Raw genomic sequence first — 57,671 nt, 5'->3', positions numbered from 1 at the left:
GTGTTGGTGGGCGGTGAGACGAGTCAGACCGGTCGGAACGGGCGTGGTGGCGAAAGCTCTTCCCCGCGAGCTCTGTTCGTGACCAGGTTGGAGGAGCTGTGGACGGCGGCGGGTAATCCCACGTTGCAGCGGGTTGCGGTGGCCACCGAGGCACGGATGAAGGCTGCTCGTGCACCGGCGCAGAGTCCGCGGTCGTTGATGCAACGCATCAGCGATTGGCGCAGCGGGCGCAATGTGCCCTCGCGTTTCGAGTCGCTGGATCCGGTGCTGGTGACGTTGATCGCGATGGCACGACAAGCATCTGGTCAGGTTCCCTCGGTGTTGTCGAATCGGTCGGGCTGGCGGCGGTTGTGGAAGACGGCGATTGCCGAGCCCGTCCGCCCGACGGTGCTGACCTCACTGCGACGCGATGTCCCCACCTTCGTCGGACGCGACGTCGAAGTGGGCCGCATCCTGGATGCGGCGGGACCGGGCCGAGTCGTATCCATCCACACCGTCGACGGCATGCCAGGAGTCGGGAAAACCGCACTGGTCACCCGGGCATCGCATCTGCTCTCGGATCGGTTTCCTGATGGCAGGTTCTTCGTCGAGTTGAATTCCCATACACCTGGACAGGTCCCCGCCGATCCCGCCGAAGTGCTGGCCACCCTGCTCACCGGTCTGGGCCTCGCCCCCAGCCACATCCCCGATTCCCTGCACGCACGCCGTGACCTGTGGCGTGACCGCGTCGCCACCAAACGAGTGCTGCTGATCCTCGACGACGCCCGCGACCACGACCAGATCGAACCGCTGCTGCCCACCGGACCCCGATGCCTCACCCTGATCACCAGCCGCCGCAGGCTCGTCGCCTTGGACAGCGCCCTGCCCTTACCACTGGACACTCTCGATCCCGACAATGCGATCGACTTGTTTTGCCGGTTGGCCCAACGCAATCCACAGGACGACGACATCGCGGCCGTCGCCGAGATCGTCCGACTATGCGGATACTTACCCCTGGCGATCGTGCTATTAGCCGGTCGCCTCGCCCACCACCCCGCCTGGACCCTCACCGGCCTGGCCGAGGAATTCAGCACCGCCCAGGACCGACTCAGCGAACTCGACGCCGGGCAGCGCGCGGTTCGCGCCGCGTTCACCGCCTCCTACGAGAGCCTGCCGACTGAACGACAGGAACTGTTCCGCAGGCTAGGACTCCACCTCGGCCCCGATTTCGACGCCTATGCCGTCGCCGCGTTGAACGCTATCCCCCTCACCGAAGCCCGATCCGAACTCGACGCGCTCTACACCGACCACCTCATCGAAGAGACGACACCCAGCCGCTATCGCCTGCACGACCTGGTCCGCGAATACGCCCGCGCCCTCGCCACCGCGTCGTCCGGCGACGACACCGCCGCGGTACGGCGATTGCTCGACCACTACCAGCACACCGCCATAGCCGCCGACCACTGGCTGACCCGCAGGCCACGCCCCGCCAACGACGACACCACTGCCTCGACGCGGGAATTCGACGACGAAATGCACGCGCTGGCATGGATGCGGACCGAACGAGCCAACCTACTCGCCTGCCTCGACTACACCGCCGACCACGATCCAGCACGGATGGTCGAGCTGACCGAGGCGCTGGCCGCATTGCTCGAACGCGAGGGGCCATGGCCATCCGCCCGGCAGCTGCACCGACGCGCCGCCGACACCGCACACCGGCTCGGCCACCACCTCGACCACGCCAACGCCCTCACCAGCCTCGGCGTCATCGAGCGGCAGACCGGGAACTACGGCCGAGCCGCCGACCTACTCCGGCAAGCCGTAACCCTCTATCGGAAGACCGGCTACCCACTCGGCGAAGCAAACGCCCTCGCCAGCCTGGGCAGGGTGCAGTGGCAGACGGGGAACAACGATCAAACCGTCGACCTGCTTCGACAGGCCCTGGCCCTGTACCGAGCGACCGGCTATCCGCTCGGCGAAGCCAACACGCTCGCGGGCCTAGGCAGCGTGCGCCGCGACACCGGCGACTACGAGGCGGCCGCAGACCTGATCCAGCAGGCCCTGACCTTGTTCCGGGAGATCGACTACCCCCTCGGCGAAGCCAACACGCTCGCCAGCCTGGGCGGTGTGCGCCGGGACAACGGCCAATACGAGCTGGCCGCGGACCTGATCCAGCAGGCATTGATCCTGTTTCAAGAGGCGGGCTCCGTCCTCGGCGAAGGTGACGCCCTCGGCTTCCTCGGCAGCGTGCGCCGCCAGACCGGGGACTACGAGCAGGCCGCCGACCTGTTCCTACATGCCACGACGCTGTTCCAGGAGATCGGCCATCGCAGAGGCGAAGCCAGCTGCCTCGGCAACCTCGGCCTGGTGCGTCGCGACACCGGGGATTACCGGCAGGCCGCGGACCTGATCCAGCAGGCCTTGGCCCTGTTCCGGGAGATCGGTCACCGCCCCGGCGAAGCCCTCAATCTCAACAATCTTGCTACCGTGCGCCGGCTGACCGGAGACCTCGAGCAGGCCGCCGAGCTGTCCCGGCAAGCCCTGACCCTGTTCCGGGAGATCGGCTACCGCGTCGGCGAAGCCGAGGCACTCGCCAACCTCGGCGCCGTGTGCCGGGCGGCCGGAGATCACCGGCAGGCCGCCGACCTGATCCAGCAGGCCTTGGCCCTGTTTCGTGCGGTCGGCTACCACACCGGCGAAGCCTAGTCCGCCTCGACGCATCCGAAACCGATGCCGCGACAACCTATCTCGCAGCACTCCAAGCCCTCCCCCAGACCGACTGAGATCGACTCTCGCGCACCGGCTCGGATCGCTGGAGACACCGCTGATCCCCTCCACCTGCGGCGCCTCCGCCACCGGCTGCACTACCTCGCCGATGGTCCAGCAATCATCACCGGAAGCACCGAAACGCCGCCAAGTCAGACCTGCGGTTCCACGGTGAATACGCAGGTCAGCACCCATGGACCGAAATTCCGGTCCGGAGGGCACCGGAACACCACGCACCGGATCCGACCAGGCTGCCCACCGGCGGTTCGGCCTGGACCAAGGCGGTGAGCTTGCCTCCGCAACGCATGGGCCGGGCCATTATCGTGTTGCTGTGCGTGGCGAGACGAAGGAGATCGGGGGGAACGGAGGAGGGGGCACTTCGCCACGAGCTCTGTTCGTGACTCGGTTGGCGGATCTTTGGGAGGCGGCGGGTAATCCCACGTTGCAGCGGGTTGCGGTGGCCACCGAGGCACGGATGAAGGCGACTCGCATACCGGCGCAGAGTCCGCGGTCGTTGATGCAACGCATCAGCGACTGGCGGACCGGGCGCAATGTGCCGTCCCGATTCGAATCGCTGGATCCGGTCCTGGTGACGCTGATTTCGCTGGCCCGGCAGACCTCTGGTCCGTTGCCATCGGCGTTGTCGAACCGGTCGGGCTGGCGGCGGTTGTGGAAAGCCGCGATCGCCGAGCCCGTCCGCCCGACGGTGCTGACCTCACTGCGCCGCGATGTCCCCACCTTCGTCGGACGCGACGTAGAAGTGCAGCGGATCCTGGATCGAGCCCGACCCGGTCAGGTGGTCAGCATCCATACCGTCGACGGCATGCCAGGCGTCGGCAAGACCACACTGGTCACCCGCGCGGCACATCTGCTCTCGGACCAGTTCCCCGACGGCAGGTTCTTCGTCGAACTCAACGCCCACACCCCAGGACAGATACCCGCCGACCCCGCCGAAGTACTGGCCACCCTGCTCACCGGCCTCGGCATCGCACCCAGCCACATCCCGGACTCCCTGCACGCACGCCGGGACCTCTGGCGCGACCGCGTCGCCACCAAACGAGTGCTACTGATCCTCGACGACGCCCGCGACCACGACCAGATCGAACCACTACTACCAGCCGGACCGGACTGCCTGACATTGATCACCAGCCGCCGCCGACTCATCGCCCTCGACAGCGCCCTCCCTCTACCACTGGACACCCTCGAACCCGACAACGCGATCGAGCTGTTCTGCCAACTGGCCCAACGCAACCCAGCGGGCGAGGACATCACCGCCGTCGCCGAAATCGTCCGACTATGCGGATACTTACCCCTGGCGATCGTGCTACTAGCCGGCCGACTCGCCCACCACCCTGCCTGGACTCTGCCCGGCCTGGCCGAGGAGTTCAGCACTGCCCAAGATCGGCTCGGCGAACTCGATGCCGGTCAGCGCGCGGTGCGCGCCGCGTTCACCGCCTCATACGAGAGCCTGCCGACTGAACAACAGGAACTGTTCCGCACGCTGGGACTGCACCCGGGCACCGACTTCGACGCCTACGCCGTTGCCGCACTCAACGACATCCCGCTCGCTCGAGCACGCACCTACCTCGACGCGCTCTACACCGACAACCTCATTCGGGAGACCACACCCGGCCGATACCAAATGCACGACCTGGTACGGGAATACGTGCGCGCCCTCGCCTCGACAGCCGCACCCGCCGACGCCGCAGCAGAGCGGCGGTTGCTCGACTACTACCAGCACACCGCCGCGGCGGCGAACCGATGGCTCACACCCAGACCGCGCCCCGCCGACAGCAACTACACCTCGGCCATGACAGGTGCTCGGGTACGGGAATTCGACGACGAGATGCCCGCACTGGCGTGGATGCGTACCGAACGAACCAACTTGCTCGCCTGCATCGAGTACACCGCCGACCACGATCCGGCACGAATGGTCGGACTGACCGAAGTGCTGGCAGCATTGCTGGATCGCGAAGGACCATGGTCATCAGCCATGCGGCTGCACCAGCGCGCCGCCGACGCCGCCGACCGCCTCGGTAATCGCCTCGGCCATGCCACCGCCCTCACCAACCTCGCCGTCCTGCAGTGGTACACCGGGACACGACCCACCGACCTGTTCCGGCAGGCCTTGGCCCTGTACCGGGAGACGGGCTACCGCATCGGTGAAGCCGACACCCTGGCAAGTCTCGGCATCATATGCCGTAGCGCCGGCGACTACGAGCAGGCCGTCAACCTGCTCCGGCAGACCCTCACTCTGTACCGGGAGACCGGCTACCGCCTCGGCGAAGCCGAAACCTTGGCCAAACTCGGCGGCATACTCCGAGACGCCGGCGACTACGAGCAGGCCGTCGACCTGGTCCAGCAAGCCCTCCCGCTGTACCGGGAGACCCGCTACCGCCTCGGCAACGCCTTCGCGCTAAGCATGCTCGGCAGCGTGCACGGCAAGGCCGGAGACTATGGACAGGCCACCGATTTGCTGCTGCGTGGTCTCGCGCTGTTCCGCGAGGTCGGCAACCGCAATGGCGAGGCCATCGTCCTCTCCAACCTCGGCCTGGTAAGCCACCGCGTCGGGGATCTCGACCAGGCCGCCGACCTGATCCACCAGGCGGTGACCCTGTTCCGGGAAATCGGCGCCCGCCTGAGCGAAGCCAACTGCCTCAACCACCTCGCCACGGTGTACCGGGAAACGGGCGACCACAGGCAGGCCGCCAGCCTCTCCCTGCAAGCCCTTACCTTGTTCCGGGAGACCGGCTTCCGCCACGGCGAAGCCGACACACTCACCAACCTCGGCGCGATCTATCTGGAAACCGGCGATCATGAGCGGGCCGCCGACCTCTCCCGGCAGGCGCTGGACCTGTGTCGCGAGATCGGCTACCCGGTGCAGGAAGCCGAGGCACTCGCCAACACCGCGAAAGCGCTGTTGGCGTCCGGCAAACCGGATGAGGCGATGACGCTGTTCGAATGAGATCGACTTTCGCGCACCGGCTCGGATCGCTGGAGACACCGCTGATCCCCTCCACCTGCGGCGCCTCCGCCACCGGCTGCACTACCTCGCCGATGGTCCAGCAATCATCACCGGAAGCACCGAAACGTCGCCAAGTCAGACCTGCGGTTCCACGGTGAATACGCAGGTCAGCACCCATGGACCGAAATTACGGTCCGGAGCACCCGGTCTGCGGAAGCAACATGTCGAACATGCGGTCCTAGGCCGTTATCGTGTGTTGCTGTGTGGGGCGAGACCGGTGGAAACAGATGTGGTGGCAAAGACTCTTCGCCGCGAGCGCTGTTCGTGACCAGGTTCGCGGAACTCTGGGAGGCGGCGGGCAATCCCACGCTGCGGCGGGTCGCGACGGCAACAGAAGCACGGATGAAGGCGGCCCGCACACCGGCACAGAACCATCGCTCGTCTGTGCAACGCATCAGCGACTGGCGGACCGGGCGCAACGTGCCCTCTCGATTCGAATCACTGGATCCGGTACTGGTAACACTGATCGCGCTGGCCCAGCAAGGATCCGGTCCTGTCCCCTCGGTCTTGTCGAACCGGTCGACCTGGCAGCGGGTATGGAAAGCGGCCATCGCCGAGCGCGTGCGCCCCACCGTGCTGACATCACTGCGACGCGATACCCCCACCTTCGTCGGACGCGACCTCGAGGTGAACCGGATTCTGGACGCTGCCGGGCCGGGCCGGGTGGTGTCCATCCACACCATCGACGGCATGCCCGGCGTCGGGAAAACCGCGCTCGTCACCCGCGCAGCACACCTACTGTCAGACCGATTTCCCGACGGCAGATTCTTCGTCGAACTGAACACCCACACCCCCGGCCTGGTGCCCGCGGATCCCGCCGAGGTGCTGGCCACCCTGCTCACCGGCCTCGGCATCGCACCGAGCCACATTCCCGACTCCCTCGACGCACGACGCGACCTATGGCGCGACCGCGTCGCCACCAAACGGATACTGCTGATCCTCGATGACGCCCGCGACCACAACCAGATCGAACCTTTACTACCCACCGGGCCGGAATCCCTCACCCTGATCACCAGCCGCCGCCGACTCATCGCGCTGGACAGTGCGCTCCCGCTACCGCTGGACACCCTCGATCCGGACAGCGCCATCGACCTGTTCTGCCAACTGGCACAACGCAACCCGCACGGCGATGACATCGCGGCCGTAGCCACACTTGTCCGCTTATGCGGATACTTGCCGCTGGCGATAGTGCTACTGGCCGGGCGGCTCGCGCACCATCCGGTGTGGACACTCCCCGGCCTGGCCGAAGAGTTCCGCGCAGCCCAGGATCGGCTCGGTGAACTCGATGCCGGCCAGCGCGCGGTGCGTGCCGCGTTCACCGCCTCGTACGACAATCTGCCACCCGATCAGCAACAACTGTTCCGCACGCTGGGCCCACATCCCGGCACCGACTTCGACGCCTATGCCGTTGCCGCTCTGAACGACATACCGGTCGCCCGAGCACGAGCCGATCTCGACGCGCTCTACACCGACAACCTCATCCAGGAGACCAGACCCGGCCGCTACCGCATGCACGACCTGGTGCGCGAATACGCATGCGCCCTCGCCGCCGCACCCGGCAACGGCACCGACGCGCTGCAACGACTGCTCGACTACTACCGACACACCGCCGCAGCAGCCGACCAATGGCTGACGCGCAGGCCACACCCCGCCGCTGGCAACCGCACCGCCACCAGGACCGCTGCTCTGGTGCGGGAATTCGACGACGAGGTGCACGCGCTGGCGTGGATGCGGACCGAACGAGTCAACCTGCTCGCCTGTGTCGAGTACACCGCCGACCATGACCCGGCGCGGATGATCGGGCTGACCGAGGTGCTAGCGGCATTGCTGGAACGCGAAGGGCCGTGGCCGTCGGCCCTGCGGCTGCACCAGCGCGCCGCCGCGGCCGCAGACCACCTGGGCGATCGCCTCGGCCATGCCAATGCCCTCATCAACCTCGCGGTCGTGCAGTGCCATACCGGGAAGCGACCCGTCGACCTGTTCAGCCAAGCCCTCGCCCTGTACCGGGAGACCGGCCACCAGATGGGCGAAGCCGACACCCTGGCCAACCTCGGCGGCTTACTCCGATACAGCGGCGACTATGGACATGCCGTCGAGCTGCTCCGACAGGCATTGACCTTGTATCGGGACACCGGACATCCCATAGGCGAAGCCGACACCCTGGCCAGACTCGGCCGCGTACTCCGCGACACCGGCGACTACGGGCAGGCCGCGGCCACCATCCAGCAAGCCTTGATCCTGTTCCGCGAGAACGGCTTCCGCCTCGGCGAAGCCAGCGCGCTCAGCATGCTGGGCGCCGTGCACCGCGACGCCGGCGACTATGGACAGGCCACCGACTTGCTGCTGCGCGGGGTGGCGCTGTTCCGAGAACTCGGCAATCGCGACGGCGAAGCCCTCGCCTTCGGCAACCTCGGCCTCGTGAGCCGCCACATCGGGGATTACCACCAGGCCACCGCCCACATCCAGCACGCATTGACCCTGTTCCGGGAAATCGGCCACCGCCGCGGCGAAGCCACCAACCTTAACAACCTCGCGACGGTGTACCAGGAAATGGGCTACCACGCGGAGGCCGCCAGCCTCTCCCGACAGGCCCTGACCTTGTTCCGGGAGACCGGCTTCCGCCTCGGTGAAGCCGAGGCACTCGCGAATCTCGGCGTGGTCTGCCTGGTTACCGGCGACCACGATCGAGCCGCCGAGCTCTCCCGACAGGCGCTCGACCTGAGCCGGGAGATCGGCCACCGGGGGAAGGAAGCCGAAGCACTCACCAACACCGCGAAGGCGCTGTTGGCGTCCGGCAACCCGGACGAGGCGCTGACCATGTTCACCGCCGCATCGACCGTAGCCACCGACATCGACAGCCGAATCGAACAAGCCCGCGCCGCAGAAGGCACCGCCCGCTGCCACGCCGCCCTCGGCAACACCCCCACCGCCACCACCCACCTGCGGCACGCCATCGACCTCTACCGCCGCCTGGACGCATCCGAAACCGAAACCGCGACAACCTATCTCGCAGCACTCGAGGCGCAAGCACCGGATGCGCCGAGAGCGGCTCCCGCGCACCGGCTCGGATAGCCGGAACACTGCCGATCAAATGCGGGGTATTCCCAGCTCAGAATGGGTTTGTGGGGCGGGCGGGGCTCGAACCCGCGACCAATGGATTATGAGTCCACGGCTCTAACCGACTGAGCTACCGCCCCTCTTCCGCGGGTGTACCGCAGGCGTTGGGGATGCTACCGGCTGGGGTGGGGCTCGCACCACTTGGACCCGGAGTGGCGGTTAAGGTTGGGCGTCCGGCAACCGTTCTGGAGGGTCGACCATGTCGAGCGTGTTCGCGAATGTGCTGAAGGTGCATCAGTGGGTGTACGAGAACAGTGGCGGCTTGGTGGGCCATCGCGTGCTGTTCGGGAATCCGACGCTGCTGCTGCGCACGGTGGGCCGTAAGACGGGGCAGGCGCGGACTTCGGCGCTGACGTACGGCGAGGATGGCGCGGATTACTTGGTGACGGCGTCCAATGGCGGGTCGCCGCGTCCGCCGGGGTGGCTGGCGAATGTGAAAGCCAAGCCGGAGTGTGAGATTCAGATCGGGCGGCGCACGGTGCGGGTGGTCGCGCGGCCGACTTATCCGGACGATGCGGATTACGCCCGCCGGTTCGCGATCGTCGACAAGATCAATAAGGGCCGGTACGCCGCCTACCAGAAGATGACCAAGCGGCCTATTCCCGTGGTGGTGCTGACGCCGGTCGGCTGAGCCAAGTCAGTCTCGGTCGTCACGTTCGTAGTCGTCGTCGCGCTCATCCCAGTGGCCGTCGTAGTCGTCGGGATCATCTCTGTCCCAACGTCTCCCGTCGGCCGGGGGTCTGCTGGCGATTTGCACTACCACGATGACGAGGGCCAGCACTGCCAGGACCACGCCGACAACGATCAGAGTCTCCACCCAGGGCACCCTAGCGTCGAGCCAGGGTGCCCGCTAGGTGCAAGACCGAACGGTCTCAGACGGTAGAACCCACGGTCAGCAGGGTGCGGCCGACCGCGGTCCTGGATTCGATGGCGGCGTGCGCACTTTCGGCGTCGTCGAGCGGAAAGGTTTGGCCGATCACCACTTCCAGGCGTCCGGCCGCGGCCTCGGCGAGCGAACGTTCGGCCAGCCCAGGCCAGTCGGTGCCCGCGTCGGTGATGTCGAACAGGGTGTAGACGGTGATGCCGCGCGCCTTCGCCGCGTCGGCGTCCAGTGCAGCGAATTCGCCTGCGGAAGCGCCATATCCGAGGAAGCGGCTGTCGTCTGCGGCAGCGTCGAGCGCGGCCTCACCCAAGGCACCGCCCGCGCCGTCCAGCACGACGTTCGCACCTGCACCGCCGGTCGCCGCGCGAGCCTTGTCCGACCAGCCAAGTTCGGAGTAGTCCACGACGGCGTCGGCACCGAGGCGCTCGGCGAGCTCCAGCTTGGTGCGTCCCCGCGCCGCGGCGATCACGTGCGCGCCCGCCGCGCGGGCGAGCTGAATCAGCAGGGTGCCCAGGCCGCCACCGGCCGCGGTGATCAGCACCCACTCCCCCGGCCGGATCGCGGCACGGTCGAACACGGCCAGCGCGGTCTTGCCGTCGTGGGCGAGCGCGACGGCCTGCGGCAGGCTCAACCCCTCGGGCACCGCGGTCAGCGAATCGACCTTGGCCAGCGCCTTCTCGGCGTAGCCACCGATCGGCTGGCCACCACCGATCTTGCTGGCCGCGGTCGCGGTGGTGACCCGCCTGCCGATCCAGGACGCGTCGACACCGGCGCCGACCGCGCTGATCACACCGGCAACCGCACCACCCGGCACGTACGGCGTCGCCAGCTTGAAGAACTCGCCACCCCAGCCGCTGCGCAGGCGAGTGTCCAGGAACATCACGTCGGCGGCCGCCACGTCCACGACCACCTCGCCCGGCCCGGCGACCGGCTCCGGCACCTCACGCACCGAAAGTACTTCGGGTCCACCGAATTCCACTGCCTGCACAGCCCGCATGACCATCCTCCATCGCTTCCCTGTTTCGTCCGACAGGGACCAGCATGGAACCTCAATCGAAGTTGAGGTCAAGCCGAGCGCGGGCGATTCTGCTCAGCGCGTAATCAGGAACTACCTCCACCGCAGCTACTGCTACTTCCACCACCGCAGCTGGAACTGCTGCCACCGCCACAACTACTGCTGCTCCCACCACTGCAGCTACTGCTACTGCCTCCACCACAGCTGCTACCACCGCTGTCATGATGACCACCACCGTGATGATGGTGGTGGCCTCCCCCGGACCCCGGATCCCAGCTACCCGACGAACCGGAGTCCGTACCGGCGAACCCGGCGGCACCGGCCGCCCAATACGGATCCGAACTGTCGTAACCGCCGCCGGAGCGCCGTCGCGGATCGCCGCGCCGAGCACCATAGGGCGGGACCCGCCTGTTGTTGCGCGTCGCCCGGACGATCACACCGATGATGATGAACGGTGTCGCGATGAACAACAGCACCATCAGGACGATGAGCAGGACAATGATGGTTTCGGCCATTCTCGAACCGTAACGCCCCATCGCGCCTGCGTACAGTGAACTGTGCCGTCTTTCAGCTTCCGCAGATCCCGGCCCCGCGACATCGATCTCGCGGCGGTCAATGCCGCTGTCGCAGCGCTGGAATTGCCCGAGGCCGTCTACAGGACCTCCCCGTGGCAGCCGCGCGAACTCGTGGAAACCGGTCTGCGTCAATGGTTGCGCTGCTGCGGCGCGGCCATGCGCGACGGACACGTCATCGGCATGCCGTCACACGCGGTGGACGAGGCGTGGCACGGGTTCATCCTCTGCACCGAGCGGTACGCCGCGTTCTGCACCACGGCCTATGGTCGCTTCCTGCATCACTTCCCGGAAGGCGCTGGGCCGCCGAAGGTTTCGCACGGTTCGATGGGCGAGCAACTCGGCCGCACCGTCGTGGCGTGGGGCCTGGTGGCCGAGCCGGGTGAGACCGGCGTGCTGTGGGATCTGGACAGCAAGGTCGGCGTCGAACACCCGTGGGGTGTCGACGCCGACCGGGTCGCGGCCATCGAGGCCGAGCTACGCGCCCTGTCCGACTAGGTGAGCTTCACCCGCGCCGCGACGAACCGACCGACCGCGGGCGCGAGCCTGCTGAAGTGGTACTGCAACCGCGCCTCCGGCGTCACCGGAACGATGCTGCGGTCCTTCTGCACGGCGCGCACGATCTGCTCGGCCACCTTCTCCGGCCCGTAGCTGCGCTTCCGGTAGAGGTTGTCGTACCGCTGCTGCTTACGCTTCTCCTCCTCGGCGCTGACACCCGAGAAGGTCGTGTTCGCAACGATATTGGTGTGCACGATGCCCGGGCAGATGGTGTGCACCGAGATCCCGCGACCGGCCAGTTCCGCGCGCAGGCAGTCGGAGAACATGAACACCGCCGACTTGCTGGTGGAGTACGCGCTGAACCCCTGCTGCGGGCTGTAGGCCGCCATGCTGGACAGGTTGACGATGTGTCCACCGGTACCGCGATCGGCCATGGCGGATCCGAAGGCCCGGCAGCCGTTCACCACGCCGCCCAGGTTGATCCGCATCACTCGGTCGAACTCCGCCGCAGAAGTGTCGAAGAACCCACCGGCCTGGCCGATTCCGGCGTTGTTGATCAGAATGTCCGGCACGCCATGGTTTTCCAGCACGATCTCGGCGTGCGTGTTCACCGCGTCCGCGTCGGACACATCGAGCTGATAGGGATGCGCCACACCGTGTTCGGCGGCAATCAGCTCGGCGGTCTCTTTGGCCGAGGCGAGATTGATGTCCGACAGCACGATTTCGGCGCCGCGGCGCGCGAGAGCCAGCGCCGTCTCACGACCGATTCCGCTGCCGCCGCCGGTGATCACCACCAGCTGATCCTCGAATGGCTTTGCGCTGCGGCCGATTTCGGCATGCCGCAGCCCGCGCGGCGCGGTCCCACCGTTGACTGTGTCGATCAGCTCAGTGGTCGCGGTGGCCAGCAATTCGGGATGCGAGAACGGCATCCAGTGCCCGGCGGGCACATCACGGCGCCACAGCCGCTGCACCCACTTGCCCGCGTCGTCGTAGCCGGCGGGCCGGACCGCGACGTCGCGACCCGCGACGATCAGCTGCACCGGTACCTCGGTGTGCCGCTCGCGCGGCGAAAGCAAGCGCTGCACGATGTTCGCCCGGTAGATCAGCAGGCCGTCGACCATGTCTTGCCGGAACGTCGGACCGAGCGTCACATTCGACGGCGGCGTCTCGTTCATGATCGAGACGACCCGCTGCCACCGCCGCTCGGTGCCGAGCAGACCGAAGACGGCCCTCGGCAGCCCCGGCGTCATGAAGAAGAAGGTGTAGGCCGAGGACAACGTCTGAGTGAACGGCTGCCAGATGTTGCGCGGGGTCGGCCGAGACAGCCTGTTGCGCATCCAATTCCCGATGTGGTCGAGGTTGGGCCCCGATACCGAGGTGAACGACGCGACCTGCGCGGCCGCCCGCGGCTCGCACACCGCCTCCCACACCTGCACCGAACCCCAGTCGTGCGCGAGCACGTGCACCGGCCGGTCGGGGCTGACCGCGTCGACGACGGCGAAGAAGTCGGCGGCGAGCGCGTCGAGCCGGAAGTCCTCGGTGCGCCGGGTCCGGGTGGACCGCCCGTGCCCGCGAGTGTCGTAGGTGACGACGTGGAAGCGGCGCGCCAGCAACGGAACCACCGCGTCCCAGAGGTGGTTGGTGTCCGGCCAGCCATGCACCAGCAGCACGGTTTCCGCGGTCGGATCGCCGTATTCGTAGACGGCGAGCTCGAATTCGCCGTTGCGCACCGTCCGCTCGGCGGCCACCAGCTCCGGTGGTTCGATGGTCGTCATCGGTTTCTCCTTGCTGACCAGAGGTCTTGGTTACAGATCGAGCACCAGCCGCCCACCGGGCGAACGGGATACGCAGACGAGCATCTCGCCCGCCTCGTGTTCGGTTGCGGTGAGCACGGTTTCGCGATGCTCCGGTTCACCGGACAACACCCGCACCTTGCAGGTCCGGCAGAAGCCCTGGCGGCACGAGTAGGGACGATCCGGCCGGGTCGCCAGGATGGTGTCGAGCGCGGAGCGATCCGCGGCCACCTCGACCACCTCACCGGTGGAGGCGAATTGGATCTCGAACGGCACGCCGTTCACGATCGGCGGCGGCGAGAACCGCTCGGAATGCAGTTCCACGCCGGGCATTTCGCGTATCGCGGCGGCGACGGCCGTGGTCATCGGGACGGGACCGCAACAGTAGACCGCGGTGTCGGCGGCAACACCGGGCAGCAATGCGGCGGCATCGGGCAGGCCGTGCTCGTCGTCGGTGCGCACGGTGACCCGGTCACCGAACCCGGCGATCTCGTCGAGGAACGGGATGGTGTCGCGGTTGCGGCCGGTGTACACCATCGACCACTCGATGCCGAGCCGCTGCGCCAGCCGCGCCATCGGCAGGATCGGCGTGATCCCGATGCCACCGGCGATGAAATGCAAACGGGCGGCCGGTGACCCGTGACTGGGCACGGCGAACGGGAAGGCGTTGCGCGGCCCACGTACGGTCAGCGGCGCACCGACCGGAAGACCGTCGTGCACCTCCACCGACCCACCGAGGCCGTCCGGAATGCGCCGCACCGCAACCCGATAGGCGCGGGTGTCGGCCGGATCGCCGCACAGCGAGTACTGCCGCAACCGACCCGACGGCAATTCGAGATCCAGATGCGCGCCCGGCCGCCACGGCGGCAGTTCCCGCCGATCCGGCGCCTCCAGCCGCAGGCTCACCACATCCTGATCGTGTGCCTCGATCCGCCGCTCGGTGACCACCAGCGCCAGCCGATGGTCGTCCACCTTCGGCGCGAGGTCGCGCCGGTTCACGATCGTCGTCCACCGCAAGCGCGCCGACGCGACCGCATCGAGCACTCGCACCGCCCGATCGCGATCGCGCTTGCCGAACAGATCTGCGGGCAGTTGCTCAGGGATGGGCCGCAGATTCACGACGCAATCGCTTGCGCGGCAGGCGACTTCGCGAGGTATGCCACCGCCTGCGCGGTGGATCCGACCGACCCGGGGTTGTAGCCGGGCTTGAAGGTGGACAACGCGCTGCGCAACAGCGAGGGCACACCGGGCAGCGCGCCGCGCCACATCGCACCGAAGACGCGCGTGATCAGCCGGGGATAACCGAGATCGGGCAGGGCGGGGTCCTGGTGCACCATGAACTTCGTGCCGCGCACCACGAGCGTGATGAACGTCGGGAAGACGAAGGTCATGACCGCCGCGCGCCGCAGGTAGCCCGCGTCGAAATAGACCGCGACATCGTGCGCCACATGCCGGTGCTCGACTTCCTCGGCACCGTGCCAGCGGAACAGGTCGGCGATGCGCGGTTCGGCGTCGAACTTCTCCAGATCCGCGTTCAGCACCCAGTCGCCGAGGTAGGCGAAGAAGTGCTCGAGGCAGGCGATGACGGCCAGCCGCTCCACCAGCGTCTGACGCTGCGCGATGCCCTCGTTCTCCCTGGGGCCCAGTGTCTTCCGGAACAGGTACTCGGCCTGTCGCACATACCGTTCCGGATCGATGCCGTGCGCGACGAGCACCTCGGTCAGCACCTTGTCGTGTGTCTCGGCGTGCATGGATTCCTGGCCGATGAAGCCGAGCATGGCCTCGCGCAGCTTGTCGTCCTTCACGAACGGCAGCGCCTCGGTGTAGGTGGCACAGAACATGCGCTCGCCCTCGGGCAGTAGCAGGTTCAGCGAGTTGATCAGATGCGAGGCGATCGGCTCGTCCGGCATCCAGTGCAGCGGCGTATCGGCCCACTGGAACTGCACGTTGCGAGCGTGCAGCGCAACCTCGCCCGGATCGACATCCGGTCGTCGCTCACCTCTACGAAGTAGCTTCATCGGTACTCCTCTCACGACTGCGTCGTCGCGCGCCTTCCTGCATGGCCGTAGCAATCATCATACACATACATGCAACTACGGGTTACACAAAGATCCGCAACCGCCCAACCAGGCATTTCACCCGACAGTCGGCCACAGAAGATCATCCGAACCGCACCCCAATGCCGTTAGCACGCTTGACAATAGAGGCCACCACTGTGACCCACCTCGCGCCCGTTCGCCCAAGAATTAGAACGCGTTCTAGTAGGCTTTCGCTATGGAGCGACTAACCGGATTGGATGCCAGCTTTCTCTACCTGGAAACCGGGACACAGCACCTGCACGTATGTGCGCTGCTGATCCTCGACCCCAGCTCAGGGGGCTATTCATTCGAGAATTTCAAGGCCGAACTGGGCAGACGGCTACCCCTGATCCCGCAGATGCGCCGCCGGGTCTACGAGGTGCCGTTCAATCTCGATCACCCGGTCTGGGTCGAGGATCGGAACTTCGATCTGGACTATCACATTCGGCGCATCGGCATCGCCGCCCCGGCGGGTCGTCGCGAGCTGGCCGAGCTGGTCGGCGATATCGCCAGCCGCCCGATGGACCGCGACCGCCCGCTCTGGGAGATGTCGGTGGTGGAGGGACTCGACGACGGCAAGGTCGCGGTGATCTGCAAGTACCACCACGCCGCGGTGGACGGCATCACCGGCACCAACATGATGATGCACCTGTGCGATCTGGAACCGGACGCGGCCAAGACCCCGCCCGCCGCGGAATGGCAGCCGGAGCCGAGCCCGAACGACTGGCAACTGCTGGCCAAGGCGATGGTCAAGTTCCCGACCAAGGCGGGCATCGTCGGCATGGTGCCGAAAACCCTCGGCATGGTGGCCGGTTTCGCGAACCGGCGCCGGAATGACAAGGCGGGCATGGCATTGCCGTTCTCCGCGCCGCGCACCCCGTTCAACCTGGCCATCACCCCGCATCGCGCGGTGGCGTTCACCGAGGCGGAACTCGGTGCCGTCAAGGAGATCAAGTCCGCGTTCGGGGTGAAGATCAACGACGTGGTGCTGACCATCGTCGCCGGCGTGCTGCGGGCGTATCTGGAGAAGCACGACGAACTGCCGGACCGCTCGCTGGTCGCATCGGTGCCGGTCTCCGTGCACGAATCGTCGCGGCACACCGCGGGCATCAACAAGGTGTCCACGCTGTTCGCCCGGCTCGGCACCGATGTCGCGGACCCGGTGCAACGCCTGCTTCAAGTGGCCGAGGACAACCGCGGCGCCAAGGCGGAGCACGACCTCATCGGCGCCGACTTCCTGCAGGACTGGTCGAAGTACGCCCCGCCGAACACCTTTCAGCTCGCAGCCCGGGTGTACTCGTCGCTGAAGCTGGCCGAACGGCATCCAGTGGTGCACAACCTGGTGGTGTCGAACGTGCCCGGCCCGCCGATGCCGCTCTACTTCCTCGGCGTGCGGGTGGACGGGATGTATCCGTTCGGCCCGGTCTTCCACGGCGCGGGACTCACAGTGACCGTGATATCGAACAACGACGACCTGGACTTCGGCTTCATCGCCTGCAAGGAACTGGTGCCCGACATCGCCGAGCTCGCCGGTGCGGTTCCCGGCGTGGTGGCCGAATTGCTCGCCGCCGCAAGAAAACTGGGTTGATCCGCGGATAGGCCCTGTTCGCCATCGCCGCCGAACAGGAGCCGTGCCTCACAGTCTCGCGGCAACCGCCGCACAGGCTTCGAGCAGCGCGGGCACGAAGAGATCGGCCGCCAGCACGCAGGCCGCATGCCCGCCCTTGATCAGATGAATGCTCGCCCCGGGGATCATGGTCGCCATCTCCAACTGCCGATAGACCGGAATGGCCCGGTCCTGCGTCGTGATGACTACGGCGGTCGGCATTTTCAGGGTCGACAACCAGTCGGTCGCATCGAATCGCCCGACCGCACCGATCACCTGGGTGATCGCCCAGCCGCTGGTACTGCGCAACTCAGTGAGCGCCCACCGATCCAATCGTCCCGGCGCCCAGGCGATTTCCGGCAGCTCGGGCAGCCGCCCGGCGAATTCCTCGATGCGCCGGAAGGAATGCGGACCAACCGCCTCGGCGAATGCTCCGAACGCCCGGTGGAACGCGCGCTCGCGCCACTTCTCCTGGAACCGATACGGCGTGGAGCACAGCACGAGCCCACTCACCCGATCCAGATGCCGATGCGCGGCAGCCAGACTCACCACTCCGCCCAGCGAGTAGCCCGCGCACACAGCCTGTTCCACGCCGAGCGCGTCGAGCACCGCGACGACGTCGTCGGCGCAGTCGTCCACCGAGAAGCGCTCGGAGCGGATCCCGCGGCCGTGCCAGCGCTGGTCGAACAGGATCACCCGGTACCGCTCGGCCAGCGGCGCCAGCGCCGGAAACCAGTTCAGGTAGGCGGTACACCCGGTGCCGTGCAACAGGACCAGCGCCGGTGCGCCTTCCGGTCCGGCGATGTCGACCACATAGGTGCGCCCCCGCCCGGGCAACTCGACCAGCCGCCCGCCCGGCACCTCGGCGATATCCGGTACCCGCCGGGCGAGGCGGCGCAGCGCCGCCGCGGATGGTGAGTTCGTCATCGTGCGCCTCCCGCGGGTCGCGGTCAGAATTAGAACGTGTTCTACACGATGATGCCATAGTGCGACGTCCGACGACGACAGGACGGGCGGGCCGGACGCCTACGCCAAGGCCCGGACCAGAGATTCGGCGATGCAGGCGGGCTTGTCCGAACCCTCGCATTCGACGACCGTCGCAATCACCACCTGTAGACCACCGGACACCTCGTCGACGCTGACGATCGTGGCCCGACCGCGAATGCGGGAGCCCGCGGGCACCGGCGACGGAAACCGAACCTTGTTGAGGCCGTAGTTGATCCGCGCGCTGGCATCGGAGATATCGAAGACCTCCCGCATGATCGCCGGGAGCAGCGACAGCGTCAGATATCCGTGCGCGATCGTGGTGCCGTACGGCCCCTCGGCCGCGCGCTGCGGATCGACGTGGATCCACTGCCGGTCCTCAGTGGCCTCGGCGAACGCGGTGATGCGGTCCTGGCTGATCTCGATCCAGCCGCTCACGCCGAGGTCGGCGCCCGCGGCGTCACGCAGCGATGCCATGGTGAAAATGGTGGGCTCACTCATGCCAGAAACCCTAAATCCAGCGGCCGACCTCGGCGAGATCAATCGACGAACGGCCCGATCACCGAAAGCCCGCAACCACTGTCTGGGACAATATAAGCTAGGGGTGCTCGCGGCGCGGAATCAGAAACCGCCTCCCGCGCCGCGGGCGTGGCGGTCACCACCCTTTCGGCCGGTCACGTCCAATCTCCCCGCCGGTTCCCGAAGATGCTGGCCCGCAACGACTTTCCCCGACACCAGGCCCGATGTGACACCATCGGCCGCGAGGCCAACACTCGATTCGGCACATTTCTGTAACGCGTTCCAGTACGTTGGCGTGGACGAACGAGAGACGGAGGTGCCGCGATGGGGCGGTTGACCGGCAAGGTGGCGTTGATCAGCGGCGGGGCCCGCGGCATGGGCGCGGCACACGCCAAGGCCATGGTGGCCGAGGACGCCCGCGTGGTGCTCGGTGACGTGCTCGACGACGAGGGCGCCGCAGTCGCCAAGGAATTGGGCGACGCCGCCGCCTACGTGCACCTCGACGTGCGCGAACCCGAGGAGTGGACCGGCGCGGTCGCCGAGGCGGTGCAGCGGTTCGGCTCACTCGACGTGCTGGTGAACAACGCGGGCATCGCCAACGGCAATCTGCTCGCCGACTTCGAACTGGCCGAATGGCAGCGGATCATCGACATCAACCTCACCGGCACGTTCCTCGGTATGCGGGCCGCCACACCGGCGATGATCGAGGCGGGCGGCGGCTCGATCATCAACATCTCCTCCGTCGAAGGCCTGCGCGGCAGCCCCGGCCTGCACGGCTACGTCGCGTCCAAGTTCGCCGTGCGCGGCCTGACCAAGTCGACGGCACTGGAGTTGGCGCAGCACAACATTCGGGTCAACTCGGTGCACCCCGGCCTGATCAGCACGCCGATGACCGAGGGCATTCCCGCGGATTTCCTGCAGATCCCGATGGGCCGGGCCGCCGACCCGTCCGAGGTCGCGGTACTGATCACCTTCCTGGCCAGCGACGAATCCTCCTATTCGACCGGCGCCGAATTCGTCATCGACGGCGGCCTCACCGTCGGCATCCCGCACAAGACCTTCGATTCCTGAGCCACGCGGCAACGGTGACGTCAGTCGCCGTAGTGGTGCGGCATATCCCGGGTGAGTACCAGCGCGAGCACCGGCAGCGCCATCAGTGCGATGCAGGCGATCACGTTGATCCACTTGTAGGCCACGACGATCGCCGCGAACTCGCGCAGAATCGCCGACGGCAGATAGTAGAAAGCGGTCCGCGCGCCGGTCACCTCGGCATCGAGGTCGAGGCGCCGGGCCAGGATCGCGGTGCGCAGGATGTGGAAGTTGCTGGTCACCAGCACCATTCGGGTGGATTCGCCGCGCTCGCCGAGTAATTGCTTGGTGTAGAGCAGGTTTTCCCGCGTGGTCGTCGAACGGTCCTCCAGCACAACGCGGTCGGCGGGCACCCCCTGGTCGACGAGATAGCCCGCCATCGCCGACGCCTCGGAAACGGCCTCATCGGAACCCTTACCGCCGCTGGTGATCAGCAGTGGCCTGCGCCCCGCCCCCACCTCGGCGCGGTACACCTCGATAGCCCGATCCAGGCGGCTGGCCAACAGCGGCGGCACCCGCGCGCCGACCAGGCCGGAGCCGTGCACGACGATCGCGTCCATACCCGGCCGATAAGGCAGCGCCCCGTAGAAGAGCGAATACAGCAGGAAGCTCGCGAACAAGAATCCGACGTAGCTCACCGCCATGGTCCCCGACGCCAAAATCACCACGAACCAGATATCGCCGGTGAAAATGGCCACCCCGAGCAACATATAAGGCACCAGCAGCGCGACCCCGAGACCGAGCGGAAGCAGGTTCGCGATCCGCAGCCCTTCCCGGCGAATCATCTGTCCACCGTTGACCATCAGCAACCCGGCGAGCACGAGCACGAGCAGCGGTGAGAGCAGCACGAGCAGACCCGCCAGCACCACCGGCAGATCCCCCTTGGCACCGGAGCCGAGCAGCCATACACCGGTGAAAGCCAACCCGAGCAGCAGAAACACCCCGTTGCTCAACCGCCGCCGGTCTTTACGGAACCTCAGCAGGAACACACCGAGCAGGACAAGGCCGACAACGAGCAGCATCACCGAACCACCGTAACCGGCGCATCGGCAACCATGCGGCGATGCCACGCCGCCCGAGTACCGATCGGCCTGCTCGCACGGCGCGGCTCCCTCTGCCCTTTCGCTTTTTCCCATATCGTGTCGCTCGTCCGAACACCGGCCGGACTGTTATCCGCGGCCACTTTTCGGATTATCCGACTTTCCACATGCCCCACAATCCCCGTGAATGTCGTGATGAATGGGAGTCGCTCATCGCCATGCTTCGACACATCCGCCCCGCGCTCGCCGTTGTCGCCCTGCTGATATCGGTCGCACACGTGGCCGTCGTGCCGGGTTCCGCTGCGGCGCAACCGATCTATCCAACTCCGGACCCCGACCCCTTCTACGCGGCACCGCCGGACCTGGATCGGGCCAAACCCGGTGACGTGCTCGCCGTCCGGCCGATGCCCGCGCTGCTCGGATTTCCCGGCAGCACGGTCACGATGATCAAGTTCCGGTCCACCAATTCGGTGGGCAATCCGATCGCGGCCACCACCACCGTGCTGACCCCGCACGACCACGCGCCCGGCGGGCCGCTGCTGTCCTATCAGCACATCATCAACGGCCTCGGTACCCAGTGCGCCGTCTCCCGGGTGCTGTACACCGGCGACCCGAATCTTGCTGTCCGCGAGGCACCCGCGCTCAATACGGTGCTGCTGCGCGGCTGGTCGGTGGCGCTGCCCGACCATCTCGGACCGACCAGCGCCTACGGGGCGGCCAAGCTGGGCGGCATGATCACCCTCGACGGCATTCGCGCGGCCCGCCAGGTCGCCGAGCTCGGCGTCGCGAAGAGTCCGGTCGCGATGTTCGGCTACTCCGGCGGCGGTATGGCGACCGGGTGGGCGGCCGCACTGGCGCCGACCTACGCACCCGAACTCGACATCGTCGGCGCGGCCGAGGGCGGCGTCCCGATGAACCTGGTGAAGATGACCGAGGGGCTCGGCTACTCGAGGCACCCGGCGTTCGGGCTCGCGCTGGCGGCGGCCATCGGTCTGGAGCGGGAGTACCCGACCAGGCTGCCGATCAGCGACAACCTGAACGCGCTCGGCAAGGCGACCCGCGATCAGATCGCCAACGGCTGCACCAATGAAATCCTGGCGGCCGGTGCCGGGAAGAGCGTCCTGGACGTGGCCAGCTCCACCTCGCTGGCCGAGGACCCGAGCGCCCGCGCGGTGCTCGAGGAGAACAGCCTGGAACTGTTCGACGGCGTGCCGAAAATGCCGATCTACCAATGGCGTTCGCAGGAGGACGCGCTGATTCCGGTGGCCGCCATCGACAACACGGTGCGGCGGTACTGCGCGGCAGGCGTCCGCGTGCAATCGGAGCTGTTCCCCAGCCCGGACCATCTGACCACCGCGGTGCTCGGCGCACCCGCCGCGATGTCGTGGATCGAGGACCGATTCCGCGGCGCACCGGCGCCGACCGACTGCTGATCGCCACGCAGGCTCCCACCATCGGGGCGCGAGACTCCGCCGCGCCCCGATGGTGGCACCTAAGGTGGGTGCATGGTCACGATCATCGGCGGTGGAATCGCGGGTACGTTGCTGGCTGGTGCGCTCGCGCGCGATAAGCGGCCTGTCACGGTCTACGAGAGCCAACCGGCCGGCGGCGCGGGACACTTTCTGGCACTGGATGATCGGGCGCACACCGCGTTGACGCGGCTGGGAGTCGGGATCGATCGACTGCACGAGGCCTCGCATTCGCTGACCGAGCTGCGCGCGGCCGACCGTGCCGGAGTTATCCGCAGCGACTCCCGGACCGAACGCCGACTGTATCTGCGCGCCGACCTCATGCGCGCACTGACCGAATTCGCCGCCGACACAACGGCCGACCTGCACTACGACACCCCGATCACCGAGCTGAACAGCGAGGGGACGCTCTTCAGCAATGGAGATCCGGTTCCCGCGGACGACGTGATCATCGCCGCAGACGGCATCGACTCCCTCGCCCGGCGCCGCCTCGAACCCGAGCGCATCGCCGAATACTCCGGGCAGATCATCATTTACGGCATCACCAACCGGCCGATCCAGCCGAACACCGACCCGTCCGTGCTGCACTTCCACCGGCAACTCGACGACGACGGCAGGCCGGTCAGCACGTTCGGACACTTCTGGAACAACGCGATCTCGGTGTGGTTCACTCGACTCACCCGCGGGCCACTTGCCGTGCAGGACATCGGATCTCAGCCGCTCGACGGCTGGACGAAGACCATTCTGGCGGGCACCCCCGCGATCGCCGAGCTCGTCGAGACCATGCTGGCCGCCACCGAAACCGTGCACGTCTCCAACGCACGAACGGTGCCGCTCGCCGACGCGCGTCCCCCGCAAACCCCGGTAACCCTGTGCGGCGACGCCGATCACGCGATCACACCGGCTGCGGGTGTCGGCGCCCGCGACGCCATCGAGGACGCGGCGGCCCTGGCCGAGGCCATCATCTCCGGCGGCTCACCGGCCGCCGCGATGGCCGAGCGGCGACGCCAGATCCTCGACGAGCGGGCCGAGGCCGCCCAAATGTTCCGCAGCGCAACGTAAATCGGCGGCGCGGGGACGAAAGCTCGTCCCCGCGCCGCCGACAGTTATGGCGACTAGGAATCCTTGCCGCTCTCATAAGCGCTCTGGCGGGCCTCATTCAAGGTGGCCTCGGCGCGAGCCTTCTCGGCCTCGGCCTCCTTCTTGGCTGCCTCACGCTCGGATTCGGCCTTGTCCTGCTGGGCGCGGCCCTCGCTCTTCAGGCCTTCGTTCCCGGTGATAATGCCCGCAGCTTCCTTGGCCTTGCCCTTGACGTCTTCGACGACGCCCTCGACGGCCTCGCGCGGTCCGCTGTTGTCCTTGGTCATAACAACTCCTCCAACTCGGGTGTGGGCGGTCATTCGCCGCATACCCGGGCCTCCTGACCCCAATCAGCACGGAACGCAATGCGGGCTGTGTCTCGCGTCACGCCGTCGGCACAGCCAACCCCGTTCGCGCCGAACAACACTCGATACCGCACCGATGGCAACAATCGAGTTTCCTGCTCCATCGCGGTGAAAACCAACGGGTTTCAACGTCACAGCGAGGGGCCCGCGAGCAACAAGCCGAGGCCGAGCAGTGTCATCACCACGGCGATAGCGGAATCCAGCACGCGCCACGCGACGGGGCGGGCGAACAGCGGGCCGAGCCGGCGGGCACCATAACCGAGCGCGGTGAACCAGACGACGCTGCCGAGCATCGCGCCCGCGCCGAGAAACCAGCGATCGGGGGTGGCGTAGGTGCTGGCGAGGGAACCGAGCAAGACCAGGGTGTCCAGGTAGACGTGCGGGTTCAGCCAGGTCAGGGCCAGGCTGGTCGCCACCGTGGCGCCGAGCGCGACCGTAGTGCCCGCGGATCCGACGATCAGCGCCGAGGACGCGAACGCCCGGCGGGCCGCGAGCACGGCATAGCCCAGCAGGAACGCGGCACCCGCATAGCGCACCACCGTGACCACGGCGGGCACCGATTGGACGACCACACCGAATCCCCCGACGCCCGCGGCGATCAGCACGATATCCGACAATGCGCACACCGCGACCACCGCGAAGATGTGCTGTCCACGCACCCCCTGACGCAACACGAACGCGTTCTGCGCACCGATGGCCACAATCAGCGAGAGTCCGAAACCGAGACCGGAGAGGGCCGCCAGGGCGGCCGAGGAAACTTCCATATACATCGACGCTAGGCACGGCATTATCTCAAGGCAAACTAAAGTTTCTGCACTACCATTACGATTCCTTAATATGGATCTCCAGCTGGATCAGCTCCGCGCGTTGAACGCGGCGATCACCGAGGGCACCTTCGACGCCGCCGCGAAGAGCCTGCGGATCACGCCGTCCGCGGTGAGCCAGCGCATCAAAGCGCTGGAGGAGGCGGCCGGTCGCGTCTTGGTGCAGCGCACAAAACCGGTGTGCGCCACCAAATCCGGGCTCGCGGTGCTCCGGCTGGCCCGGCAGATCGAGCTGCTCGCCGGTGACACCGCGCACGAACTCGGCGACGCGGACCGGCCCACTCCGCTGCCCATCGCGGTCAACGCCGATTCCTTGGAAACCTGGGTACTGCCCGCGCTGGCCGTCGCACCGTCGGACATCTGCTTCGAGATTCACCGCGAGGACGAGGAACACACCACCCGGCTGCTCCGCGACGGCACGGTGATGGCGGCGATCACCGCCACCTCGGCACCGGTGCAGGGTTGCAAAGTGGAACGGCTCGGCGCGATGCGTTATCGGCCGATGGCCGAACCGCGATTCGCGCGCACCTGGTTCGGCGACGGTGCCACCGCCAAGGCTTATGCGGCGGCGCCGGTGGTGCTTTTCGATCGCAAAGACGATCTGCAAGACCGTCACCTGCGCCGCCGCAGTCGCCAACCGCTGGATCCGCCGCGGCATTATGTCCCATCTTCGGCCGGTTTCCTCGCGGCGGTTCGGCACGGATTGGGCTGGGGCATGTTGCCGGACCTGCAAACCCGCAATTTCCGAAGCACCGAGCTGGTTGCCATCGATGGTGCCGCATTCATCGATGTCCCGCTGTACTGGCAGCAATGGCGGCTCGACTCACCGGCATTGAGCGCAGTCGCCGCGGCGATAGCCGAGACGGCGGCAGAATCGCTGCGCTGAGTCCCGCGTATCGGATGCGCGTGCACTTGGTCGTGCGGCCTCGCGCATTCGCGCTCGCAAGCGCTCTGAGCAGTTCTGCGGCACAGTCCTTTTCTCCTCGCCGAGTTCGATGAGATACGGTATTAGTATTTCGAGCAATTACTCGTGACTACGCGAAGGACGCACCCCATGGCCAAGAAAGTCACCGTCACCCTGGTCGACGACTACGACGGCAAGTCGAAAGCGAATGAAACAGTTCAATTTTCGATCGATGGCGTGGCCTACGAGATCGATCTGTCCACCAAGAACGCGGGCAAGCTGCGCGTGACGCTGGAGCCGTGGGCGGAAAAGGCGCGCAAGACTGGTCGGGCGAAGCGGAAAGGCACCGGCAAAGCGACTTCCGCGACCGATCGCGAGCAAACAGCCGCGATCCGCGAATGGGCCAGGAAGCACGGGCACAACGTATCGACGCGCGGCCGGATCCCCGCCGACATTGTCGCGGCATATAACAACGCGAACTAGCGGTACCACGGGATTCGTGCCTCGATCCGACACATCGCCAGTTCACGGCGGTCGCCGCGGACTTCGGGCAGGCGATGTCTCGCGGGGGTCGTGGCGAGCTCGTCTGTAGAATTCCGGGTTCGGCCGCCGGAGTTCGACCGACGGTGACTCGGATAGGACGGGGTGTGTGGCGATGCGCGTGCGGAAGCTGACCGCTCGGTCGGCAATTCTGAGTGCGTTGCTCGGCGCGCATCCGGCGGAGGCGCCGGTCAGCTGGATCGTTTCGGTGGCCGAGGAACTCGGGTTGCAGCAATCTGCTGTGCGGGTTGCGCTGACCCGGATGGTTGCCATGGGTGATCTGGAACGCGCGAATGGTGTGTATCGGCTCTCGGATCGGTTGATCGAGCGACAGCGCAGGCAGGACGCCGCGGTGAGTCCCGTAGTGAAAACCTGGGACGGCGAATGGTTTTTGGCGGTGGTGACGGCCGTCGGCGACGACGCGCCTGCGCGCACCGCCTTCCGGGACACGATGCGCTCCCGCAAACTCGGCGAATTGCGCGAAGGTGTGTGGACCCGGCCCGCGAACATCGAGATCGTTCTCGGGCCGGATGCCAGTCGACGAGTTTCCGTGTTCACCGCCGCACCACAGGATTCACCGGTTGCGATGGCGGAAACCCTTTTCGCACCACAGCTTTGGGCTCGCGACGCGGAGCTGTTGCTCCGCGAGTTCGCGAGTTCGTCCTCGTTGCGGGCGCGGTTCGAGGTGGCGGCAGCGGCGGTGCGGCATATTCTCGACGACCCACTGCTGCCCGATCCGCTGCTCCCCGCCGGCTGGCCGGGGTTGCGCCTGCGGGCCGAATATGCGGCGTTCCGAACCGAATTCATGGCATTCGCGGAGCACCTGCTCGTCACAACGGATGTGTAGTGCCGATCGATGAACTGTGCCGGTCGGATTCAGTTGCCCGTCTTGGGTGTTGCCCGCTGAATGATCGCGGCGCTATCGATACCTGTCGGTAGCGTGCCGAAAACGTCGCCGTGCTCACCACCGAGCCTGCTGACGGTGAACGCGTCCGCGACCGCCGGATGACCGTAGCGAACAAGCAGCGACGCCTGAAGTACCTGCGCCATATCGCCGACGATGCGGCGGGCGCGATGCTGGATGGTGTCGAAGTCACCGAATTGCTGTTCGAGCCGGACGATCGCGGCATCGAGGTGCGTGTCGGCGCCCGCGGCGCGTTTGACTTCGTCGAAAAAGGCGCCGAGGGTTTCCGGTTGTTTGGCCATCGCGCGCAGCGTATCCAGCGCGGCGACATTGCCGGATCCTTCCCAGACAGACATCAACGGAGCTTCCCGATAGAGCCGGGGCATCCGCGATTCTTCGACATAACCGTTGCCGCCCAAGCATTCCAGCGCTTCGGCGGCATGGATCGGGCCGCGTTTGCACACATAGTATTTGCTCACCGCCAACGCGATTCGGCGCAACTGGTCGGCCCCGTCCACCCCGGCCGTCGCCCGATCGGTGAGATCGGCCAGCCACATTGCGACCGTGGTCGCCGCCTCCGCCTCGATTGCGAGATCGGCGAGCACATTTCGCATCAACGGCTGATCGGCCAGCGTCGCACCGAAAGCGCTGCGGTGTGCGGCATGATGCGCCGCCGCGGCGACACCGGTGCGCATCGCGGTAGCGGTGCCGATGGTGCAGTCCAGCCGGGTCAGGTTCACCATTTCGATAATCGTCGGCACGCCGCGACCTTCGGCGCCGACCAGCCAGCCGACGGTGTTGTCGTATTCGACCTCGCTGCTGGCATTGGAGTGATTGCCCAGTTTGTCCTTGAGCCGTTGCAGCGCAAAGGTATTGCGGGTGCCGTCGGGCAGCACGCGCGGGACGAAGAAGCAGGAAAGTCCGCCGGGTGCCTGCGCGAGCACCAGGAAAACGTCCGACATCGGCGCGGAAGTGAACCACTTGTGCCCGGTGATCCGGTAGGTTCCGTCGGACATCGGGGTGGCGGCGGTCGTATTCGCCCGAACGTCCGAGCCGCCTTGCTTTTCGGTCATCGACATCCCGGCGATCAAACCGCGCTTGGACAGCGGCGCACGCAGAACGGGGTCGTATTCCTTTGCGCACAACAGGGGTTCGTACTGTGCGGCGAGTTCGGGGGCGGCACGCAGCGCCGGAACAACGGCATAGGTCATCGAGATCGGGCAGCCGTGGCCCGCGTCGACCGGACCCCACACGCTCAATTTCGCGGCCCGCGTCAGATGCGGGTTCGGCCGCGTGTCCGCCCACACCGCGCCGTGCAGGCCGAAGCCGACGGCATGGGTCATCAACTGGTGATAGCTGGGGTCGTAAACGACCTCGTCGATTCGGTTGCCATAACGATCGTGCGTCTTCAGCGTCGGTGGATGTGCCTCGGCGAGATCACCGAGCTCGATGGCTTCGGCACTGCCGGCCAGCCGTCCGATCTCGTGCAGCTCATCGAGGGCGTGCTGGGCGCCCGCGCGGCGCAGCGCCTCGAGCAGCACCGGCTGCTCGGCGGCGTCGTAGTCGACGAGCGGGGGAACTTGGTTCGTGACCGCGTGGGTGGGCATAAAATCAGTATTACAGCGCTCCGTCAATTGACACAAGTATGTAATATCAGTGGGAAGTTCGCCGTCCCCCGACGTAGTCAGGAAACCCTCTCTTGTCAGACTTCGAGAATCACTCCGGCACCCGCCCGGCCGCTTGGTATGAGGGACTTACCGAAGCGCCCGATTCGCCGTGGGCCGACCGCGCGCTGCCGCCGACGGAAATCAGCTATCGCACGCTGACCTACGAGGTCACCGGCCGGATCGCGCGGATCACCTTCAACCGCCCCGAACACGGCAACGCGATCACCTCCGACACCCCCGTCGAGCTCGCGCACGCGGTAGAGCGGGCCGATCTCGATCCGCGCGTGCACGTGATGGTGGTTTCCGGGCGCGGTAAAGGATTCTGCGGCGGATACGATCTGTCGCTCTTCGCCGAGAGCGGATTCGATCCAGGCGAGTCCGCGGATTCGCCCACCGGCACCGTGCTCGATCCCGTGGTCCAGGCCCGCAATCACAATCCTTGGGGCACCTGGGACCCGATGGTCGACTACGCGATGATGAGCCGGTTCAACCGCGGCTTCGCCAGCCTGTTGCACGCCAACAAGCCGACGGTCGCCAAGCTGCACGGCTTCGCCGTCGCGGGCGGCACCGATATCGCGCTCTACGCCGACCAGATCATCTGCGCCGACGACACCAAGATCGGCTACCCGCCCACCCGGGTCTGGGGCATCCCGGCCGCGGGCATGTGGGCGCACCGACTCGGCGACCAGCGCGCCAAGCGGCTGCTCTTCACCGGCGACTGCCTGTCCGGCAAGCAGGCCGAGGAGTGGGGCCTCGCGGTCGAATCCACGCCCGCCGACGAGCTCGACGAGCGCACCGAGGCATTGCTCGAACGCATCGCCCGGATGCCGATCAACCAGCTGGTGATGGCGAAACTGGCGCTCAACAGCGCATTGCTCGCGCAGGGGGTGGCGAACTCCGGCATGATCAGCACCGTCTTCGACGGCATCTCCCGGCACACCCGCGAGGGTTATGCGTTCCAATTACGTTCGGCCACTACCGGTTTCCGCGAGGCAGTGCGGGAACGCGATGAGCCGTACGGTGACTGGAAGCGCGCGCAGTTCGAGAAGTAGCCGCGTTCAGGCCGCGATCTTCTCGATCATCGGGGTGAGCACGCGGCGGGCGCCGGTTTCGATGAATCGGGTCTCGCCGCGGTGCAACAACAATCGGATGCTGTCGGCCCAGCGGACCGGCGCGGAGATCTGCGCGGCGAGCGAGTTTCGCAGCCCGGCGTCGGCGTGGAGTTCGCCGGTCAGGTTGGCGACCACAGGAATTCGGAGGTCGCGGATCGGTGCGGCAACCAGGACCTCTTCGAATCGCGCCTGGGCGGCTGCCATCAGCGGTGAGTGGAAGGCCCCGCTGACCGGCAGCACCACATAGCGGGTCGCGCCCGCGGCGAGGAAATGGTCACGCGCCGAACGGATTTGCTCGGTGCTGCCGGAGATCACCACCTGGTCCGGGGTGTTCAGGTTCGCCAGCCAGATGCCGTCGGGTCTGCCCGCGGCGGCGGCTTCGACCTGTTCGGCAGTGAGGCCGACCACCGCGGCCATGGCGCCGCCGTCGGCCTCGGCCATCAATTCACCGCGGCGAGCAACGAGTTCGAGCCCCGTGGTGAAGTCGAATGCGCCTGCCGCGAACAGCGCGCAGTACTCCCCCAGGCTGTGGCCGAGCAGATACGACGGCCGCAGTGCCGACTGGCGTTGAAAACGTAAGTAGGTCAAGACATTCACCGTGTAGATGGCGGGTTGGGCGTATCGGGTTTGCGCTAGGCGCGCCCCGCCGGGCTCCATACACACGTCGCGCACCGAATAGCCGAGAACCGCGTCGGCCTCGCGCATGAGGTCGGGGAACTCGTCGAACAGTTCCTTGCCCATGCCGGGGAATTGCGAGCCCTGGCCGGGGAAGACGAATACAGGCATCGTTCGGTGCTCCGTCGGTCAGTCGCTGAGGTTGGTGAAGACGAACTTGTCGTTCGCACCCGCGGCCAGTTCGCGATAGGTCTCGACTGCTGCGTCGAGTGGGCGTGCGACGATCCCCGTCGGCACCGGCAGGGCGCCCGACTCGAACAGCTCGCCGAGGCTGTTGAGCGAAGCCGCGCTGGCGATGGTGTCGTGCCTGGCCGAGTTGACGCCGACGAGGGTGCCGCCACGGCGGTAGAGGTCGAGCACCGGGACCCGCTCGTGCCCGTCCGCGGGTGCGGCGATCACCGCGATGTGGCCGCCCGTGCCGAGCGCGGTGATCGCCGCGGGCAGCCAGAAGCCGGTGGTGTCGAACACGGCCTGGGCGCCGTCGGGGAAGCGGTCACGGACCTGTGCGGCGAACTTCTCGGTGTCGTCCAGCACGATCGCCTCGATGCCGCGGGCGCGTAGTTCGTCGGCGTGTACCGAACGGCGCACGCCGACAACGACATCCGCGCCGCGGGCGGTGGCGAGCAGGTAGGCGGCGGTGCCGACCGCGCCCATGCCGATGAGGACCAGGCTGGTGTCCGCGTCGACGCCGATGCGTTCGACGGCCTCCCAGGCGGTCAGGTACGGCACACCGGAGGCGGCGGCCTCGGCGAAGGACAGGGTGGTGGGTTTGCGTGCCGCACCGGCCGCGGGCAACGCGAGGTATTCGGCGTGCGAGCCATCACGGACGAACCCGAGTTCGCGGCCGCTGCCCCAGACTTCCTGGCCGATCAGCCCGGCGGGGCCGTCCACGACGACACCGGCGAAGTCGCGGCCGGGTGTGCGCGGCACGGTTGTGTACGGGAACTTGCCGAGCACGTTCTTGAAGTCGCTCGGGTTGACTCCGGCGGCGTGGATGCGCACGACGACCTCGCCCGAGACCGCCTCTGGCCTAGGCACTTCCGCGAGGGCCAGGGCGTCGAGTGAGCCGAGCTGGTCGAAACGCAGTGCCTTCATAGTCCGTCCTCGGTGTGCGGTGTGGTGGATGTGAGCAGTTCCCAATAGGTTTCGAGGGTGCGCTGATCTTCGAGCCGGAATACCGTCGCCACATAGCCGTCGGGGCGGATCAGCACGCCGGTGTGTGGCGGCACCTCCAGCTGCGTGCGCCAGCGTCCGGAAACGTCGAACAATACGTTGCTGCCCTCCGGTCGCCGGTACTTCTGTCGCGGCGACGGCCTGTCGTAGACGACATAGCTGGCAGTCTCCGTACCGACTGGCGCCGTGAACGTTTCCGGCGGGAAGGTATCTTCACCGGCGAAGACGAGCAGGACGTGCCGATGTGCGCCCAGTTCGTCCAGGAGTCGGAGCGAGTGACCGCTCGCGGTTTCGAAGACGCAGTGCGGCATACGTTCTCCGACGCGCACGCACGGCCCACCCGGCGTGCTCCCCGGTGCGGGGCGCGCGAAGAGGCCGCCCGCGGGATAGCCGACCCGGTATTGGCTGACCTTCGCCAGTTCTTCGGCGTGGTACTTGGGCAGGCGGAGCAGATAGTTCTGATAGCGCAGCAACTGTCGTTTGAGACGGTTGCGGCCGAAGATACGTTCGCTGAGCATGTTGTTGTATTCGAAGAGGCGCTGGGCGACCGGATGTCGTTCGTCGTGATAACTGCGCAGCACCGCGGTGCCGCCGTGGCGCAGGCTGCTGCCGAGCTTCCAGGCCAGGTTCATCGAGTCCTGGATGCCGGTGTTCAATCCCTGTGCGCCGATGGGGCTTTGGATGTGCCCGGCATCGCCGACGAGGAAGATGCCGCCCACCTGCAGTCGTTCGGCTAGGTATTGGCGCGGATTGAAGCGGGTGAGCCAGAATGGATCACCGAGTTTGACGTGTGCGAGGCCGACGGTGTGCAGCAGTTCGTCGAATCGACGCAGGATGAATTCCTCGTCGACTGCCGCGGACGCGGTGCGGGAGGTGGAGATCAGGCGGAAGTAGCGGCCGTCGATCGGCAGGATGGTGAAGAAGGTGCCCTCGTCCAGATAGAACGCGTGGCGGTCCTCGGGATGGTAAGGGAAACCGGCCATTTCGATGTCGGCCATGATGAACGTCTCAGACTGCTCTTCACCGTCGAAGGCCGTTCCGATCACATCCCGCACCCGGCTCCGGCTGCCGTCCGCCCCAACCACATAGCGCGTTTCGACCGTCGTGACAGCACCGTCGGCCGCGGTGAGGGTAGCGACATGGCGCTTCCCGGACTGCTCGATCTCCGTGAGTTCGAGGCCGCGCTCGACGTGGATGCCGCGCTCGGCCAGTGCGGCGGTGAGAATTTCGATCGTCCTGCGCTGGCTGAGGTGCAGCACGCCGTGGAATTCGCCGTCGAGCTGAGCCAGATCGGTGACGGCGATGGGGTTTCGGCGTTCGGTGTAGTGGTGGATGCGGCGGGAGAGGATGCCCTCCTCCAGGAAGCGGTCGGCGACGCCGAGCATCCGGAAGCACTCGAGCGTCCGTGGTGTCAGCGTCATCGCCTTGCTCAGATCCGACCAGCGGTCGAGCTTGTCGACGATCCGGAACCGCACGCCGTTGTTGGCCAGCGCCAAGGCCATGGTGAGACCGACCGGGCCCGCGCCGACAATCAGAACGTCGACCTGCCCTGTGCCGTTATAACTTTCGATCACCGCACACCTCCGCCGGATAGCTGCCAGGCCGACAGGCACTCGGCGATTCGCGGGGCCATGGCGTCGCGGTAGGCGGCGAACACGAATCGGTCCGGGCGCAGCACCACGAAGTCGGCGTCGCCGATGGCGCGGACCAGGTCACCGGTGGGGTCGTCGAGCACTTGTACTCCGGGTTCTCGTTTACTCGGCTCGCCGTGGGCACGCACCTGGACGACCACCGTGTCGGCACCGAGCAGCGCGCGCCATCCGATGGCGGATATGCGGCTGTGTGTTCGCGCCAGTACCGCGAAGCCATGACCGAGGAAGTTGTCCAGCGGTTGCGCGGTGCCCTCGTACAGCACCACGGGTTGCGGGAACATCTTTCCGCCGCACGCCTTTTCGTCGAAGAAGCCGAGCTCGTACTCGGGGGCAGGCTTGGCGCGGCGCTGATCTTCCACCGACAGTTCGCGAGCGTCCGGGGCCTCGCCGCTGTCGCCCTCGATCCGGCGGGCCAGGTGCCGGACGAAGGCCACGGTGCGTGCGAGGTGGCCGCCGCGCTCGATGTCGTAGCTGTGCAGGATGTCGGCGGGTAGCCGGCCCTGGAGCACGAAGGCGATCTTCCAGGACAGATTGATCGCGTCGCGGACGCCGGAGCACAGGCCCTGGCCGCCGTAGGGCGGGACGAGGTGTGCGGCGTCGCCGAGCAGGAAGACGTTTCCGTCGCGCAGCTGTTCGGCGTGCCGGAAGTAACGTTCGTACACGGCGGCTCGCACGACGTCGACCGGGTGATCGGCGATCAAAGGTCGCAGTGCGTCTTGAATGAGTTTCGGCCCAACGGTTTCAGCTCGGGCGGCCGCGGCGGAGAGTCGGCATTCGATGCGGCGCAATCCCTCCGGCAGGGAGATCGACACCATGGGCTGATCGGCGGTGTCTTGGTGCAGACTCCCCATGGCGGCCGCGAGGATGTCGTCATCGCGCACGTCGACCACCAGCCATTTCTCCTCCTGGGTGTCGCCGAGGAGTTCCACGCCCAGTTGCTGGCGGACGCGGCTGCGGCCGCCGTCGCAGGCCAGCAGGAAGCGGGCGGACGCGCGTAGATCCTGACCGTCCGCGTCGCGCATCAGGGTGACGATGCCGCCCGCCTCGTCGAAGTCGACGAATTCGATGCCCTCGCGCAATTCGACCGAGGGTAGGTCGGCCAATCGGGCGCGCAGGCCGGCTTCCAGGCGTGGCTGGAGGAAGGTGGCGAGGAACGGATGGCCGAAGGGGCCCGGAGTGTCGGGCGGTTGGAAGCGGGAATAGCCCACCGGGGAGAGGTATTCGATGGTCGGTGAGTATCGCAGTTGCGGCAGTTGGGTTTCCGCGATGCCGGTTGTCTGCATGGCGCGCATGGTTTCGTCGTCGATGCCGATTGCGCGCGGGTAGGTGTACATCTGCTGCCTGCGCTCCACGACCAGTGTGTGCACGCCGTACTGGCCGAGCAGTACGGCGGTGAAGAGGCCGACGGGTCCGGCGCCGATGATGATCGCCTCGTATTGCGTTGGCGGGGTGTCGAATCCATTCATCGGGCACCCCTTGTGAGAATGTTCAGCACGTCGTCGCGGCGTTGCTCGGGGTGCAGGAAGAAGTGGTCGCCGTCCAGCACGTGCAGGTCGAAATCGGAGGAGGTCCATGCGGACCAGCCGCGCATGTTCGCTTCCGTGACGCGATCGTCGTTGCGGCCGTGCAGGGCGGTGATCGGCACGTCCAGCACCTTCGCTTCGGTCTGGCGGAAGCTGCCGACCATGCGAATGTCGTTGGCCAGGATGGGCAATGCCATCCGCAGGAATGCGGCGTCAGCATCGGGGGCGGGGAAGCGCAGTAGTCCGGCGAGGGTTTCGAGCCGTGGATCGGTGAGGTCGCGGATTTCCTTGTCGCTCGGCAGATCCGGGTAGCCCGCTTGCCGTAGCTCTTCTCGGCAAGCGAGGTAGAAGGGGTTGCCGGTGTGGTCGGGGCTGCTGAATGCGCCGATGTACAGGTGCCGGGGTCCGGGATGGCCGCGTTCGCGCAGCCGGAGGGTCAGCAGGTAGCTGATCAATCCGCCCGCGCTGTGGCCATAGAGTGCGAACGGGCCGTCGCCGGAGCGGAGTACTTCGTCGGTCAGTTCTTCGACGATGCGATAGACGTCGGGCACCAGCGGTTCGGCGAGTCTAGTGCCGCGGCCGGGTAATGCAACCGGGCATACCTCGATGTCGCCGGGTAGGTGGGATTGCCAGCCGTGGAACAGCAGCGTGCTGCCGCCGCCGTAAGGGATGCAGAGCAGGCGCAGTGGGGCGTCGGAATTGCGTGGCGGGAGATACGGTTTCGCGGTGACGGCGCGGAGTTCCTCAGGTGGCGAGGAGCTTTCGGGGGTGTCTGTGCGTAAACGGACCGCCAGTTCGGCGATGGCGATGCCCTGCACGAGATCGCCGAGCTCGACGCGCTCGCGTGGGTTGATCGGTTCCAACGCTCGATACAGCCGGGTCGCCTGGATCGAGTCGATGCCGAGCGCGGCGGTTGTGTCGGCGGCGCTGATCTCGGCGGCCGGGAGGCCGGTGAGTTCGGCGATCAAGCGGCCTATCGAGGCCTCGAGCAGACCTTGTGCGGTGGACTTGGGTGCTGCGCTGATCTCGGCGATCTCGTCCACGGACAGCCGCAGTGTGTCCGCGGCGGCGTCCGAGGCGGCGATCACCGAGTCGATGCCGCTGTCGATCCAGCGGACCGTGCAGGCCTGGCATTCGACGATCGTGGCGGCGTCGGCGTCCAGCAGCGCGAATCGGCCGATCACGCTCTTGCCGTCGGGGGCGAGGTGGACGCCGTCGACGCGAATCGTGTGCGGCGCTACCGGCTCGCCGGGGCGGACGATCACACCCGCCATCCGTTCGACCATGAACGCGGCGGTCGCCGGCACGACGTCCGGCATGAGGACGTGGAATACCTGCGCGCACGCGTCGAGGATGCCGGGAGCGACGCGGGTCGCCGCTGCTGTGCGGACGACGTGCGCGGGATCGATGTCGGCAATCGCGACGGTGCCGGAGCGGCGCACCGCGCCGACGGAGCGGACGCTCGGCCCCAACCGCAGGCCGCGGTTGTGCATGGCGGCATAGAACTCGGAACTTGTGTACGCGGTGTCGAATCCGGCCGCTGCGCCGGTGATTTCGGCAAGGACCGGCGGCGGGTCGGAGCGCTTCGCGAGTGCGCCCGAGACATGGGTGCGCCAGCGATTGGTGTCCGGGTCGACCAGCGAATGGAAGCTGAATCGTGGTGCGGTGGAGTCGATGTCGTCGAAGACCAGCCGCACCGAAACCGGCTTGTCCGAGACGACGAGTGCGGTGCTGAAGGTCATCTCCGCGATGTCGAAGCGGGCGTCTGGGGCGAGCCTGGCGGACGCGCGGAGCACCATCTCGACGAAATAGCCGATGTGCACGATGTTGTGGGTGTCGGCGAGCGGGAGTGTGCTGCTGGCGAGTACGAAGTCCAGTTCGGAGCTGCCGCGGCGCGAGGGATGGATGCGAGGTTCCAGTGGGTCACCGAGGGGTACGGCGGTCGGCTCTTGCTGAAGCGTCTCGAGGACGTAGGTCGACTCTTCGTAGGCCGTGGTGGGCACCTGGACACGATGCGCCGCGGTGCCCTCGTACCAGGCCGCCCAGTCGACCTCCGCGCCCAGTTCGTACAGGCGCACCAGGGCTGACAGCAGCGCGTCCGTGTCCGGGGCGAGATCGACCACGGAGAGTGCGGCGGCCATCGTCCGGGTCGGTGCCGATTCGAGGCCGAGCACGACGGCCACCCGTGCCTCGTGGCCGACGCAAAGGCGCGCGGTGCGGGCGAGGTCAGGCTCGGCCTGTGCGGCTTGTCGCCAGTAGTCGGGTTCGAGTGCCTTGCGTGGGCTGAGGAATTCGCCGGTGGCCGGGCAGATCACGGCGGCCTCGAAACGGAAATCCTGTGCGGGTTCTAGTGATGACGAGCCCGTTCCCGCCGGAATCCGTAGCGCGGCAATGCCGGTCGATGTATGGAATGTCGGCTCATCCCGTGTGGCAGCGAACAGGGCGATCAGTTCGCCGACGATGCAATCCGCGCTGCGCGCACCGGTTTCGATGGCCGTCGCGTACATGCCGATGCCGTCGGGGCACCAGATCTCCGGCTCGATGCCGAAGCTGCGCCACATTCGGATCAGGCCGGACAGTACGGCTAGTTGGTGGCAGGCGGCCTCGACCGGGCTGTCGGTGCGGGTCCCCCTTGGTAGTGGCGTGCCGCGGTGCGCCGTCCATGCGGTGGCGACGGCATCGAAGCCGCTGCGGAATCCGGTGAACGAGCGGTACCAGGCGTCCGCGCGTGGATCCGGTTGCTGCGGAATGAGTCCCGCGAGGATGAAGACCGGCTTCAGTGGACCGGTTCGGGTCAGCTGGGATCGGGTGGTGAAATGCGGAGTGGACGCCAAGGTTTCGAGTGCGTCGAGCAGTTCGTCGCGATTCGTGCCCGTCACGTAGGTGCGGTAGGGGCCGTGTGGGCGGCCGGTGGCGTAGGTGAAGCACACGTCTTCGGCCTCCGCGTCGGGCGTGGCATGGAGGTATCGCACCGCGTCATCGATGGTGGTGGCCAACGTGTTCGCGGACCGGGCGCCGAGTAGCAATGCATGCGTGCGGTGCTCGGTGCCCGCTGTGCGTGCTCGTTCTTCGGGGCTGCCGATCACGACGTGCGCGTTGGTTCCGCTGAATCCGAATGAGCTGACTGCGGCGACCAATTCACGTCCAGGGACGCCCAGGTGGGCGTCGGGGACCCGCAGACCCAGCTTCTCGAAGTCGATCGTGCGGCTGAGCGCGTCGTATCCCGGTTGCGCGGGGATACGGCGATGTTGCAGCACCAGAACCACTTTGAGCAGTGATGCCAGGCCGGACGCGGCCTCCAGGTGGCCGATCTGCGCCTTGTTGGATCCGACGATCAGCGGCCGGTCTGCCGGACGGTCCTGGCAGTAGGCCGCGCTGGCCGCTGTCATCTCGATCGGGTCACCCAATGGTGTTCCGGTTCCGTGGGTTTCGAGGTAGTCCACGTCGGATCCGCGGAGCCCCGCCTTTCGCAGGGCCTCGGTTAGCAGGTGCCGCTGTGCTCGTCCGTTCGGCACCGTCAGGCCGCTGCACCGGCCGTCGTGGTTGACGGCGGTGGCGCGCACCACCGCGAGTACGTCGTCGCGGTCGATCTCGGCGTCTGCCAACCGCTTCAGTACGACGACGGCTCCGCCCTCGCCGCGACCGTATCCTTGGCCCTCGCCGGTGAACGGGTGGCAGCGGCCGTCCAGCGACAGCGCGCCGAATCCGGCCAGCGCGCCCACCACCGACGGATCGAGCAGCAGATTCACCCCGCCGACCACCGCAACGTCACAGTCACCGTTGCGGATGCCGTCGCAGGCCAGATGCAAGGCAACCAGGGACGACGAGCACGCGGTATCGATGGACAGCGCGGGCCCGGAGAAGTCGAAAGTGTGGCTGATCCGCCCGGACACCACGCTGTCGAGCGTGCCGGTCGCCACGTAATGCCCCGGCTCCGCGGACTTTCGGGCCAGCGCGCCGTATTCGCCGCCGATCACCCCGAAGTAGACGCCGACCTTGCCCGTCATGCGCCAGGGGTTGTACCCCGCCCGTTCCAGCGCCTGGGTGGTGAGTTTCAACGCCAACCGCTGAGTCGGATCCATCTCGCGCGCCTCATTCGGCGAGATGTTGAAAGGCCGTGGATCGAAACGCATTACGTCGCGATCGAGATAGTAAGCAGGCGCATAGGCCGCCGCCGCAGGATGCTGCGCGAAGTACTGGCTGTGCACATTCCGCAGCCACTCACTCGCGGGAGCATCACGCTCGCAAGACTTTCCGGAGTTCAACAACTCCCAGAACGCTTCCGGCGAATCCGCACCGCCCGGAAGTTCGCACGCCGTACCAATGATGGCAACGGGCGCCGCCGCACCGGTGCCGGCCGCAGCCTCCTGGTTCAGCTCTCGAATCGTCGCGAGCGACTTCCGCAACAGAGCTCTGAGCTGCCCATTCTCTTCTTCGGGTGTCATCTGTGTTCCTCGATCGAATAGCCGGGCGTCAGAGGATCGCGGTAAGAACGCGCTCGAGCTCCACCGGCGACAGATCGTCGATGGCAGCGGAATCCAATGCGGTAAGGACGTTCTCGCCGTCCGAGGTGTCCTCGACACGTACCGGTGGTAACTGTGGTGCCGAAACCGGCTGGGCAACCGCACCATCGAGCTCACGCTCGAGATAGTCGGCGAACTCCGTGATCGTCGGGTAGTCGAACGCGGTCGTCTCGTCAGGCTCGAACCCCAGCGCGGCAGAAATCTGAGCACGAACGTCGGCAAGATGAATCGACGTCATCCCGATGTCGAAGAACCCCAGGTCCACAGCGGGCAACTCCCCACCCGAGTAGGCAAGAGCACCACCGATCCACCCCTGCAATCGCGTGCGCAGAAGTTGGCGGCGCAGCGTCGACGGCAGATCAACCAGCTCCGAGCGCAGGTCACCGGTGGTGCTCTCCGGCGCACCCGATGCGATCGTCGCGGCGGTCGCGCCAGACAAGGCGGTCGCGGCTGTCACAGCTGCCGCACGAGTTGGGACAACCGCTTCAATCCACGCGGTCGGCGCGACCGCGGCGGTGGTGGTGGAAGGGGCTGCCGCGACGGTTGCGGGCGATTCGGTCGCAGGGGTCGCTGCGGGCAAACCGGTCGAGGCGGTGGGAACGTCGGCGCGGGCCGACGGAGTCTGTCCTGTCGTCGGTCCGGGCTGCTGCGGCAAATTCTGGTCCGCGCGTCCGTTCGTGGCAGGTGCGGGCCAGAATCGCCGACGTGACAACGGGGTCGGAGGTAGGTAGGCGGGTAGCTCCACGTCCAATTCCGGGTGGACGACGCTCCAGTTGATCGGAAAGCCAACCGTCCACAGGGCGGCCAGGCGGTCGTAGCATCCGTCGGCTGCCAGCTGCCGTACGTACTCCTGGTCTGCGGCCAACCCGTCGTTGAACAGGGTCATCTCGACCCGGTTGGCGTAGATTCCCTTTCCGCGTAGTCGGTTTCCGCTGTCCGGGTGTTCGGCGAAGAAGCGCAGGGACTCGACTGCTTCGGCCAACGTGGCCGTTACGAACGCGAAGCGGTGGGGGAAGGTCTCTCGTCGGCGCAACAAGGTTTTGGCGACGGACGCGAGTGTCACGGTGCCGGCGAATGCCGCACGGCGGGGGTCTCGTTCGGTCGAGTCCAGATAGGTGGCGAGTGTGTCGGCCTGAGCTGCAAGGGTTTCCGCGGTTCGGGCGGAGACGCCGATGACGTATCGGGGCACGGGTGTACTCATGGCTGGTGCTCCTCGATCAGGACATGAACATTGGTGCCGCCTGCACCGATCGATGACAGTCCCGCGCGACGCGGGGTGGTGCCCGCGCCCATCTGGGCGGGGTCCCAGTCTTCGAGGGTTTGTTGGACGTAGACCGGGGAATTGGCGAAATCGATGGCCTGGTTGGTGCGCTCGGCGTGCAGTAGCGAGGGGACCAGTGTGCGGTTCTGTAGTTGCAGGAGCACCTTGGCCAGCTGGGCGACACCGGCGGCCGCTTCGGCGTGCCCGATGTTCGATTTGACCGAACCGATCGCGCAGTGCTGGCGTCGCGGCGTTGCGGTCTCGAAAGCGGAACGGATGGCGGCGATTTCGACTGGATCGCCCAGTCGGGTGCCGGTGCCGTGTGCCTCGAAGTAGGTGATCGTGTCGGGAGTCCAGCGGGCCTGCCGCAGCGCTCGTTCGATGGCGGTGGTGTGTGCTGCCGGGCTCGGTACGGTGAATCCGTTGGTCCGGCCGCCGTGGGTGAGCGCACTCCCCCGGATCACGCCGTAGACCCGGTCGCCGTCACATACCGCGTCTGCCAGCGGTTTCAGCAGAAACGCTCCAACAGCCTCGGCCGGAACGTAGCCGTCGCCCCCTTCACCGAAGGCACGGCAGCGACCATCTGAGGAGAGGAACTGGTACTGAGCCAGCATCTGGTACTTCGACGGATGCAGCGTGAGGTTCACACCGCCAGCAACCGCAAGAGAGCACTCGCCGCGGCGCAGACTTTCGCACGCCAGGTGCAGTGCGTACAGCGACGACGAGCACGCAGTGTCCAAAGTCAGGCTGGGTCCACGGAAGTCGTTGAGATACGACACCCGGTTTGCCACCGCGTAGGTCTGCGAGTTGATCGGCACGTAGGAATTCGCGTCCCCGACCTCATGCTGCACGAGCTGGTAGTTGTTGAAGCTTGCGCCGACGTAAACGCCGACCTCGTTGTCGTGCTCCGCGCTGATCCGCTCCCGCGAGTACCCCGCGACCTCCAGGCAGCCGCGGGTCGCCTCGAGGAACAACCGCTCCTGCGGGTCCATGAAAGCCGCCTCGACCGGCGCGATCCCGAATGCCGCCGCATCGAATAGGTCTACGTCGGAAAGGAATCCGCCCCACTTCGAGTACACCTTGCCAGGCACATTGCGCCGCGGATCGAAGTACCGAGCATGATCCCAGCGCTCGACCGGAATCTCGGCAATGGAATCAACTCCGTCACAGAGGTTCTGCCAGAACTCGGGCACCGAGTCAGCCCCGGGAAACCTCGCGTCGAACCCGATCACGGCAATGCCGTCGTCAGCTGGCTCACGCCGAATGCGCTGCCGTGCAACGGACCGTTCGCCCGGCGGTACCGCAACCCCAGAAGCCAGTTCAGGTACGAGCGCGCTGGCCTGTGCTGCGAGCGCGGACGGCCCAGCCGACGCGAGTACGGGCGGGACTGTGGTCGCGGGTGCCGCTGCGGGTGCAGGGCCCGGTGCCACTGCAGGCGCGACTGCCGCTCCGGGTGCGGGTGTGGGTACCGCTGTGAGTCCAGGTGCCACTACGGTTCCCGGCACCGCTCCGGGGACGGACGTCAGCGCCGCTGCGGAAGCCGAGCCGAAGTACTTGCTGACACCGTCGGCATAGTCGCGCTGGATTCGACCCGCGACCTCTCCGATATTGCGGCATTCGAAGAACAGGGTCGCGGCGATGTCGCCGAATCGTTCGGAGAGTTGCAGGTTGAGAGTGTGGATGATCAGGGAATCGATCCCGATTTCCGCGAATTCGGTTGCCGTGCGGAGATTCTCGCGGGGCAGCCGGGTTGCCTCGGCGATCAGATCGATCAGGAGCTGTTCCAGTCGCGCCCCGACCACCGCCTCCCCGTCGACCGTCGGAGCCGGCGCCACCGCTGCCTTCCCCACGAATGCAACCGAGTCAGGACCGGCCGAACCGTCGCCGCTCGATTCCGAGGCTCGCCGTACTGATGGAGAGGTGGTTTGCGCGACCGGCGCAGCGGTCACCTGCGACGTGTCGGGCACCTGACCATCGATGCGGAGATCAGTGTCCTCGTGCCAGAACGAATGCTGGTCGAAGACGTAGCCGGGCAATCCTGGAAGCCGAGGCGTTTCGTCGAGCTGGGGTCCGGCCCAATCGATATCGCAACCACGCAACCACAGTTCGAGGAGTGCGGCGGTCATGGTGCGCGGATCGCCGTCGGGCATCTGCACGACGCCGAGCGCCGCACCCCCATCGAACGGTCCGAGCACGACCACGGCCGACGACCGTTCGATGAGCGTGGCAGCGGCGGCGGCCAGGTCCGCGCCGGGAACAGGAAGCTCCAGCCGACGGGCGAAATAGGCTTCCTCGGTCCGCGTCGTCAACGCACCGAATCGGGTGAGCCGCGACGATCGAACCACCGACCGACCGCGCGCACTGTCCGCAAGAGCAGTCAGGTCAGCGTCCCCGAAAAGTGCTGCCACGGCATCACTTCGGTCCACGATGCCGTCACAGATCAGCACGGCCAGCTCCGCCGTCGCGGGCGGCAGCCAACCGGGCGGCGTCAAACCCCAGGCACGGTCGATCTCGCCTGCCGCCACATTGATCGCTAGGGCGAGCACCGCAAGCTGTTCCGGAGTCAGTTCAGGCGCCACCTGACCGAACCGGCGGATCGCGTCGACCACCGAAAAGCTTCGGGCGGACAGCAACTGCTCCCAGCGGCCGAGTGCGCGGGCGAAGGTGTGTTGATGGTCGAGTAGGAGAGCTGCCTGCGTGATATACGGCGTGACCTCGGTCAGCGTGCTGGCACAGCCGGTCACCAGGTCGCGCAGGTAGTCCGCGTCGATCTCGTTGGGCAGCAAGCATTCCTCGCCGACCAGCACCGTGTACTGCGGCGGCGCCTGCAACACCAGCGGATCGTCGACTAGCAGAGCGCCGACTGCTTCCTCCATCGGAATCGCCTGCGCGTGCACCAGTGCCGCAGCTGCGCCGACCGCATCGAGGGCGACCACCTCGGTGATCGCCACCCGACGCCGAGTCAGCTCGGCAAGCCCGTCGAGGTGCGCCACGAACCGGGTGAGGCGCCCGTCCGCGGCGAACTCACCGTCGCGGTCGGCGATCAGCGCACGCAGCTCTCGACCGGCCGCCGAGTCGGACACGGTCGCAGCCGGGAAACCCGCTGTGGCACTGCTCGAGTCGTACGGCGCGAGCAATACCATCGGCTCGGGCTGTTCCGCGACATGTCGAACGGAGCTCAACTCGCCCCGCCGCACCGCGGCAAGCAGATCCGCGATTCCCGCGGCCGGAACCCCGAGCCGATACGGCAGGCTCAGCAGCCGCTGATTAGCCGCATGGCACAGCTGTGGAACGAATTCCGGTTCGGCCCAACGCGGTTCGTCCGCCCACGCGGCGAGCGTCTTGCGCAGCGCGTCAGGGGTTTTCGCGGCCAACGTGAACACCGCGGGCGTGCGCTGTGGCACCGAGTCGCGACGGCTGACCGAAGCTTCGTATTCCTGAACTACCGCATGGCAATTGACGCCGCCGAAGCCGAACGAACTGATCCCCGCGGTGCGCGGACCGTTCTCGGCGGGCCAATCGACGAGCGCACTCGGGAAGCGAATGGTGGCACCGACGGCGTGCAGCAACGGGTTGTGGATCTCCATGTTCAGCGTCGGCGCGATACGACCGTGCCGCAACATCAGCAGGACCTTGATCAGCCCGGCCATCCCCGCGCCCGCCTCGACATGGCCGATGTTCGTCTTCACCGACCCAACGGCCAACGGCGAGCTGCGATCCTGGCCGTACACACTGTTCAACGCTTCGATCTCGATCGGATCGCCGAGGCTGGTACCGGTACCGTGCGCCTCCACATAGCTCACCGCCGACGGTTCGACACCCGCCGCGGCCAGCGCCCGATTGATGACGTCCGCCTGCGCCGCAACACTCGGCGCGGTGAGACTCCGGTTGTGTCCGTTGTGATTGGTAGCGATGCCGCGCAGCACACCGTAGATGTGGCAGCCCAAGCGTTCTGCCTTCGCACGGGTGGTCAGCAGTACAACACCGACGCCCTCCCCCGGGACGTAACCATTGGCCCGCCGATCGAACGTGAAGCACCGCCCATCAGGGCTGAGCATCCGCGACTGCGAGAACGCCAGATACCGCCACGGCGAGCAGACCACGTTCACCCCGCCGACCAGCGCGAAATCACAGTCCTCGGTGAGCAGGTCGGCACGGCCCTGAGCCAGCGCGACCAGCGACGCGGAGCAGGCGGTGTCGACGGTCCTGCTCGGCCCGTTCAGGTTGAGCAGGAACGAGATTCGGTTGGCCGCGATGCACGCGTAGTTGCCGGTGGGATCGAAGGCGTCGACCTGTTTGTTGTTGGAGATCCCCTTGATCAGATAGTCCTGCGCCATCAGCCCGACGTTCACCGAGGTACGACCCGACTGCAGCAGGTCGATCGGCAGCCCGGAGTCCTCGATGCAGTGCCACGTCTCTTCCATCAGCAGCCGATGCTGCGGATCGATGGCGACGGCTTCGCGCGGCGACAGATTGAAGAACGCGTTGTCGAAGTAGCGCGCTCCAGCAAGCTTGCCCATCCACTTGGTGTTGGTCTTCCCGGGGTTGCGGTCGCCCGGCGCGAAGAATCGGTCCCGATCCCATTGGTCGGGGCCGACTTCCGCGATGTCGGAGTGCCCGGTCGCTAACGTTCGCCAGAACTCTCCGGAATCGCGCGCGTTCGCGTACCGGCAGGCGAGGCCCACCACGACGACATCTTGTTCCATCGCCTTCGACTCCCTGGAATTCTCGAAGCACGGCTGCCACGAATCTCCGGGCGGCACAACACCGTTCGGACGACCACGGCGAGCGTGCACAAAGTGACGGCGACAATGCCCATGGGGACCGCACTGATCCCGCCGAGCCCCACCAGCGGCGCAACCACGGCGCCGAACAGGAATTGCGTGCACCCGAGCACGGCCGAGGCACTGCCCGCCGTCTCGCCGTGCGGTTCGAGCGCGAGTGCGGTGGCGTTCGGCATGATGAATCCGATCGAGGACACCATGAGAAACAGCGCGGGCACCAGAAACCACAGGCCGAGGCTGCCCACCGCGACCACGACGAGTACCGCCGCACCGCCGAGCACCAATCCGACCAAACCGATATCCAGCAGTGCGCGGGGCGTGCGTCGATTCAACAACCGGGCATTGAGCGCATTGGCAACCAGGATGCCCGCTCCGTTGATCGCGAAGAAGACGCTGAACAACTGCGGCGACGCCCGGTACACCTCTTGGAATACGAACGAGGACGCGGAGATATAGGCGACCATCGCGCCGAACGACAATCCGACAACAAGCGCATAACCGACAAATGACCGGTCCCGCACCACCTGCCGCATATCGTGCCCCATCATCACGAGTCCGCCGCCGCGACGATGGTCTATCGGCAGGGTCTCGGGCACCCAGCGATAGGCGAGCGCCAGAAACACCACACCCAGTCCGGCGAGCACCAGAAACACGCCACGCCAGTCCACGAATCGCAACAACTGACCGCCGACGACAGGCGCGATAATGGGCGCGACACCGTTGACGGCAAGCAGGATCGAGAACGCCTTTCCGGCCGCGGCACCGTGGTAGACGTCGCGGACAACGGCGAACGAGATGACGATCCCCGCCGCCCCGGCAATCCCCTGTAGCAGCCGAAACAGATCGAATACCAACACATTCGGCGCAATCGCACACAGCAACGAGGTGGCACAGAACAGCACCATCCCCGCGATCAACGGCCCGCGCCGACCCCGTGCGTCACTGATCGGACCGACCAGCAACTGACCGAACGCGAGTCCGATAAGGCACGCGGTGAGCGACGACTGCACCCCCGGCTGGGACGTATGCAATGCAGCGGCGGTTTGCGGCAGGCTCGGCAGGTATAGGTCGGTGGTGACCGGACCGAACGCGGACAGCGCGCCGAGCACGGCAATCAGCCGAATACTGCCTGTGCCGACACTCCGCTGACGGGTGTCGGTGTCCACGTCACCCACATCGATATCCACGACGAACCTCCACCGGCCCTCCAGCGAGGCTCGATCCAACGTATGAATTCCCCCGTAACCCCCTTGGTGGAAAAGTTTACTGAGATCGGCTTTAACTCTCGGTGAACGATCCGTGGATTAGGCTACCGAGCTCTATGACGGGCGTCACGAAAGGTAGCTGACCTGCATTCTTTGCAATTCACCTGAATAGGCCATAACCGACAAGTCGCCCGCGGGTGCTGCTATTTCAGGTCGCGGTTCGCGCGAAATGCGCCGGGGGTATGACCGAGTGTGCGGCGATAGACCTCGATGAACGCACTAGCCGACGACCAACCGCACCGATGCGCGACCACGGTGACCGGCACTTGTTCGGCGAGTAACTGCATGGCGCTGTGCAGGCGCAGCTGAGTACGCCATTGCGGGTAGGTCATGCCGAGTTCCGTGCGGAACAGGCGGGTCAGCGTTCGTTCGCTGGCACCGACCTGACGACCGAGTGCGACCAGCGTCCAGACCTCGGTGAGGTCGAATTCGACCAGCGCGCAGGCTTTTCGGAGCCGCTCATCGCGGGCGGCGGGCAGCCTGAGCGGTTGTTCGGGGCTGCGGTGCAGTTGATCGATCAGGACTTGGCGCAGCCGCACGAGTTCGGTATCGGGCAGGTCCTGCGAGGTCGAGCAGGTGATGATGAGCTCACGGACCAGCGGCAGTGCCGCGAGCACCGACGGCGTGGTCCAGTCGGGTGCCAGATCGAACGGGAAGCCCACCGTGTGGAACCGCGTCGGGCCGTAGAAGTGATGTTCGTGCCAGCACCCGGCGGGGATCCAGATCGCCCGGTCCGCGGGGGCGATCCAGCTGCCCGCATCGGTCCGGACCTCGGCCACCCCTGAGCTCGGGTAGACCACCTGATGTTCGGCATGCCGATGCCGGTGAATGCGCGCTCCCCCGGCCAGCGTCTTCACCACCGTCGAATCCTGGCTGAATATCGACATAATCCGACAGTTTATCGGAAGCCTGCTGCCCTCCATCGTCCATAGGCTGCTGGTGGGACATAGGAGAAGGACGGTGATGGTGAGCACGGGTGTCGAAGACAAAGCCGTAGTGGCGACCGATTCTGCGTGGAAGCGCATGCGGTACTGGGTGATTGCGCACGCGGTCGATGACTTCTATCAGGGCTTGGTGCCCGCGAGTATTCCGTTCTTCGTTTTGGAGCGGCACTACAGCTATGTCGCCGCCTCGGGTCTCGCGCTTGCCGCGGCGTTGGGCAGTTCGCTCCCCCAGCCGGTGCTCGGCCTGCTCGCCGACCGGTGGCGGCTGCTGTGGCTCGCGCCCGCCGGGGTGGCGGTCGCAGGGCTCGGCGCGGGCCTGGCCGGGCTGGCGCCGACGTATCCCGTGGTGTGGGTCTTGCTGCTGCTGTCCGGGATCGGTGTCGCCGCGTTCCACCCGTCGGCGGGGCGGGACGCGCGCCGGGACGCGGGGCACAGCGCGTCGGCGATGAGCCTGTTCGCCGCGGGCGGCAGCGTCGGGTTCTTCCTCGCGCCCGCGCTGGCGACCCCGGCGCTGGTCTCCTACGGCGTCGGGGCTACCGCGTTCTTCATTCCACCGGCGGTGCTGATGGGCTTCGTGTTGTGGCGCTATCAGTTGCGGCAAAGTACCGGCTCGCACGCCACGACTTCGACCGTGGGCCAGGACCGTTGGGTTCCGTTCATGGTGCTCACCGCGATCGCCGTTGTGCGCGCGATCATCTCGTTCGGGCTGAGCACCTTCATCGCGCTGTATTGGATCAACTCGCTCGGCGGTTCACGCGCGCTCGGCGGTGCCGCTTTGACCGCGTTCATGGCCGGTGGCGTGGCGGGCACTCTGCTGGGTGGACGCATCGCGGACCGGATCGGAACACTCCGCACCATCCAAATCGGTAGTGTCGCTGCCATTCCCGCACTTGTTGCGTTACGCATTACGCCGAATCCGCAGTTCGCCCTCGCGCTGGCCGTCATCACCGGCGTGACCGTGAACATCCCGTTCGCGGTCTTGGTCAAACTGGGTCAGGACTACTTGCCGAGTCGCCCTGGCACTGCCGCGGGCGTCACCCTCGGCCTCGCGGTCAGTGCGGGTGGCTTGTTCGTGCCGCTGCTCGGCGTGATCGCCGATCATCAAGGGCCACAAGCAGTCCTGACCACACTGTGCGTTGTTCCCGTTGCCGCCGTCGGTCTGGCACTCATCCTCCCCCAGCGCGCCGACCGCGGCTGAGCATGTCAGAAGTCGACCACGCTTCCTTCGACCCATCGGGGCAGTCGTTCGGCGATGAACGTTGCCAGTTCTCGGCCGCTGCTTTCGACCTCACGGATCTCGTCCAGGTACTGCCTCATCGCCCGCTGGGTGGTCGCGGTCGAACTCGTCTCCAGGAAGCCGGTGCGTTCGACATGCAGTCCCTTTTCCAGGGATTCGGAGCCGCCCTCATAGATGGTGCGCTTGAGAGCCGCGACCGCCACCGGCGACCGACGCGCGAGCCGAGCTGCCGTGGTGCGGGCCTCGTCCATCAGGTCGTTCGGTGCGACCAATCGGTGCACGAGACCGATGTCGCGGGCGCGAGCGGGCGTGATCGGGGCGCCTTCGAGGCACAGTTCCAGCGCACGGGCGGCGCCGAGCACCCGCGTAAGCATCTGTGTGCCACCGCCTCCCGGGATGATCCCGACGAGGATCTCGGGCTGGCCGATCTCGTAGGGTCCGTCGGCCATCAACCGGATGTCGCAGGACAGCGCCAGCTCGCAGCCGCCGCCGAGGGTGCGGCCATTGAGGGCGGCGACGAATACCTTGTCGGAGTTGCGCATTCGACGACAGACCTCGTGGTAGCGGCGCAGATCGGCGACGCCACCGGCACCGGCGCGGGCCAGCGCCGCCTGCCCGCCCGGAATGCGGTCGGCGGCGCGGCTCGTATGCAGAGCCGCGGCGGCGGAGCGTCGAGTGAGGGTAACCGGCGCTGCCTCAGCGCCGGCGAGGATTTCGGCGACGTCGTAGTGGCTGACGAAACTGCGAATTCAGTTCGATTTCGAGAAAGACTGTGCCCGTGCACAATCGGATTCGGTGGCCTTGGTTCCGGTGCACGCGCCGAGACGAATGCGACCTACCAGCCGGATCCGCGGCTCAGCAGGTGGCGATGTAGGGCACGGATGGCAGGAGTTCTCGCCAGGCCTGCTCGTCGATCCGCGCGGCCGACGAGGCGCATAGTTTCGCCGCGACCGCATCCGGGTCGGTGTACCAGAGTGCCGACAGTTCGTCGCCGATGCCGAGCACGCGTGACTCGTCGCCCGGGTCGAAATGCAGGAACCACGTCCAACCGACCTTCGCCGCGATCGGGTCACCGAGCGGTCGGATATCGGACGGGTCGGCGATATCCCACAGCCGGGCCGTCTGGTCGTCACCGCCGGAGGCAAGGCGGTGTCCGGATCGGTCGATCGCCAAAGTCCGGATCGCCGCGGTATGCGCTCGCACCGAACCGAGGTCACGAACTCGCGCAAGATCGGTGACGTCCCACGACCGAATCATGCCGTTGTCATCCGAGCCGAAAAGGGTATCGCCGCCAGGAGCGAAGACCAGGCTGCGCACGTTCGCTCCGTCCGTGCCGAGCGATGTCTCGACCGGCTTGCCCGGATCGGATATGTCCCACAGGTGGATTCGCGAATCGTCGTCGGCCGCCGCGATGAGTGGCCGATCGGGAGCGAGCACCGCCTGTTCGAGCTCTCCGTCGTGTTCGGTCGGCAGTTGACCGAGCAGACGCGCGGCTGCGGGGTCGGCGACGTCCCACAGCTGTAATGACCGGTCATCGACGCCAGTGAGCAGACGTTTCCCGCTCGGATCGAAGGCAATGGGCCCACCGAGTCCGGTGCCGGGTAGCGCGCCGATCGATACCGGCCGCGCGGGATCGGCCAGATTCCACAGCCGCACCGCACCACCGCCCGCCGTCACCAGCAATCTGCCGTCCGGACGCAGCGCGACCTGGGCACCGTGCCGGTCCGGCGGGCCTGCCATCACCTCGCTCACCGAACGGCTGTAGAACGGACTGCTGATGTCCCACACGTTGACCTGGCCATCGCGCAGTCCGCTGGCCAGCAGCTTGCCCGCCGCGTCGAAGCCGACCGAGCTGAGCGAACCCGCGAACACGATGGGAACGTTCACCCCCGCATGGCTCCAGGTCCGGATCCATCCGTCCGAGCCCGCGGTGATCGCCTGGGTGTCGGAGGCGATCACGAAGGACTGGGCCGAACCACTGTTGCCGTGGATCTCCCGCCCGATCGGCGAAACGCGATCGCGGCGGGTGGTGTTCAGTGCGCGCATGGTGCCACCGGCGTCCGCGACGGAGAGCATCTTCCCGTCCAGCCAGAACTGCAGCTCTGTGATCGGCACCGGGCGCGATTGCTGCCTGCCGATGAGTTGTGCCCGGCCCTGGTCGTCCACATTCCAGACTTGCACCACGCCATCCGCGGTACCAGCGCCGAGTCGGCCGTCCGGGCCGAAGGCAATGGCCTGCACAGCGCCTTCGCTCTCGATCGGCGCCCCCAACGGCGTCGGGTTTTCGGCCTCGTCCACGGCCCACAGCCGTACCGTGCGATCGCCGCCCGCGACAGCCAGCACCGGCCGGTCCGGCGCCATCGTCAGCACCGCGACCGCGCCCTGCTGCGCGGCGACCGGACTCCCGCGCCGCCGAATACCTTGCGGCACTTGGATATCGAGGAAGCTGAGGTTTCCGTCGGCACCGCCGGCAACCACCGTGCGGCCATCGGGCAGGTAGGTGATCGCGGCGACGGCCACGCCGTTGGCGAACTCACCGAGCCCACGAGTCTGTTGCGGATCGCGGACGTCCCAGAGCCGTATGGTGCCGTCTTCGCCCGCGCTGGCAAGCACGGTGCCGTCCGGGCTGAACGCGACCGATTCGACGTTGCCACGGTGACCGCTGAGCGCCGGTCCGGCCGGCGTGATCGCCCGCGGATCCGAGGTGTCCCACAACCGGATGAGACCGTCGCTGCCCGCGCTGGCCAGCAGCTTCCGGCTCGGGTTCAGCGCGAGATCGCGCACCAGTCCCCGGTGCGCCATCGTCGACGCGATGTCGAGCGGCAGCACCTGCGTCGCCAGCAGCCGGGCTCGGGCGATCGGGTCGGCCGGACGCAACCGATACGCCGCCAGCGCGAGCTGAGCGGAGAGCGCCGGATCGACGCTCTGCACCCGCTGCGATTGCTCGATGAGCAGGCCGAGCACCACGCCCTTGTGCTCCTGCGCGACGGACTCGTGTTGCACGACAACCACGCCCGACAGGACCAGTGCCAGCGCGGCGAGCACAGCGACCGCGGACCAGAGCACCTGACGGCGCACCGTGTGCGCGCGCTGCCGGGCCAGCGACGCGGCGATGAACTCGCGAGTCAACAGGTTCGGCGACTCAGTGCGGCGCATCCATGCCGCCGCGTCCTCGAGCCGGGTCCTGGAATACAGCAGCGACATCGGCCGGTCCTGGCGCGCCCACTCCCGTGCGTCCGCCTCGATGCGCTGGCGGGCGGGCGCGAATTCCTTCTCGGCCGACAGCCATCCGGCCATCCTGGGCCATCCGGTCAGCAGCAGATCATGGACCACTTCGACTTCGCCGCCGCGCTGCACGACTATTCGTGCTCGGGTCAGCCGCGCGAGGACAGCCCGGGTGGCATCCGGATCCGTGGATTCCTCGATCAACTGCTCGACCGGCATCCGGTTGCGCACGGTCGTGGCCGGTCCGATGATCGTCAGCGCGACCAGCACATGCCGCGCGGCGTCGCGTTGCCGGTCGGTCAGCCGGGACCAGAACGACTCGGCGCCCACCGCACAGGCCCTGGCCAGTCCGCCGGCTTCCCGGTAAGCCTCCAGGCTCAGGGTCCGGCCGCGCCGGTTCGCCCACGTCGCGGCCAGTGCGAAGGACAGCAGCGGGAGCCGGACCGAGCTGTGCGGCTCGATGGCGTCCAGATCCTGTAGCAACGTGTCGATCAGACTGTCCTCGATCCGCAGACCGGTGGCCGCCGCAGGCCGGACGATCGCCTCACGCAGTTCCTGTGGCGTCATGGGATTGAGCAACATCGCGTGGTCGCCCAGTGCCATCATCAGCAGCGGGTATCGCAAGAGTTCCGGCAGATGAGCGGTATCGAACGCGATGACGACGGTGGTGGGCTGATCGGCGCCCGCGGCCGCAAGCGATGCCAGCGCGGTCAGGAACTGTTGTCGCAGTGCCTCGTTCGCGCACCGGGTGAACAGTTCCTCGCCGCGGTCCACCAGCAGCAGGCAATGCCCCGACGGCCGCGCCTCGAGTGCGGTTTCCAGCGCGACCATCGGCTCGTCGCCGGGGGTCATGGCGATGGGTGTCCTGGCTCCCGGTGTGGCTTGCAGTCCGGCGGCGAGTAATGAGGATTTTCCGACGCCCGACGGACCGAGCAGCACCGCCATGGCCGGCGAATCACTGGCTTCGGCGTTCGAAATAAGTTCGAGCAGTTGCCGTTTCGCGTCGTCACGACCGAAGAACAGATCACGGTCCTCGACTCGGTACTCCCACAGGCCACGGTAAGGCTCACGACCGATATCGATGCTCGGCGGGTCGACCTTGGCCGCCTTCCAATCCTCGTGCCAGCGCACCAGATCGAGCAACGAAGGATCGATCTGCGGGTTGTCGGCGGCCTGGCGCCGGGCCTCGGCGATCAAGACTTCCAGCACCGGCCGCACCGCGACGAAGGTGGCCGGTGTGCGGTTACCGCGCCGCCAGTCGCTGATCCGCTGGGCGGTGACCTTGCCCGCGCCGTCGGGGATCCGCGCGTTGGCGGCCCGGACCACCGACTTCGCCGGCGGCGTTCCGGCAGCGGCGAACAGTTCGCCGAACCGGTGGGCGAAGATACGACGGCCTTCGTCCATCAGCTGCCTATCGCCACGAGGACGTAGTCGCGGATTGTGTACAGACCGGCGAAGCGGACAATCGCGTGTTCTCCGAGGTGTCGGGTGTCGAGGAAGTTGTCGTGCCGTGATGCGCCGCGTCTGCGTGATAGCCGAACTGTTTCCGATTGCCGCGCAAGCACGTGCCGACGTCGTTGGCGCCGACAGCAACACACCAGTTCAAATAGCTGAATCAGGGTATCAGTCAGCATCGTGAGCTCCGATTGCGACGCGATTGCCACAGCGGCGTGACGCGCACCGCGGAGAGCACGGTGCGCGTCACGTGGTGCTGCGCGACCTACGTCAGCCCCATCACGATGGCGTTCTGCACCGCGGGCAGAAAGCCCAAGGACGTCACCAGCGTCATGCCGACGCCGATGCCGATCCGCCGATGCCGGTTCCACCACCCGACCGGACCGACGCGGGTCTGATCGTGGCATCGGGCGATGGTTTCGGCGTCGCTGGCGTTCTGTTCGTAGTAGCCGAAGCCGACCGGCGCGGAGCTGATGTCGAGCAGTCCACCGAGTGGATCGGCGGTGCTACCGGAGAACCTGGTGTCGAACATGATCGAACCTCCTTGGCACAGGTCGCGTGCGACGGATCAGTGGATGGTGTCGGTCCAGGGCCGCATCAGCGCGTCGTAGACCTCCCTGGTGAACTTGCCGCGACCGACCAGGTCGCCGAGCGCCGCCGCGGTGACCGCTCGATTGACGGTGACCAGGGCGCCGATCGAGGTGAGCGACTTGAGCAGCCCGCCGACATCATCGGCACCGGGTCCGGATGTTGGCGAGACCGCTTGTCCGGCAATACTTCCCGCGATCTGGATGTGGCGACTGCGACCGAACTCCTTGGCCGTTTCGGCGGCGATCTGCGCCGGTTGCGAGTCGCCCGCCGGTCCGGCGAGGCCGGCGAACAGACCGGCCAGGCCCTGGTTGCCGGACAACGCGTCCTGTAGCCCATTGCCTGCCGCGGCGTTGAGCTGTTCGCGCTCGTCCGGGGTGAGTTGCGTTGCGCGTTCGACGATCTGCGCGACGTCACGCCACTGCGGGCCGTACAGGTACTCCAGGTGCAGGGTCGGGTCGTCGGCGTGGAATTCGGTGTAAGCGTTGGTCTGTTCAGACTTCATGTCGGACTCCTGTTGTTGTATTCCGTTGCAGGACGGTTGTTCCTGCTGATTCAGAGGGACAGGGCGACCAAACGTCGGTCGTCGGTGTTCGTGATGCGGCCATCGGCCGCGGCGGTCCCGACGAGCGGGATCTCGGCGCGCGGGACCTCGGTGGGCGAGGCAGCGGTGGCGCGGGCGGGAGCAAGCGCCTTCTGCAGCGATGCGATGAGCTCTTCGAGGCTCGCGGTGTCCTGAATGTCGTCCAGGAACTGGGTTCCGGTGGGCGTCATCCCGCTGTTGGAGTCACCGCGCGGGGTGTTCTGGTCACGCCAGGCCCGGATCGCGGAAACGATGTAGGACTTGACATCCGGGCTGGACAGCGCGACCAGCGGCACCACAACGATCACCGCGAGCAGCAGCACCACCACCAACACCGGTAGTACGCCACCGGCCAGCAGCAGCGTCGCCGCCGCGGCGAGCAGCAGCGGAGCGCCGACGAGAGCCGCGCCGCCGGCGGCCGCCACCAGACCGGCAACAGCTGCCGCTCCGAGAGCTGCGGCTACACCGACCGGCACCGCCACTGCCAGCAGCGAAGCGAGCAAAGCAACCGTCAGCAGAGCGGCCAGTGCCGCAGGCACTCCGAAGGCGACGAGCGGCAACCCGATCACCGCGGTGACCACCGCAGCGGCCACGGCCACCGAAGCCGCCACCGCGACCGCCACGGCCAGCGCCAGCAGCGGCAACGCCGCCAGTGCCAGGGCAACCAAACCGGCTGCCACCCCCGCGCCGAGCAACGCGACAACCGCGCCGACGGCGATGGCACCGACGACCAGCGGTGCGATGGCGAGCGCCGCCAGCGTGACCGCGCCGACGGTCAGCAGCACCGCCGTCGTGATCACCGCACCAAGAGCGAGCGCCCCCACCACGGTGGCGATCGTGGCGATCGCGGCCAGGGCGAGCGCACCGAGCGCGATCAACCCCGGCAGTGCCAGCGCGAAAGCTACGGCAGCCGCGCCGAAGGCCAAGGCACCCAATGCAATCGCTACCGGCAGGCCCAGTGTGACCAGCGCGGCGACAGCCAGCGCACCGAACGCGAGGAGCGCGGGCAGTCCGAGCACGGCAGCGGCGACGACAGCACCAAGAATCAGTGCGCCGAGTACCACCGCGACGGGCACTCCCATTGCGGCGAGAGCGATGGCGCCGCCGATAGCCAAGGCGGTCAACACAATCGGTGCCGCGATGCCCAACACCGTGAGAGCGACAGCACCGGCCACCAGCAGCGCACCGACTGTCGCGACCGCACCCAATGCGAGTGCGCCGAAGACGATCAGCGCAGGCAACGCGACTACGGCCAGACCGATCAGCAGCGGAAGTGCCAGTGCCGCCAGTCCGATCGCACCGACCGTCAGCAGCGCACCCAGCGCGAGCACGGCCCCCAGTGCGAGTACAGCCAGCACCACCGGAGCGGCCACCAGAGCCAGCACCGTGAGAGCGACCGCACCCGCGGCAAGCAAGGCACCGACCGTCGCGACTGCACCAAGAGCCAACGCGCCCAACGCAATCAGCACGGGCAACGCCAATGCGATAGCACCCAGGATGAATGGGGCGGCAAGCACCGCCAGCGCCAGCGCACCGAGCACAAACGGTGCCGCGAGCACAGCCAGCGCGACCACTCCTGCGACCAGCAGCGCACCGAGCACGAACGGCGCGACCACCAGAGCCAGCGCGCCGAGTGCCACCGCCAGCACGGGCAGCGCCAGCGCGGCGACGGCAAGTGCACCGAGCACAAACGGAGCGGCGAGCACAGCGAGCGCAACCGCTCCCGCGACGAGCAGCGCGCCGAGCGCCACCGCGCCGAGCACGGGCAAGGCCAGTGCGGCAATGGCGAGAGCGCCGAGCACGAACGGTGCTGCGAGAGCGGCGATTGCCACCGCGACGGCCAGACCGGCCAGCGCGGCAAGCACGGGCGAGCCGAGCACCGCGGTAACTACCAAGGCGGCGAATGCCAGGCCGGCCAGCACAATCAACGTGCCGACCGTGAGACCGGCGACCACAACGGCGGTAGCGGTCAGCGCGGCGGCCACCACAGCCACTGCGACGACTGCGATCGCACCGAGCGCGAGTAGCGCGGGCAATCCGGTCCAGCCCGCGAGCACCACCACCGCCACTGCGGCGAAGGCCAGCACACCAAGCGCGACAACCGTGCCCAGCGCGAGCGCGCCGAGCGTAGCCAGTCCCGCGAGGGTCGCCGCGAGGACCGTGACAACCGCGGCCAGAGCCAGCGCGGCCAGACCGATCGCACTGGCAACGCCGAACACGGTCAGTGCGATGACCGCGGCGAGGGCAAGCGCACCGAGGACAATCGCGCCGACAACACCGATGGCGGCGAGCGCGATCAACGCCGGTATGCCGGTCCAGCCGAGCAGCACGACCACCGCCAGCGCGGCGAACGCGAGCACCAGCGTGGTCACCACACCGGCCAGGGCCAGCGCACCGAGAGTCACCACACCGGCCAGTCCCAGCCCGAGCGCACCGAGCACAACCGCCGCGGTGCCGGCCAGCACCGCCAGTGCAACGGCACCGAGTCCGAGCAGGACAGGCGCCGCCGCGATCGCCAGTACGGCTGCGCCGATGGCCAACGCGGTCAGAATGGCCGCACCCGTGGCGAGCAGCGCACCGGTCCCGATAACAGCACCAAGAGCCAACGCGCCCAACACGATCAGCGCAGGCACCGCCAGCACAACAAGTGCGACGACTGCCGCGATCGCCAACGCGCCGAGCACAAACGGCGCAGCAAGCACTGCAAGCCCGATCACCGCCGCAATCGCCAACGCACCAAGCACAAACGGCGCAGCAATCGCCGCAAGCACGCCGAGCGCGATCACCGCCGCGATTGCCAGCGCGCCGAGCACAAACGGCGCCGCAATCACGGCAAGCACCAGCGCACCCACAACCCCGGCGGCAACCAGGGCCAGCACCGGCAATGCGAGCACAGCAAGCGCGACCACCGCCGCAATCGCCAACGCACCGAGCACAAACGGAGCAGCAAGTAC

40 protein-coding genes and 1 tRNA gene (1 of these 41 only partly in view) are annotated in these 57,671 nt (G+C 67.0%); 14 read left to right on the top strand and 27 right to left on the bottom strand.

Annotated elements, in window-relative coordinates; all coding sequences use genetic code 11:
- Positions 1-78: 78 nt before the first annotated feature.
- From ACQPW1_RS13810 to ACQPW1_RS13800, 3 genes are all read left to right on the top strand, one after another.
- Positions 79-2,685: an ATP-binding protein gene (locus ACQPW1_RS13810; RefSeq protein ID WP_433663107.1), complete on the top strand. Its 2,607-nt coding sequence runs from the start codon at positions 79-81 to the stop codon at positions 2,683-2,685.
- A 457-nt stretch (positions 2,686-3,142) separates the two neighbouring features.
- Complete coding sequence (locus ACQPW1_RS13805; protein WP_433663106.1) at positions 3,143-5,710, top strand: ATP-binding protein; 2,568 nt, start codon at positions 3,143-3,145, stop codon at positions 5,708-5,710.
- A 324-nt stretch (positions 5,711-6,034) separates the two neighbouring features.
- The gene (locus ACQPW1_RS13800) at positions 6,035-8,842 is read left to right on the top strand and encodes an ATP-binding protein (protein WP_433663105.1); all 2,808 of its coding nucleotides are present in this window, start codon (positions 6,035-6,037) and stop codon (positions 8,840-8,842) included.
- 51 nt (positions 8,843-8,893) lie between these two features.
- Here ACQPW1_RS13800 and ACQPW1_RS13795 read toward each other — a convergent pair.
- A tRNA-Ile gene (locus tag ACQPW1_RS13795) sits at positions 8,894-8,967 on the bottom strand.
- A gap of 119 nt (positions 8,968-9,086) precedes the next feature.
- Here ACQPW1_RS13795 and ACQPW1_RS13790 point away from each other — a divergent pair.
- Positions 9,087-9,518, top strand: a complete 432-nt coding sequence (locus ACQPW1_RS13790; RefSeq protein ID WP_433663104.1) for a nitroreductase family deazaflavin-dependent oxidoreductase — start codon at positions 9,087-9,089, stop codon at positions 9,516-9,518.
- Between the two features lie 6 nt (positions 9,519-9,524).
- On the opposite strand, the gene ACQPW1_RS13785 is transcribed toward ACQPW1_RS13790, so the two are convergent.
- From ACQPW1_RS13785 to ACQPW1_RS13775, 3 genes are read right to left on the bottom strand one after another with little or no spacing between them, the layout of a single operon-like run.
- Positions 9,525-9,704 carry a hypothetical protein gene (locus ACQPW1_RS13785; protein WP_433663103.1) on the bottom strand — a complete coding sequence of 60 codons (180 nt, stop codon included), beginning with the start codon at positions 9,702-9,704 and terminating at the stop codon, positions 9,525-9,527.
- A gap of 55 nt (positions 9,705-9,759) precedes the next feature.
- Entirely contained in the window at positions 9,760-10,767 is a 1,008-nt protein-coding gene (locus ACQPW1_RS13780; protein WP_433663102.1) for a zinc-binding dehydrogenase, read from the bottom strand.
- A 52-nt stretch (positions 10,768-10,819) separates the two neighbouring features.
- Positions 10,820-11,020 carry a hypothetical protein gene (locus ACQPW1_RS13775; RefSeq protein WP_433663101.1) on the bottom strand — a complete coding sequence of 67 codons (201 nt, stop codon included), beginning with the start codon at positions 11,018-11,020 and terminating at the stop codon, positions 10,820-10,822.
- Between the two features lie 322 nt (positions 11,021-11,342).
- On the opposite strand from ACQPW1_RS13775, the gene ACQPW1_RS13770 reads away from it, so the two are divergent.
- Entirely contained in the window at positions 11,343-11,855 is a 513-nt protein-coding gene (locus ACQPW1_RS13770) for a hypothetical protein (RefSeq protein ID WP_433663100.1), read from the top strand.
- Here the strand turns inward: ACQPW1_RS13770 and ACQPW1_RS13765 are convergent.
- The 3 genes from ACQPW1_RS13765 to ACQPW1_RS13755 are packed head-to-tail and all read right to left on the bottom strand — an operon-like array spanning position 11,852 to position 15,666.
- Positions 11,852-13,630 (bottom strand): SDR family oxidoreductase, encoded by a 1,779-nt coding sequence (locus tag ACQPW1_RS13765; RefSeq protein ID WP_433663099.1) that lies wholly within the window; start codon positions 13,628-13,630, stop codon positions 11,852-11,854. The two genes, ACQPW1_RS13770 and ACQPW1_RS13765, sit on opposite strands and share 4 nt — an antisense overlap.
- Positions 13,631-13,660: 30 nt before the next feature.
- Positions 13,661-14,767: a PDR/VanB family oxidoreductase gene (locus ACQPW1_RS13760; RefSeq protein ID WP_433663098.1), complete on the bottom strand. Its 1,107-nt coding sequence runs from the start codon at positions 14,765-14,767 to the stop codon at positions 13,661-13,663.
- Positions 14,764-15,666, bottom strand: coding sequence for a metal-dependent hydrolase (locus ACQPW1_RS13755; protein WP_433663097.1), 903 nt, complete (start codon positions 15,664-15,666; stop codon positions 14,764-14,766). The genes ACQPW1_RS13760 and ACQPW1_RS13755 overlap by 4 nt, the downstream gene beginning before the upstream one ends.
- 256 nt (positions 15,667-15,922) lie before the next feature.
- Between ACQPW1_RS13755 and ACQPW1_RS13750 the strand changes: the two genes are divergently transcribed.
- Positions 15,923-17,314, top strand: coding sequence for a WS/DGAT/MGAT family O-acyltransferase (locus ACQPW1_RS13750; RefSeq protein ID WP_433663096.1), 1,392 nt, complete (start codon positions 15,923-15,925; stop codon positions 17,312-17,314).
- Between the two features lie 48 nt (positions 17,315-17,362).
- Here the strand turns inward: ACQPW1_RS13750 and ACQPW1_RS13745 are convergent, their stop codons facing one another.
- Together ACQPW1_RS13745 and ACQPW1_RS13740 are read right to left on the bottom strand one after the other, a co-directional pair.
- Positions 17,363-18,259 (bottom strand): alpha/beta fold hydrolase, encoded by an 897-nt coding sequence (locus ACQPW1_RS13745; protein WP_433663095.1) that lies wholly within the window; start codon positions 18,257-18,259, stop codon positions 17,363-17,365.
- A 99-nt stretch (positions 18,260-18,358) separates the two neighbouring features.
- A complete protein-coding gene (locus ACQPW1_RS13740; RefSeq protein ID WP_433663094.1) occupies positions 18,359-18,817 on the bottom strand; it encodes a MaoC family dehydratase in 459 nt (152 codons plus the stop codon).
- A gap of 342 nt (positions 18,818-19,159) precedes the next feature.
- Here ACQPW1_RS13740 and ACQPW1_RS13735 point away from each other — a divergent pair, with 342 nt between their 5' ends.
- The gene (locus ACQPW1_RS13735; protein WP_433663093.1) at positions 19,160-19,906 is read left to right on the top strand and encodes a glucose 1-dehydrogenase; all 747 of its coding nucleotides are present in this window, start codon (positions 19,160-19,162) and stop codon (positions 19,904-19,906) included.
- 20 nt (positions 19,907-19,926) lie between these two features.
- Here ACQPW1_RS13735 and ACQPW1_RS13730 read toward each other — a convergent pair whose 3' ends face one another.
- On the bottom strand, positions 19,927-20,946 hold the full coding sequence (locus ACQPW1_RS13730; protein WP_433665228.1) for a YdcF family protein: 1,020 nt from the start codon (positions 20,944-20,946) through the stop codon (positions 19,927-19,929).
- A 236-nt stretch (positions 20,947-21,182) separates the two neighbouring features.
- On the opposite strand from ACQPW1_RS13730, the gene ACQPW1_RS13725 reads away from it, so the two are divergent.
- Together ACQPW1_RS13725 and ACQPW1_RS13720 are read left to right on the top strand one after the other, a co-directional pair.
- Positions 21,183-22,397 carry a lipase family protein gene (locus tag ACQPW1_RS13725; protein ID WP_433663092.1) on the top strand — a complete coding sequence of 405 codons (1,215 nt, stop codon included), beginning with the start codon at positions 21,183-21,185 and terminating at the stop codon, positions 22,395-22,397.
- 72 nt (positions 22,398-22,469) lie between these two features.
- Positions 22,470-23,495 (top strand): FAD-dependent oxidoreductase, encoded by a 1,026-nt coding sequence (locus ACQPW1_RS13720; protein WP_433663091.1) that lies wholly within the window; start codon positions 22,470-22,472, stop codon positions 23,493-23,495.
- Positions 23,496-23,548: 53 nt separating this feature from the next.
- On the opposite strand, the gene mbp1 is transcribed toward ACQPW1_RS13720, so the two are convergent.
- Positions 23,549-23,800: a microaggregate-binding protein 1 gene (mbp1, locus tag ACQPW1_RS13715; RefSeq protein WP_433663090.1), complete on the bottom strand. Its 252-nt coding sequence runs from the start codon at positions 23,798-23,800 to the stop codon at positions 23,549-23,551.
- Between the two features lie 209 nt (positions 23,801-24,009).
- Complete coding sequence (locus ACQPW1_RS13710) at positions 24,010-24,642, bottom strand: LysE/ArgO family amino acid transporter (protein ID WP_433663089.1); 633 nt, start codon at positions 24,640-24,642, stop codon at positions 24,010-24,012.
- Between the two features lie 73 nt (positions 24,643-24,715).
- On the opposite strand from ACQPW1_RS13710, the gene ACQPW1_RS13705 reads away from it, so the two are divergent.
- From ACQPW1_RS13705 to ACQPW1_RS13695, 3 genes are all read left to right on the top strand, one after another.
- Entirely contained in the window at positions 24,716-25,588 is an 873-nt protein-coding gene (locus ACQPW1_RS13705; protein WP_433663088.1) for a LysR family transcriptional regulator ArgP, read from the top strand.
- 168 nt (positions 25,589-25,756) lie between these two features.
- Positions 25,757-26,089, top strand: a complete 333-nt coding sequence (locus ACQPW1_RS13700) for a histone-like nucleoid-structuring protein Lsr2 (RefSeq protein WP_357382689.1) — start codon at positions 25,757-25,759, stop codon at positions 26,087-26,089.
- Positions 26,090-26,261: 172 nt separating this feature from the next.
- Positions 26,262-26,993, top strand: coding sequence for a PaaX family transcriptional regulator C-terminal domain-containing protein (locus ACQPW1_RS13695; protein WP_433663087.1), 732 nt, complete (start codon positions 26,262-26,264; stop codon positions 26,991-26,993).
- A gap of 29 nt (positions 26,994-27,022) precedes the next feature.
- Here ACQPW1_RS13695 and ACQPW1_RS13690 read toward each other — a convergent pair whose 3' ends face one another.
- Positions 27,023-28,657: an acyl-CoA dehydrogenase family protein gene (locus ACQPW1_RS13690; RefSeq protein ID WP_433663086.1), complete on the bottom strand. Its 1,635-nt coding sequence runs from the start codon at positions 28,655-28,657 to the stop codon at positions 27,023-27,025.
- Between the two features lie 92 nt (positions 28,658-28,749).
- Here ACQPW1_RS13690 and ACQPW1_RS13685 point away from each other — a divergent pair, with 92 nt between their 5' ends.
- Complete coding sequence (locus ACQPW1_RS13685) at positions 28,750-29,769, top strand: crotonase/enoyl-CoA hydratase family protein (protein WP_433663085.1); 1,020 nt, start codon at positions 28,750-28,752, stop codon at positions 29,767-29,769.
- A gap of 6 nt (positions 29,770-29,775) precedes the next feature.
- Here ACQPW1_RS13685 and fabD read toward each other — a convergent pair whose 3' ends face one another.
- From fabD to ACQPW1_RS13640, 9 genes are all read right to left on the bottom strand, one after another.
- Complete coding sequence (gene fabD / locus ACQPW1_RS13680) at positions 29,776-30,615, bottom strand: ACP S-malonyltransferase (RefSeq protein ID WP_433663084.1); 840 nt, start codon at positions 30,613-30,615, stop codon at positions 29,776-29,778.
- Positions 30,616-30,633: 18 nt separating this feature from the next.
- A complete protein-coding gene (locus ACQPW1_RS13675) occupies positions 30,634-31,599 on the bottom strand; it encodes a quinone oxidoreductase family protein (protein ID WP_433663083.1) in 966 nt (321 codons plus the stop codon).
- Entirely contained in the window at positions 31,596-33,251 is a 1,656-nt protein-coding gene (locus tag ACQPW1_RS13670; RefSeq protein WP_433663082.1) for an FAD-dependent monooxygenase, read from the bottom strand. The genes ACQPW1_RS13675 and ACQPW1_RS13670 overlap by 4 nt, the downstream gene beginning before the upstream one ends.
- A complete protein-coding gene (locus ACQPW1_RS13665) occupies positions 33,248-34,795 on the bottom strand; it encodes an FAD-dependent monooxygenase (RefSeq protein ID WP_433663081.1) in 1,548 nt (515 codons plus the stop codon). Before ACQPW1_RS13665 ends, ACQPW1_RS13670 begins: the two co-directional genes overlap by 4 nt.
- The gene (locus ACQPW1_RS13660; protein ID WP_433663080.1) at positions 34,792-39,297 is read right to left on the bottom strand and encodes a beta-ketoacyl synthase N-terminal-like domain-containing protein; all 4,506 of its coding nucleotides are present in this window, start codon (positions 39,295-39,297) and stop codon (positions 34,792-34,794) included. The genes ACQPW1_RS13665 and ACQPW1_RS13660 overlap by 4 nt, the downstream gene beginning before the upstream one ends.
- Positions 39,298-39,325: 28 nt before the next feature.
- On the bottom strand, positions 39,326-40,576 hold the full coding sequence (locus ACQPW1_RS13655; protein WP_433663079.1) for a phosphopantetheine-binding protein: 1,251 nt from the start codon (positions 40,574-40,576) through the stop codon (positions 39,326-39,328).
- Entirely contained in the window at positions 40,573-45,342 is a 4,770-nt protein-coding gene (locus tag ACQPW1_RS13650; protein WP_433663078.1) for a beta-ketoacyl synthase N-terminal-like domain-containing protein, read from the bottom strand. The genes ACQPW1_RS13655 and ACQPW1_RS13650 overlap by 4 nt, the downstream gene beginning before the upstream one ends.
- Positions 45,261-46,607, bottom strand: a complete 1,347-nt coding sequence (locus tag ACQPW1_RS13645) for a multidrug effflux MFS transporter (RefSeq protein WP_433663077.1) — start codon at positions 46,605-46,607, stop codon at positions 45,261-45,263. The genes ACQPW1_RS13650 and ACQPW1_RS13645 overlap by 82 nt, the downstream gene beginning before the upstream one ends.
- A gap of 221 nt (positions 46,608-46,828) precedes the next feature.
- A complete protein-coding gene (locus ACQPW1_RS13640) occupies positions 46,829-47,572 on the bottom strand; it encodes an AraC family transcriptional regulator (protein ID WP_433663076.1) in 744 nt (247 codons plus the stop codon).
- Positions 47,573-47,648: 76 nt separating this feature from the next.
- Between ACQPW1_RS13640 and ACQPW1_RS13635 the strand changes: the two genes are divergently transcribed.
- Positions 47,649-48,827 carry an MFS transporter gene (locus ACQPW1_RS13635; protein WP_433665227.1) on the top strand — a complete coding sequence of 393 codons (1,179 nt, stop codon included), beginning with the start codon at positions 47,649-47,651 and terminating at the stop codon, positions 48,825-48,827.
- Between the two features lie 5 nt (positions 48,828-48,832).
- Here the strand turns inward: ACQPW1_RS13635 and ACQPW1_RS13630 are convergent, their stop codons facing one another.
- The 5 genes from ACQPW1_RS13630 to ACQPW1_RS13610 form a co-directional block, all read right to left on the bottom strand.
- Positions 48,833-49,438: an enoyl-CoA hydratase/isomerase family protein gene (locus tag ACQPW1_RS13630; protein WP_433665226.1), complete on the bottom strand. Its 606-nt coding sequence runs from the start codon at positions 49,436-49,438 to the stop codon at positions 48,833-48,835.
- A gap of 283 nt (positions 49,439-49,721) precedes the next feature.
- Complete coding sequence (locus ACQPW1_RS13625) at positions 49,722-53,495, bottom strand: AAA family ATPase (protein ID WP_433663075.1); 3,774 nt, start codon at positions 53,493-53,495, stop codon at positions 49,722-49,724.
- Between the two features lie 316 nt (positions 53,496-53,811).
- Positions 53,812-54,078: a hypothetical protein gene (locus tag ACQPW1_RS13620; protein WP_433663074.1), complete on the bottom strand. Its 267-nt coding sequence runs from the start codon at positions 54,076-54,078 to the stop codon at positions 53,812-53,814.
- A gap of 36 nt (positions 54,079-54,114) precedes the next feature.
- Complete coding sequence (locus ACQPW1_RS13615) at positions 54,115-54,639, bottom strand: hypothetical protein (protein WP_433663073.1); 525 nt, start codon at positions 54,637-54,639, stop codon at positions 54,115-54,117.
- A 50-nt stretch (positions 54,640-54,689) separates the two neighbouring features.
- Positions 54,690-57,671: the 3' portion of a hypothetical protein gene (locus ACQPW1_RS13610; protein WP_433663072.1), read on the bottom strand. The gene runs 2,025 nt beyond the window's last position; 2,982 of the gene's 5,007 nt are visible here — the last part of the coding sequence; its start codon lies beyond the right edge, outside the window — the gene reads right to left on this strand; its stop codon occupies positions 54,690-54,692.

The sequence above is a fragment of the Nocardia sp. CA-128927 genome (assembly GCF_050955855.1).
GTDB lineage: Bacteria > Actinomycetota > Actinomycetes > Mycobacteriales > Mycobacteriaceae > Nocardia.
Note: the sequence above shows the minus strand (reverse complement) of the source record. Positions and strands in the feature narration are given on the sequence as shown.

Coding starts and splice junctions, on each gene's coding strand:
- ACQPW1_RS13720 (WP_433663091.1), top strand. CDS start 22,470: ATGGTCACGATCATCGGCGGTGGAATCGCGGGTACGTTGCTGGCTGGT.
- ACQPW1_RS13725 (WP_433663092.1), top strand. CDS start 21,183: ATGCTTCGACACATCCGCCCCGCGCTCGCCGTTGTCGCCCTGCTGATA.
- ACQPW1_RS13675 (WP_433663083.1), bottom strand. CDS start 31,599: ATGAAGGCACTGCGTTTCGACCAGCTCGGCTCACTCGACGCCCTGGCC.
- ACQPW1_RS13615 (WP_433663073.1), bottom strand. CDS start 54,639: ATGAAGTCTGAACAGACCAACGCTTACACCGAATTCCACGCCGACGAC.
- ACQPW1_RS13790 (WP_433663104.1), top strand. CDS start 9,087: ATGTCGAGCGTGTTCGCGAATGTGCTGAAGGTGCATCAGTGGGTGTAC.
- ACQPW1_RS13755 (WP_433663097.1), bottom strand. CDS start 15,666: ATGAAGCTACTTCGTAGAGGTGAGCGACGACCGGATGTCGATCCGGGC.
- ACQPW1_RS13740 (WP_433663094.1), bottom strand. CDS start 18,817: ATGAGTGAGCCCACCATTTTCACCATGGCATCGCTGCGTGACGCCGCG.
- ACQPW1_RS13625 (WP_433663075.1), bottom strand. CDS start 53,495: ATGGACGAAGGCCGTCGTATCTTCGCCCACCGGTTCGGCGAACTGTTC.
- ACQPW1_RS13640 (WP_433663076.1), bottom strand. CDS start 47,572: ATGTCGATATTCAGCCAGGATTCGACGGTGGTGAAGACGCTGGCCGGG.
- ACQPW1_RS13695 (WP_433663087.1), top strand. CDS start 26,262: ATGCGCGTGCGGAAGCTGACCGCTCGGTCGGCAATTCTGAGTGCGTTG.
- ACQPW1_RS13660 (WP_433663080.1), bottom strand. CDS start 39,297: ATGACACCCGAAGAAGAGAATGGGCAGCTCAGAGCTCTGTTGCGGAAG.
- ACQPW1_RS13745 (WP_433663095.1), bottom strand. CDS start 18,259: ATGACGAACTCACCATCCGCGGCGGCGCTGCGCCGCCTCGCCCGGCGG.
- ACQPW1_RS13700 (WP_357382689.1), top strand. CDS start 25,757: ATGGCCAAGAAAGTCACCGTCACCCTGGTCGACGACTACGACGGCAAG.
- ACQPW1_RS13780 (WP_433663102.1), bottom strand. CDS start 10,767: ATGCGGGCTGTGCAGGCAGTGGAATTCGGTGGACCCGAAGTACTTTCG.
- fabD (WP_433663084.1), bottom strand. CDS start 30,615: ATGCCTGTATTCGTCTTCCCCGGCCAGGGCTCGCAATTCCCCGGCATG.
- ACQPW1_RS13730 (WP_433665228.1), bottom strand. CDS start 20,946: ATGCTGCTCGTTGTCGGCCTTGTCCTGCTCGGTGTGTTCCTGCTGAGG.
- ACQPW1_RS13705 (WP_433663088.1), top strand. CDS start 24,716: ATGGATCTCCAGCTGGATCAGCTCCGCGCGTTGAACGCGGCGATCACC.
- ACQPW1_RS13765 (WP_433663099.1), bottom strand. CDS start 13,630: ATGACGACCATCGAACCACCGGAGCTGGTGGCCGCCGAGCGGACGGTG.
- ACQPW1_RS13635 (WP_433665227.1), top strand. CDS start 47,649: ATGGTGAGCACGGGTGTCGAAGACAAAGCCGTAGTGGCGACCGATTCT.
- ACQPW1_RS13650 (WP_433663078.1), bottom strand. CDS start 45,342: ATGGAACAAGATGTCGTCGTGGTGGGCCTCGCCTGCCGGTACGCGAAC.
- ACQPW1_RS13750 (WP_433663096.1), top strand. CDS start 15,923: ATGGAGCGACTAACCGGATTGGATGCCAGCTTTCTCTACCTGGAAACC.
- ACQPW1_RS13710 (WP_433663089.1), bottom strand. CDS start 24,642: ATGGAAGTTTCCTCGGCCGCCCTGGCGGCCCTCTCCGGTCTCGGTTTC.
- ACQPW1_RS13655 (WP_433663079.1), bottom strand. CDS start 40,576: ATGAGTACACCCGTGCCCCGATACGTCATCGGCGTCTCCGCCCGAACC.
- ACQPW1_RS13690 (WP_433663086.1), bottom strand. CDS start 28,657: ATGCCCACCCACGCGGTCACGAACCAAGTTCCCCCGCTCGTCGACTAC.
- mbp1 (WP_433663090.1), bottom strand. CDS start 23,800: ATGACCAAGGACAACAGCGGACCGCGCGAGGCCGTCGAGGGCGTCGTC.
- ACQPW1_RS13735 (WP_433663093.1), top strand. CDS start 19,160: ATGGGGCGGTTGACCGGCAAGGTGGCGTTGATCAGCGGCGGGGCCCGC.
- ACQPW1_RS13620 (WP_433663074.1), bottom strand. CDS start 54,078: ATGTTCGACACCAGGTTCTCCGGTAGCACCGCCGATCCACTCGGTGGA.
- ACQPW1_RS13665 (WP_433663081.1), bottom strand. CDS start 34,795: ATGAATGGATTCGACACCCCGCCAACGCAATACGAGGCGATCATCATC.